We start from the raw sequence: 54641 nt of genomic DNA on the forward strand, positions 1-54641 counted from the left end.
TTCGCGCGCATCCTCCTGAAGCTCTCCGGCGAGGCCCTGATGGGCGACCAGAAGTACGGCATCGACCCGGCCGTGGTCTCGATGATCGCCGACCAGGTGAAGGAGATCCGTGCCCTGGGCGTGGAAGTGGGTCTCGTCATCGGTGGCGGCAACATCTTCCGCGGCGTGGCCGGCGCCACCCGGGGCATGGACCGCACCACCGCGGACCACATGGGCATGCTGGCCACCATGATCAACGCCCTGGCCCTCCAGGACGCGCTGGAGGCCAAGGGCGTCCACACCCGCACCTTGTCGGGCCTGGAGATGCCCAAGGTGGCCGAGAGCTACATCCGGCGCCGCGCCACGCGCCACCTGGAGAAGGGCCGGGTGGTCATCTTCGGCGCGGGCACCGGCAACCCCTACTTCAGCACGGACACCGCCGCCGCCCTCCGGGCCAACGAGATCAACGCGGAAGTGGTGATGAAGGCCACCAACGTGGATGGCATCTACACCGCGGACCCCAAGAAGGATCCCTCCGCCACCCGGTTCGAGCGCATCGCCTTCCAGGAGGTCCTGGAGAAGGGCCTCAAGGTCATGGACGCCTCCGCCATCGCCCTCTGCATGGAGAACCACCTGCCCATCCTGGTCTTCGACATGAACAAGCCGGGCAACCTGGTCGCCGCAGTGAAGGGCGAGGCCGTGGGCACCCTGGTGTCCTGAGCCGGAGGCTTGCGCGCCGCGTGGGAACCGGGTGGAATGAGTGTAAATCTCCCCGGGTGACCCATGACTCGCCTCTCCATCCTGGCCTCCCTGTGCCTATGCCTGGGCCTCGCCGCCCAGGATGCCCGCTCGTTCAAGGAGCTTTCCCAGGGCGAGCCCGGCTGCCCGAGGGTCGATGACAGTTCCGTGGGCGCCCACCGCCAGACCGGCGCCCGGCCGCTGATGGACGCCGCGAGCGATGAGGTGATCGCCAAGGGCGCCCGGCGTTCGGCCGCGGCCTTCGGGGTGCTGGATATCGACGGGAACCTCCAGACGGTCGGCCAGATGAAGGGAAACATCGTCGCCATCGGCTTCTGGAGCACGCGCTGCGAGCCCTCGATGAAGATGCTGCAGGAGTTCCGGAATTTCCAGCAGCAGGCCTCCGCCAAGGGCATGAAGATCGTCCTGTGGCCCGTCCACTTCGAACACTGGCCCGAAGTGATGGGGTTCCTGCGGGCCAAGAAGCAGTACTTCGACGGGGTCCAGGTGAAGCGGCTGGCCCTCGGGGAGCACGGCCTGAACATCCTCACGGACGAGCTGAACGCCCTGCCGACCGTCTACCTGGTCGACAAGGACGGCAACATCGCGGCGACCTGGTCGGGCTTCCACCAGAACCTCCTCCTGCAGCGGATCAACCGGCTCCTGGTCGAGCGCTGAGCGATCTCACCCCAGGGCCTCCCGCACCTTGGCCAGCAGCTCCCGTGCATTGAAGGGCTTGCGGAGGAAGGGGAGCGCCGTGGCTCCGGGATCCGCCCGCTCCCCGTAGCCGCTCCACAGGACCGCGGGGATGTCCTCACGCAGGGCCCGCATCTCGCGCAGGGCCTCCTCCCCGCCCATCCGCGGCATGGTGAGGTCCAGCAGGACCAGCCGCAGGTTGTCCCGGTGCTCGCGGAAGGCATCCAGCCCCGCGAGGCCGTCCCCGGCCTGCAGGACCGTGAAGCCCGCGCGCGCCAGGGTGTGCTGCACGAAGTCGCGGATGCCCTCCTCGTCGTCCACCACCAGCACCAGGCCCTCCCCGCGCCAGGAGGCTCCCTCGGCGAGGGCGGCGATCGGGCCGGCCGGCTCCGCCCCGCCCTCGCGCACGGGGAAGTAGACCCGGAAGGTGGTCCCCTTTCCGGCGGTGCTGTGGACGCGGACGGCGCCGCCATGCCCGCGCACGATGCCCTGCATGGCCGCCAGGCCGAGGCCCCGGCCGGTGAACTTGGTGGTGAAGAAGGGATCGAAGATCCGGGCCAGCGTTTCCGCATCCATGCCCGATCCCGTGTCCTGCACCTCCACGTACACGAACCGCCCCGGCTTCAGCGTCTCCGAGGCCTGCAGCTCCGCGGCGGCGCGGTCGTCGAGCGTCTCCGCGCCGGAGCGCAGGGTGATGATCCCCAGGGCCTCGCCGATGGCCTCGGACGCGTTCGTCACGAGGTTCATGACCACCTGCTGCATCTGGGCGGTGTCGGCCTCGATGGGGGGGAGATCCGGGGCCAGTTCGAAGCGCAGCTCCACCGATTTGGGAATGGAGACCGCCAGCAGCTGGGTGATCTCCTGCACCACCTGGTTGAGGCTCGTGGCCTGGACGTGGAGTCGCCCGCGGCCGGCGTAGGCGAGCATCTGCCGCACGAGGTCGGAGGCCCGGCGGCAGGTCTCCTCGATGTTGCGCAGGCAGGCCGTGGCCCGCTCCGGGTCGTCCGGGAGCTCCCGCAGGATGCCTGCGTTGCCCTGGATGACCGTCAGCAGGTTGTTGAAGTCGTGGGCCACCCCGCCTGCGAGGAGGCCCAGGCTCTCCAGCTTCTGGGCCTCCAGCAGCTGCCGCTCCATGCCGACCCTGGCCTCGGTGGCCACGACCCGGTCGGTCACGTCGAAGGCCGTGCCCAGGCCCAGGGTGCGCTCCCCCACCTGGACGGTGCCGGCAGTGAAATCGATCCAGCGCGTGGCTCCGTCCCTGGTCAGCAGGCGGAACTCGTAGCGCGGCGGGATGGGCTCGCCCCGGAGCCTCGCGGCCGCGCGCCCCCGGATCCAGTCGCGGTCGAGGGGATGGACCAGCTTCCAGAGGGGCTGCCCGACGATCTCGGCCACCGGGTACCCCGTCATCCTCGCGCCGGTGGCGTTCATGTACTCGATGACATCGGAGAAGGTGAAGATGGCGCAGGAGGCGGTGTCGGCCAGGGAGCGGAAGCGGGCCTCGCTCTCCTGGAGCCGGTGGGCCAGGGCCAGGGAGCGGCGCCTGGACCGCGAGAGCAGCAGGGTCACGACGAAGGCGAGGAGGCTGGCCGCCACCCCGCCGAGGGCCGTCAGGCGGGGCCGGTCCGCGCGGGAGGCCTTCGCCTCCGGCACGAACCCCGCCACCAGTTCCCACCGCCGCCCCCCCACCTTCAGCGGAATGCGCCGCGCCCCCGGGCGCTGGGCCATGGGGAGGCCGCCCTGGGCCACGCAGAGGTCCCGGTCGTAGAGGAGCGATTCCCGGCCGCAGGCGGGATCCGCATAGATCTCCACGTCCAGGCCGGCGATGGGGCTGGCCCCGAACAGGGGGCGGAGCATCTGCGGCGTCTCGGCCACGCAGACCACGGCCCCCTGGAAGGAGGCCCGGCGGGCCCTGGCGTCGTCCGGGGCCGAGAAGTCCCGGAACACGGGCAGGACGAGGGCGATGACGGAGGCGTCGCCGAAGGCCCGGAGCCGTCCGGACACGGCCAGCTCCCCACGGTCCCGCGCGCGGTCCACGGCCGCCCGGAAATCCGGATCGGCCATCAGGCGGCCACCGTCCGGTCCCAGGTCCCGTGCCGCGGCCTCGGGCTCCAGGAGGGGGAGGATCCTCCGGGACTCCTCGAGGCAGGCCCGGGGGCAGTAGCCCATCAGCCGCGTGGCGGGGGAGGTGCGGCCCAGGTCCAGGCTGGCCACGAAGGCCCGCCAGTCCTCCGCCGCCAGCCGGGGGCGGCCGATGGCGAGCCCCTGGGCCCCCCGCAGCAGCCGCGCCTGCTCCTCCACGGCATGCTCCACCCCCTCCCGCGTCTGGGCCAGGGCCCCCTCCAGGCGGGCCCGCTGGTAGGTGGCCTCCTGCTGGGAGATCGTCGACCAGGCCCAGGCCGTGGCCGCCAGTCCCACCCCCAGCACGAGCCAGGGCACCGCCATCCCCAGCGCGCGGCCCAGCGGGGCTCTGCGCCGCGGGGCGGGCGATCCGTGACCGGGGAACATGGGCCCCAGGGTAACCGCAGGGAGGAAATGCCGTCACACTGGAGACGGGAGCCTCACGCCATGGACGCCCTCCGACGCCTGCCCGACGCCACCGTCCTCACCGATCCCGAGGCCATGGAGCCCTTCCGCCACGACGAGTCCCACGTCGTGGGCTGCGCCCCCCTGGCCGTGGTGCGGCCCCGCGGCCCCGCGGCCCTGCGGGAGCTGGTGCGCCTCGCCCGTTCCGAGGGCTTCGGGCTGGTGCCCCGCGGCGCCGGCACCGGCAAGGCCGGCGGCTGCGTCCCCACGGCGCGCACGGTGGTGGTGGATCTGGCCGCGTGGCCCGGAAGCATCCGGGTCTCGCCGCAGGACCTGAGCCTCACGGCCCCCGCCAGCGCCCTCCTGCGCGACGTGAAGGCCACCGCGGCCGAGTCCGGCTTCTTCTATCCCCCGGATCCGAACTCCTGGGAGAGCTGCGCCCTGGGCGGCACCCTGGCCACCAACGCCGGCGGACCCAACGCCTGCAAGTACGGCATGACGCGCCACTGGGTGCTGGGCCTCGAGGCGCTCCTGGCCGACGGCGAGATCCACCGGTTCGGGATCAGCAGCGTGAAGGCCAACACCGGGCCGAGCCTCGCCCAGCTCCTGGTGGGCAGCGAGGGGATCTTCGGCCTCATCCTGGGCGCCACCCTGCGCCTCACGCCCCAGCCCCGGGAATACGCCACCCTGCTCCTGCCCGTGAAGCGGTGGATGGACCTGCTGGACCTGCCGGGCCGGCTCTCCGCCGCGGGGTTCCTGCCGAGCGCCTTCGAGTTCTTCGATCCCGCCGTGCTGGCCGACCTGCGCGCCCACGGCCCCGAGGCCGCGCGCCGCCTGCCCGGCGAGGCCCTGGCCATCCTGGAGTTCGACGAGCGGGGGTGCACCTCCGACGATTTCCTGGGGGCCCTGGCGGACCTGCTGGGCCCGGTGGCGGACGGGCTCGAGATCGCCGCCGACGCCCGCCAGCGCGAGGGCATCTGGGCCGTCCGCCGCGTCACCAGCGCCTTCCTGAAGGAGCGCTACCCGAAGAAGGTGAGCGAGGACATCGTCGTGCCCCGCAGCCGCCTCCGCGAATTCTTCGAGCGCCTGGAGCGCACGGGCATCCCCTCCGTCAGCTATGGCCACCTGGGCGACGGCAACCTGCATGTGAACCTGCTGGCCGCCGGCGAGACCCCGCACGAGGCGCTGGAGGCCCAGCTGGGGACCCTCTTCCGCCTGGCCGTGGAACTGGGCGGCACCCTCAGCGGGGAGCACGGCATCGGCCTGGCGAAGCGCGAAGCCTTCCTCGCCCTCGCCGCGCCCGGCCACATCGAGACCCTGCGCGCCCTCAAGCGGGCCCTGGACCCGGACGGGATCTTCAACCCGGGCAAAGTGATCTGACCCGACCCTCGGAAAGCAGGATCAGCCCTTGGTGTACAGGGGCTCCGCCAGGCCGATGAGCCGCGCGAAGTTCTGGAGCTTCTCCACATGGGAGGGCAGCAGACGGGTCCCCTCCGCCGCCACGAGCATGCCACCACGGGTCCTCACGTCTGCCGCCAGCACGGTGCCGGGCTCCAGATCCTTCACGGCCACGGCTCGCGGGACCGCCGGATCCGGGGCCTGGCCGGAATCAACGAGGAGGACCTCCAGCGCCTGGAGCACCCGCGGGTCGTACCATCCCCTGCGCAGCTTCATCTGCTCCATGGCCACCAGACGGGAGCCCCGCCGTTCCTCGATCTCCTGGAAGTCGTCCAGGGCCCTCAGGATCCGGGCGCCAAGCGGAATGGCTTCGCCCTTCACGTCATCCAGCGGATAACCGGCTCCAGCGTAGCTCTTGTGCTGGTACCTCACGATCTGGGCCACCGATTCCAGACGCGGGATCCGACCCAGGAGCTGGGCTCCGAACTCGGGCACACGCCGCAGGGTGTCGCGTTCTTCCACGGACAAGGGCTCCCCGCTGCGTCCTTTGGCCGCAAGCGCGGAGGGGACCGTGACGAATCCGAGCGGCGCCATCATGGCGGCCACGCCCATCTCCCAGCTTGGCTCCATCCCCAGGGCGGCTGCGATCTGCACCGCCCGTTGGCGGATGATCTCGGCCCGGCCGAAGGCATGCGGGTCCACGACGGAAAGGATCTCCGTGAGCACCTTCAGGCTTCCCGTGAGGGTCTGGTCCAGCAGTTCGCGCTCCGCATGCTCCAGCTGGTGCTGGCGCAGGGCCGCCGTGAGCATGGCCGCAAGGTCCTCCGGGGAACAGGGCTTGGTGAGGAACCGGAACACCCGGCCTTGATTGATGGCCTCGATGGCGGTCCGCTGATCCTGGTTGCCCGTGAGCATGAGCCGGATCGCCCCGGGCCAGCCCTCGCGGACTTTCTGGAGCAGTTCCACGCCATTCATGCCGGGCATCTGCATGTCGGCCACCACCACGGCGTAGGGGCCGTGATGTTCCATGGCCTGGAGGGCCTGTGGCGCTCCCAGGGCCACATCCAGGTCGAAGGCCTTGCGGAGGACCCGGTGGTAGCCGGCCAGGACGTTCTCATCGTCGTCGACGAGCAGGATTCTCGAACTCACGGATTCACCTCATGGGAGTGGCCAGCGCAGCACCTGGGGGCCTCGGTCCTGGAAGCACCCTCACGGATCACCCCGGGCCCCGGGAGCGAGGGGGAGGCGCACGGTGAAGAGGGTTCCCTGCCCCGGCTGTGTGTCGAACCCGAGGGTCCCCCCGTGCTTGTCCACCACCACCGATCGGGCGATGGCCAGGCCTTGGCCCGAGCCCTTCCCCACGCCCTTGGTGGTGAAGAAGGGATCGAAAATCCGGGTCTGGATGGCCTCGGGAATCCCCGGGCCCGTGTCCTCCACCTGGATCACAGCCCAGGCACCTTCGGCTCGCGTCCGCACGGTGATCCGGCCCTTTTCCCCCGAGTGGCCGACCACCTCACCGATGGCATGGGCCGCATTCACCACCAGGTTCAGCACCACTTGGTTGATCCCCCCGGGATGGCAAGGGACGGCCTGGAGCCCCGGATCCAGGTCCAGCTCCAGGTCCGCGACATACTTCCACTCGTTCCTGGATATGGCTACGGTGCTTTCGATGGCGCGGTTCAGATCGGCCAGGACCTTCTCCTCGCTTTCGGGGTGGGAGAACTCCTTCATTGCATTCACGATCTTGCTCACCCTCGCCACGCCTTCCAGGGATTGCTCCGCAGCTTTGGGCAGCTCCGATCGGAGGTAGCCCAGATCGGCGGCGGCCACCCGCTCGCGCAGGGTCTGCAGGAAGGGTGCATCTCCCGCCGCTCCTGGATCCAGGGACATCAACAGGTCGAAAACCCCCTCCAGCTCCCGGAGGCCGTCGGCGATGAAGTGGAGGTTGTCGCCGATGTACTGGGTGGGGGTGTTGATCTCGTGCGCGATGCCGGCTGCCAGCTGGCCGATGGACTCGAGCTTCTGGGCCTGGCCCAGTTCGGCTTCCATCCGGCGCCGATCCTGTTCCGCCGCCAGCCGTTCGCTGATGTCTCGGGCGACCACCAGGATGCTGGTGGCCCCGTCCCTGGCCTCCCGGATCGCGGTGAGGCGGGACTCCACAGGGATCTGCGTCCCGTCCTTCCGGACCAGGTGGTATTCGGTAATGGCCGCGTCCATCCTGCCCTCGGCGATCCTTCGGAGGATGCCCACCATCCGTTCACGATCCGGTTCGGCGACGATCTCCAGGGGACGCTTGGTGATGAGGTCCGCCATCGTGAAGCCCAAGAGCGACAGGTGCGAGGCCCCGGCATAGAGGCAACACCCTTCCTCGTCCAGCAGCGCGACCAGATCCTGGGCATTCTCCGTGATCATCCGGAAGAGCAGTTCACTGTGCCGCAGCCGGTCCTCCACCAGCTTGCGGTCCGTCACCTCCCGGTGCGCCACGACGGTGCGGTTCAACCCTTCAAAGGAGAACCGCTGCACGGTGGCGGCGTACCAGCGGGAGGCCCCAGTTCCGGTGCAGGGGTACTCCCCCGTGAACCGCTCCTGCACCCCCTCGATCACCTCGAGAACCCCGAGGACGAAATCCGAGAGGGGCCCCTCCTGGGCCAGGAAGGGGGAACAGACGGTCCGGTAGTCATCTCCCGGCGATCGCCCATGTACCAGCGGATTCTCAACATTCTGGAAATCCAGCCAGGCCGCGTTGACAGCCAGGATCCGCCCCTCCTCGTCGAGGATGGCCATGGCGGCGGAAAGGGTGTCAAGGGTCGCCGAGAAGAGGCGCTCCGAGACCCGGAGGCGACTCTCCACCTCGGACCAGCGGCGCCCCTGTTCCAGCCGCTCGATGGCCAGGGAGATGTCCTCGGTCACGCGGTCGAGCAGGTCCACCACTTCCGAGTCGAAGGCCCCTGTCTCGATCGCGTAGATGGCCAGCGCACCCCGGACCTGCCCCCGCACGACCAGCGGGAAGGCGGCAGAGCCTCGGATCCCCCAGGACTCCGCCAGCGGCATCCAGGGCCGCATCCGCGGATCGGAGTGGATGTCGTTGCTGAAGGCGAAGCGTGCCTCCCGGCAGGCCTGCCCCACCAACCCCCGCCCCCCGGGAACGTCGGGATCCGTGGTCGGGCGGGTCTCTTCCAGCCGGGTGCGGATCTCCCCTCCCGCCAACCCCGGGACGCTTCCATGAACCGCCACTGGCGAGACCTGGCCCGACGCGGGATCCAGCAGGCCGATCCAGGCAAGGGAGAAGCCCCCGGTTTCCACCACGACTCGGCACGACGCCTCGAAAAGGACCTCCGTACCGGGGCTGAATTTCGCGATGCGGGTGATGCGGCAGAGGGCCTCATAGAGCTGGCCCAACCGCAGCGCCCGGGCCTCGACCATCCGGGCGACGGACAGGTCGTAGCAGGATCCCAGGTACCCGATGCAGCTTCCGTCCTCATCGTGCAGGGGACTGACGTGGTTCTGCACCCAATGGAAGCTGCCGTCGGCATGCTTGAGCCGGAACTCCTGGTGGAAGGGCACCTGCGCCCGGAAGCCCTGCTGGAAGGCAAGCTGGACCCGGTCCAGGTCCTCCGGATGCAGCCCCTGCTGCCAGCCCCCGTCCGATTCCTGGGCTTCGCTCCGCCCCGTGAAGGTGAACCAGCCCCGATTGAAGGCCACCCAACGCCCCTCCGGATCGGCCGTCCAGATGGGATGGGGGAAGAGATCCAGCCATTCCGGAACGGGAGAGGTCCGACCCGGGGTCCCTGCCTCGACCCTCCCGCGCGATCCCACGCGGGGCGGCAACGAACGCGGAGATCGCCTCGTCTCATGCATGGCGCCCCGCCCGTCCCAGGACCTCCCGCACCTTCATCCGCAGCCGGGAGGGGGTGAAGGGCTTCTGGAGGAAGGGGAGGTTGGCCTCGATCACGCCGTGGCGGAGGATGGCCTCGTCCGTATAGCCCGACATGAACAGGACCGCGAGGTCGGACCGGATGGAAGTCGCGACATCGGAGACGCGCCGACCGCTCATTCCCGGCATGATCACGTCCGTGAGCAGCAGGTCGATCCGGCTCCGGTGCCGGGTGCAGACCCCAAGGGCCTCGTCCCCGTTCTTCGCCTCGAGGACGGTGTAGCCCGCCCCCCGCAGGGTCTCGGCCGCCATGGCCCGAACCTGGTCCTCGTCCTCCACCAGGAGCACCGTCTCGTCCCCACCCTCGTCCACCACGACGGCAGGTTCCGGATCGGCCGGGTCCGCCTGTTCGCCGGCGCGGATTTCCGGGAAATAGACCTTGAAGGTCGTGCCGATCCCGACTTCACTGTAGAGCCAGATGTGGCCCCCGCTCTGCTTCACGATGCCGAAGACCGTGGCGAGTCCAAGGCCCGTCCCCTTGCCGCGGGCCTTGGTCGTGAAGAAGGGATCGAAGATCCGGGCCTGCGTCCCCGGATCCATTCCAAATCCCGTGTCGCTTGCCGCGAGCATGACGTGCGGGCCAGGACTCACGCCCGGGTGGTCGCGGGCGTACCGGTCGTCGAAGTCCACATTCGCGGTCTCGAGGGTGAGTTTCCCGCCCTCCGGCATGGCATCCCGGGCGTTCACCACCAGGTTCATGATCACCTGCTCGATCTGGCCCTGGTCGGCGAAGACCTTTCGCAGGCTCGAGGTGGGAAGAACCTCGAGTTCGATGTCCTCCCCGAGGATCCGGAGCAGGATCGGCTGGAGCCCTTCGAGGACCGCGTCGAGATCCAGGGCCCGGGGGGCCAGGATCTGCTGGCGGCTGAAGGCCAGGAGCTGACCCGTCAGGCGCGCGGCCCGGTCGGCGGCGTGCTGGATCGCTTTCAGATTGCGGTCGGGGCCGAGCTTCTGTTCCAGCCGCTCGGCCCCACTGAGCACCACCGTCAGAAGGTTGTTGAAGTCGTGCGCGATGCCCCCGGCCAGGCGGCCCACTGCCTCCATCTTCTGGGCCTGGCGCAGCTGCTCCTCGCTGGCTCGGAGCGCGTCGAGGGCCTGCTGGAGCTCGTTCGTCCTCGCCTGGACGCGGAATTCCAGCTCCGCCTGGAGCTCCCGAAGCTGCCGGTTCGTCTCCTGGAGGGCCTGGGCCCGCCGGAACACTTCCGCCTCCATCCGGCCGGCCTGGTCCTTCAGATCCTTCGCCAGCTCCCCCTGGGCCCGGTGGGCCTCGCGCAGGCGCAGGAAGTCGGTGACGTCTTCCACCCGGTGGATGATGAAGTGCACCTTCCCGTCGGCGCCCAGGACTGGCGAGTTCACGGGGCTCCAGTAGCGCGCCTCGAAGCCGCCTCCCTGGGAATGCGGGCGCTGGATGTCGTATTTCTGGACCGCCATGGCATCCGAGCGTCCGGAGGCGAGGACCCGCTGAAGGGAGGCCCTGAGGTTGGCCACCCCGGTCGCGTCCGGATCCTCGGGGTTGTCCGGGAACACCTCGAAGAGGTTCCGGCCGAGGATCTCCTCCCGCCGGGTGAAGGTGGCTTCAAGGTAGGCCTCGCTGACGGCCCTGATGGCCAGGTCCGGGTCGACCACCAGGTAGAGCCCCGGCACGGATTCGAACAGGAGCTTGAAATCCGGATCCAACCAGCCTTCTGTGGACCTTGAATTCGCCATCGGATGTCCCCGTCGGGCAGCCCTGGAATGCCGAGTATATGGCGTCTCAATCTTTGTTTATGCTGATTTCCCCTGATGGTCTCAGATTTGTTTTAATTTGTTTAAAATAAACATTTAACATGTTTTCCCGACCTCGATCTTTCGAACTAGGAAGGGATCCTGCCGAAGGGCGGTTCTCCCGTGGCTCCTCCGGGTGCGCCGCGGACCCGCCCTCGTCACCACCAGCCGAACGCGCATGGTCGTGAGTCCTCCTGGGGACACCCGGAGACCGGCTCCCCTCGGCTGCGGTGGCCTCGGGACTGAATCCCACGCCTGGGCCGGCCGATTTCCAGGCAGAATCGAGCGTCTGCCCGGAGCCGCCATGTCCACCCACCCCCTCCTTCTCGGCCACCGTGGCTACTCCTCGAAGCACCTGGAGAACTCCATGGAGGCTTTCCGCGCGGCGCTGGCCGCGGGCATGGACGGCTTCGAGCTGGACGTGCAGCCCACCCGCGACGGCGTGTGCGCGGTGCTGCACGACGAGGACCTGGCCCGCACGGCGAACGGCACGGGGATCCTCCGCCAGATGAAGGCCGCGGAGCTGCCGGCCCTGAAGAACGGCGAGCCCCTGCCCCGCCTGGCCGACGTGCTGGATCTGCCCGCGAAGCTGGTCAACGTCGAACTGAAGGGCGAACCCGGCTGGCAGCAGGCCCTGGCCACGGTGGAGGCCGCGGAGGCCCTGGGCCGGGTGCTCTTCAGCAGCTTCGAGCACAGCGAGGTGCTGCAGCTCTGGGCGGCCTGCGAGACGGCCCGGTGCGGCTTCCTGTGGGAGACGGACGAGGCCATGGACCTCACGGCGGAGGAACTGGCCGACCTGCCCGCCGCCCTCTGGCTCCACCCGCCCCTCAAGGCCGTGAAGGCCCGGCCGGAACTGTGGTCCCCCTATGCGGAACGGCTGGCCCTCTGGGGCATGAAGACCCCCGCCGAGGCGGAGGGCCTGCCCTTCACGCCCGCGGTCCTCATCGCCGACGGGGTCTGAGGCGCGACCGGATCCTTCCGCGTAGGTCTCCGGAGGCTCGCCTCACGCGCCGGGAGCGTCCCGGGACACCCGCCGGTTCCAGCGCCCCAGGGCCGCCGCGGCACCGAACCAGGCCGCCGAGAAGGCCATGGCCGCAGGGGCCGCCGGAATGGCCACCAGCGCCAGGGCCGTGGGCGCCCACACACCCAGCAGATCACCCACGCGGTAGACGAAGGTGTCGAGGAAGGGCTTGCTCTTGTACTTCTCCTCGGGGCCGAGCGGGACGTAGAGGATCTCCCGCGCGGGGCGGTCCAGGGCGTAGTGGAGGCCCCGGCGGGACACCTGCACCAGCGCCAGCATCCCGAAGGTGGGCAGGGCCCAGAGCCCGCCGAAGCCCAGCAGGGTGAGGACCGGCAGCACGAGGAGGATGCCGGCCATGCGGAACCGCCGCAGCACCCGGCCGGTGAGGAGGACCTGGCCCGCCAGCGTCAGGAGGTTCGTCCACAGGTCCAGCCGCGCGAAGGCGGCGGTGCGCACCGCCCGGCTGGCGAAGGTGTGCTCGACGATGGCGCCCTGGGCCAGGTAGAGGAAGGTCGAGGTGATGGTGTAGAGCAGCATGTAGCCGCCCATGAGCTGCAGGTAGCGCGAACCCGCCACCAGGCGCAGGCCCTCCCAGGCGCCGGGGCCGGGCTCCGCGGGGGCCCCTGCGGCCATGCCCAGGTGGAAGCGCCGGGCCAGGGCCAGGGCGCACTGGGCCGCCAGCTCCAGGAGGAGTGCCGAGACGAGCATGAGCCCGCCGGGCCCGAGGGCCACCGGCAGGCGCCAGCCGAAGGCCTGGCCGCGGCTCAGGGCCTCCGTGAGGCCGGCCCCCGCGATGGCGCCGACCGTGCCGCCCATGGCGATGAACCCGAAGAGGCGCTTGGCCTGCGCCTCGTGCAGGAGGTCCGTGAGGAAGCCCCAGAACACGCTCACCACGAAGAGGTTGAAGACGGACAGCCAGATGTAGAACACGTAGCCCAGCGCCGCACCATGTCCGGCCCGCCAGCGGAACAGCGCGGCGAAGACGAGCAGGTTCAGGGCGAAGAAGCGGTAGGTCCAGGGGATGAAGCGCCGCCGCGGGAAGCGCGACACCAGGGCCGCGAAGGCCGGGTTGACCAGCAGCATGGCCAGGAGGGTGCCCGTCATCAGCCAGGGCAGCTTGTCGGCGCCGCGGGCGATGCCGAAGGCCTCCCGGACGGGGCGGAGCAGGTAGTAGCCGGCCATCAGGCAGGCGAAATAGGCCGTGGCCGCGGAGAGCATCGGCCCCTCGCCCGGTTCGAGGAGCACCAGGCGGCGCAGCAGCCGGGCGGGGCCGGAGGAGGCAGGGGTCATGGCGGATCCGGGGAAAGATGTTGCGGAGGCCAAAGGAGTATACATAATTTCACGAGGCTTCACCCTTCCATCCGGTTCCGGAGGTTCCCATGACCGTCTCCCGCCGCGAATTCCTCCAGTGGTCCGCCACCGCGACCGCCCTGGCCGCCACGGGCCTCGACCTGCAGGCCGCGCCTGCCAAGGCCGCCCCCAAGCGCATCCTCATCCTGGGCGGCACCGGCTTCCTGGGGCCCGCCACCATCGAGGCTGCCCAGGCCCGCGGCCACCACGTGACCATGTTCAACCGCGGGAAGACCCGCCCCGACCTCTTCCCGGGCGTGGAGAAACTGCACGGTGACCGCGACCCGAAGAAGGGGGAAGGGCTGAAGGCCCTGGAGACCGGCACCTGGGATGCGGTCATCGACAACAGCGGCTACTTCCCGCGCATGGTCGGGGCCTCCGCGGCCCTGCTGGCCCCCCGCGCAAAGCAGTACCTCTACATCTCGAGCATCAGCGCCTACAAGGAACCGAATCCCGAGAACGGCACGGAGGACGCGCCCCTCGCGACGATGCCCGACCCCACCCTCGAGAGCATGGGCAAGAACTACGAGTACTACGGCGCCCTGAAGGCCCTCTGCGAGCAGGCCGCGGAGAAGGCCATGCCCGGCCGGGCCACGATCATCCGCCCCGGCTACATCGTGGGGCCCGATGACGCCTCCGGCCGCTTCGCCTACTGGCCCGTGCGCTTCGACCGCGGCGGCGAGGTGGCCGTGCCCGGCGCCCCCGACGATCCCATCGAGGTCATCGACGTGCGCGACCTGGGCGAGTGGCTGGTCCGCCTCGTGGAGCAGGGCACCGTGGGCACCTTCAATGCCTGCGGACCGGAGAAGCGGATGGGCTGGGGCCGCGTGGTGGAGGCCTGTGCCGCCGCCAGCGGGCACAAGGGCAAGGCCCTGTGGATCCCCGAGCCCTTCATCTCCCGCCAGAAGGACCTGGAGTTCCCCATCTGGGCCCCCTACGCGGGCGACACCAAGGGCTTCCACACCTGGAGCAATGCCCGGGCCCTGAAGGCCGGCCTGCGCTTCCGGCCCGTGGAGGAGACCGTGAAGGACACCCTCGCCTGGTATAAGGGCCAGGAGAAGGTGGAGAAGGGCCGCACCCGCCTCGCCGGACCCAGCGCCGAGCAGGAGGCCAGGCTCATCGCCGCCTGGCGCGCCTCCCTCGCCCCCGCGAAGGGCTGACCCGCCGTTTCGCCTCCGCTACCTGGGCTTCAGCTTGAAGTCCGGGTGGCACTCCAGGCACTTCACCACCGCCGGCTTGTGCTGGTGGTGGCACTCGGGGCAGGCGAAGGGGCCGGCGTGCGGCGGCTTCGGCGGCGCGTGGGGGTTCACCGGCAGGTGCTTGGTGAGCTCGGCCATGGCCGGATAGTCCCCGTGGCAGACCATGCAGGACTCGTCGGCCACCGCCGCGGTGGTGGGTTTCTCCTTCTGGTGGCAGTCATGGCAGATCACCCCCGCCTTGGCGTGCCAGGGCGGAAGGGGGCGCTGGGGATCCCCGGCCCGGCCCCAGGCGGCGCCCAGGCTCCCGGCCAGGCAGAGGGCGACGAGGTGCTTCAGCGTCATGGAATCCTCGACGGATCGGCGAACTTGAAGGTGGGGTGGCATTCCAGGCACTTCACCACGGCGGCCTTGTGCTGCCGGTGGCACTCCGGGCAGGTGAAGGGCCCGGGGTGGGGAGCGGGGGGCGGCGCATGGGGATTCGCGGGAAGCTGCTTCGTCAGCTCGGCCATGGCCTTGAGGTCCCCGTGGCAGGCCATGCAGGACTCGTCCGGCACCGGGGCCGTGGTGGGCTTCTCCTTCTGGTGGCAGTCGTGGCAGATGACCCCCGCCTTGGCGTGCCTGGGCGGCATCGGATGCTTGGCGTCCTCCCCGCGGGCCCCGGCCGGGACCCCTCCCGATCCCAGGACGAGGCAGAAGGCCAGGAGGTACTCGCGGGTCATGGGTCCTCCCAGGGGGATCGGGGGCTTCCGCCCCTCGCATCGTATTCCGTCCTTGAATCAAAGGCGATAATTGGGTCCAATTTGGTGTCAAAGATCACAACAAGCTCTTTTATGTGATCCCTGGCGATCAAACTCTACACCGGGCAGTCAGGAGGAACCTCATGTCGAGCAAGTTCAACCCGAGAGTCTTGGTGCTCTGCCTGGCCGCAGGGCTCCCCTTCGCCCCCCGCCTCGCCGCGCAGGCCTACCAGGTCCGGGCCCAGGTGTCCGACCGGCTGCCCCACTACCAGCCGACGGCCAGCATCAAGGGCGCCCTGGAGATCCCCTGCACCGACACCCTCCAGGACGTGGGCGACGAGTGGCGCCGGGGCTTCCGGAAGTACCACGCGGAGGCGAACCCGATCTTCCGCCTCCAGCTCAGCGGCGAGGCCGCCAAGCAGCTGATCGACGGGAAGGCCCCCCTGGTGATCATGGCCCGGGAGCTCTCCTCCGCCGAGATGAAGGCGTTCCGCGAGAAGTACGGCTACATGCCCATGCGCATGCCGGTGGGGATGGACGCCAACATCGTGTTCGTCAACAAGACCAATCCCCTCGCCTCCATCACCATGGAGCAGCTGGATGCCATCTATTCCAGGACGCGCAAGGGCGGCGCCAAGGAGCCGGCGGCCACCTGGGGCGACCTGGGGGTCCGGGGCGAACTGGCCAAGCGGCGCATCGACCCCTTCTCCCGCGGGGAGGGGTCCGCCGTGCGGTCCACCTTCAAGGAGATGGCCCTCCAGAACGGCGAGTTCCGGGACGGCATCCAGGAGCGTGAGGACTACGAGTCCCTGACGGAGGCCATCGCCACCAACGCCGCCGGCATCGGGTACGGCCCGCTGATCTGCTGGAACAACTCGGTCAAGATCCTGCCGGTGATGCCCTACGACGGCACGGATGCGCGGTATCCGACCCAGGAGATGGTGACCACCAGCCGGTATCCCATGACGCGGCTGTTCTATGCCTACCTGAACCGGGCCCCCGGCGCTGCGGTCCCGGCGCCCGTCAACGAGCTGGTGCACCTGATCATGTCGCAGGAGGGCCAGAACGAGGTGGCGGACGCGGGCCTCCTGCCCGCCCCGGTGGAGTACCTGACCATCGCCCTGAAGCGCCTGAGCCGCTGAGGCGGTTCAGTTCTGGATGTAGGTGACCAGCTGCTCGATGGTGAACTGCTGGTCGGAGATGGTCTCCTTCACCAGGTCGCCGATGGAGAGGATGCCGATCACCCGGTCGCCCTCGCCGATGATGGGCAGGTGGCGGATGCGCTGCTCGGTCATGAGGGCCATGCACTCCTCCACGGTCTCGTCGAGGGTCACGCAGCACACCTTCTCGCTCATGATCTCCCGCACCAGGGTGTCCCTGGAGGCCTTGCCCTTGAGGACGATCTTCCGCGCGTAGTCGCGCTCGGAGAAGATGCCCACCAGCTTTCCCCGGTCCAGCACCACCAGGGCACCGATGTCGTACTCGGCGAGCAGGGTGAGCGCCGTGAAGACCGTGTCGTCCGGCCCCACGGAAACCGGGGGACGCTTTCCCTCGTTCAGCTGCTTCAGTGGCCGCATGCATGCCTCCTGCCCGATGGGCCTGTGGGGGGGATGGGGGTGGTGGCCCTGACTATACGTCCGGATCCCCCGGGCCGGAAGGGGCCAGGCTTTCCGACACTTCGTCAACTCGCGACCGGCACGGGCCCCTTGTCCCTGGTCGGATTCCTTCCCCATGGGTACCCTTTGTCAGGAACTTTCGGGAGGCTTCCATGGCCGTCAACCTCAAGGGACGCAGCTTTCTCACCCTGATGGATTTCACCCCCCTGGAGGTGCGCTACCTCCTGGACCTGTCGCGGGACCTCAAGGCCAAGAAGCGCATGGGCGTCTACAACGACCTGCTCAAGGGCAAGAACATCGTCCTGCTCTTCGAGAAGACCAGCACCCGCACCCGCTGCGCCTTCGAGGTCGGGGCGCTGGAGGAGGGGGCCCACGTCACCTTCCTGGATTCCGCCAGCTCCCAGGTGGGCAAGAAGGAATCCATCGAGGACAGCGCCAAGGTGCTGGGCCGCTTCTACGACGGCATCGAGTACCGCGGCTACAAGCAGGAGGTGGTCGAGTCCCTGGCGAAGCACAGCGGCGTGCCCGTGTGGAACGGCCTCACGGACACGGACCACCCCACGCAGATCCTGGCCGACTTCCTCACCATCGAGGAGCACGTGGCCAAGCCCCTGAACAAGGTGAAGCTCGTCTTCTGCGGCGACATCCGCAACAACATGAGCTACGCCCTGATGTACGGCGCCGCCAAGACCGGCATGCACATGGTGGCCCTGGGCCCGAAGGCCCTGGCGCCGGATCCCAAGGTGCTGGCCGCCGCCCGCGAGGCCGCGAAGGAGACCGGCGCCACCATCGAGGTGACGGACGACGTGGACGCCGCCGTGAAGGGTGCCGACGTGCTCTACACGGATGTCTGGGCCAGCATGGGCGAGGAGGACCAGATCCCCGAGCGCGTGAAGCTGCTCACGCCCTTCAAGGTCACCATGGAGATGATCCGGAAGACCGGCAATCCCGACGTGAAGTTCCTCCACTGCCTGCCCGCCTTCCACGACTTCGAGACCAAGCTGGCCAAGGAGATGAAGGAGAAGGGCCACGACATCCGCGAGGTCACCGACGAGGTCTTCCGCAGCCGCCACAGCGTGGTCTTCGACGAGGCCGAGAACCGCATGCACACCATCAAGGCGGTCATGGTGGCGACCATCGGCTGACCACCCCCTTCCTGCGCAGAAATGGCCCCGGCTGGGGCCATTTCCGCGTGAGGCGATGCTATGGTGGTTCCACCTCATCCAAGCGGAGCCTCCATGCGACTGGCGAAGTCCCTCGTCCTCCCCGCCCTCGTGGCCCTCTCCCTCTCCGCCCAGGAGCCCGGCATGGACGGGTTGTGGCACCGGACGCGGGTGGATGACATCCAGGCGGCCATCCAGGCCTGCACCGCCAGCATGAACTTCATCACGCGGCCCATCGCCCGGCACAAGCTGGCCAACGTGAACCCCGCCTACCAGAAGGTCACCCTCGCCATCACGCCCCAGCAGGTGTCGGTGAAGCTGGACGACCGGAATCCGATCCTCATGCCCGCCAGCGGCCAGGAGGCGCCCTGGACGCGCGAGGACGGTGACAAGTTCCAGGTGGCCGCCCACCTGGGCCAGGGCCAGATCACCCAGACCTTCCGGAACGACGAGGGCGCCCGCACGAACGTCTGGCGCCTGAGCCCCGACGGGAAGACCCTCACCCTCTCGGTGACCGTGACCAGCCCCCGGATCCCCAAGCCCCTGACCTACACGATGACCTTCGGGCGCTGACGTCCCGTGTCCACGCCCTTCCGGTGGGCTGTCGTTCCCATCCTTATCCTCTGCCCGCTTCCGGCCCACGCCCAGACGAACAGCCTCGGAGCCGTGGCGGGACGATCGGCCGTGTTCTCTGCCGATGGGCACTCCTACCTCCTGACCGCGCCCCCCGGCTGGATCTTCGATGGAAAGAGAGTGCTCCCAGCCGCTCCCAACGGGAGCTTTCATCCCGTCGCGGCAGCACCGGACCCCCAACCTGTGGCCTACACCAGCTACTTCCCGGACGCGACGAACGCCGTTGAATTCGTGGACGCCGAGCTCACCCGCTTCAGGGCAGCCAACCCCCAGGCATTCCTGCAGGCCCACCCGGATCTCAAGACCCTTTGGGGCATGAAGGTCTCCATCCACTCCTTCCGGGGCGACTGCCACGGGCACTCCGGGTGGATCGGGGACATCCGGGCTCCCCGGGGCGTCATCCAGATCGTCATGCTGATCCCCGCCCCGGATGCCCAGGCCTTCGAAGAGGCTTTTGCGACCCTGGTCAGATCCTGTGTCTGGCAGAAATTCGACCTGGTTCCTTCTCGGTGAAGAACCTGTTCGGGTGGTTCACCTCGTCAGGGTGATCGCATCCAGCTCGCGTCCCTCCGCGTCGAGCTGGCGCAGGCGCAGGGTGCGGCCATCCACATCCACCTCCGTGAAGGAGTGCCGGTCGGAGACGAAGGCGCGGGTCCAGGGCTGCCAGGAGGCCCGGTCCGCGCCCTGCGCCTTGTCGTAGAGGTGGGCGCCGCCGGCCCCGGTGACGAGGTGGAGGATGCCGTGGGCCCGGGTCACCGTCTTCCCGTCGAAGGCCGCGTCCACCTCGAAGCGGCCCGCCACGGGTTCGCCCCGCCGGCCGATCTTCGTGGGCGCGAAGCGCAGGGGCGCCGTGCGCTGGTAGTTGTGCACGTGGCCGGCGAAGACCAGGTCCACGCCGTACCGCTCGAGGATCGGGCTGAGGGGGCGCATCCACTGGTCCTCGGCGTGGCTGCGGGAGCTCTGGAAGAGGGGATGGTGCAGGGCCACCACGCGCCAGGTGGCCCTCTGCGCGGCCTTCAGGTCGGCCTCCAGCCAGGCCGCCAGGACGGGGCTCGCCCAGTCCGCATAGGCGTTGGAATCCAGCACCGTCCAGTGCACGCCGCCGTACTCGAAGCTGTAGCTGGCCATCCGCGGGTAGGCCGGGCCCGCCGCCGCGAGCACCGCGTCGTGCAGCCCCGCCACGGCGGGCGCCGCGCCGGGGTCGCCGGGCCGGAGGGCCGGCCCGTCCAGGGGGAGGGACCACTCCGAGAAGTAGGCCAGGGTGTCGGGCCAGCGCTGGAGATCCCAAGGCACGTCATGGTTGCCCGGCACCCCCAGGAAGGGCACCCGGCGCATGAGCGGCAGGTCCTCGGCGTTGTAGACGGGGAAGAACCGGGCCCGGTACTCGGCGGCCCGGCCCCGGCCGTACACCAGGTCCCCCGCGATGAACACGAAGTCCGGATGCTGCGCCGCCATGGCCCGGGCGATGGCGGCCTGCTCCAGCGTGCCCTCGGCGGCATCGCCGGTCACCAGGAAGCGGTGCGCGCCCGATTTCCGGACCTGGGCTTCCGCCTCGAAGACCACCGCGCCGTCGCGCTTCACCCGGTAGGGCACCCGCGCCCCGGGCGACAGGTCCCGAAGGGTGGCGCGGTACATCCGATGGGGTGGCAGGGGTGGGGCGGCCATGCGGTGGAAGGTGGGCTCGGCCTGGGGAATCCAGCCCTTCAGGCCCTGGACCTCCACGGACCAGGCGGCGTCCCTGTCCTCCGCCTGCCAGAGCAGGTCCATGCGCTCCCGGGCCGCGGGCAGGGGCGCGTCGCCCAGCTGCAGGTAGGGCGGCGCCAGGAAGGGGGCCTGGGCCCGGAGGATCGCGGCGAGGAGGAGGGCGGCCAGGATGCGCATTCCCCAGGGTAGGCCCCTTCCCCCGCCGCCCAGAAGGGGCTCCGTGCCGCGCCCCGCGTCGAACTCAACGCCTGCGGAGATCCGCCATGCCGCGGCCCCTTGCCGGTGGCCCGGAAGGCCCTATTTTCCAACTGGCAGCCGTTCCTGCAGGCCTGCCCAGAAGCCGGAGGCGGCATGGCCAAGCCCCTCGCATCCCTGGTGCCGAGCATCGAGCAGCGCGAATGCGCCTGGACCGAGCTGCAGGATCGCCTCGCCCACCCGCCCCGGCCCCTGCTCCTCCCGTCCATCACCCTCTCCCGGGAGTTCGGATGCGAGGGGTACCCCCTGGCCCTGCACCTCAAGGAGCTCCTGGAATCGGCCTCGGGTCTGCCCTGGACTGTCTTCGACAAGGCCCTCGTGGATCGCGTGGCCTCGAACGAGAAGGTCTCCCGGGACCTCCTGAGCCACCTGGGGAACGAGAGCCACGCCCAGGACGTCCTCCGGGCCCACTTCGGCTTCCTCACCCATGACGACGCCTACGCGAAGGTGGTGAAGCATCTCGTCCAGATCGCCATGGCCGGTTGCGCGATCCTCGTGGGCCGGGGCGGGGCCGTCGCCTGCCAGGACCTGACGAACTGCTTCCACTTCCGGCTGGTGGGCGGCTTCGACTTCCGCGTGCGGACCATCGCCCGGCGGCTCGAGATGCCCCTGGCCGAGGCGGAGGAACTGGTCCGGCGCCAGTCCAAGCTCCGGGAGAAATTCATCAGCGAATGCCTGCACGCGGACATCACCTCCCCCCGCTGGTATGACGCCGTCTTCAACAACGAACGCCAGCCGGTGGAGAGCATCGCCCAGGCCTGCCTGCGCATCGTCGAGTGCGGCTGGACCGAGAAGAGCGGCCTGAAGCGGGCCCTGCCCCGCCCGGACCTGGTCACGCCCTGAGACCTCCGGCCCGACAGGACAGCGGGCGCCCCAGGGCGCCCGCTGCATGTGGAGGCACCGCCGGAGGACCTAGTGGGCGCCGACCTGCGCCAGCAGCCGGGAGCCCTTGGCGTAGCAGGTCTTGTGGGTGATGTGATGCTCGAATTCGTGCCGGAACTTCTGCAGGGCCGAGTCCATGGGGCCGCAGGCGGCGTCCCCCAGGGGACAGAGGGTGCGCAGGCCGATGCGGGGCGTGAGGCCGGCCAGCAGGTCCAGATCCTCCATGCGGCCCTCGCCGTGCTCGATGCGGTAGAGGATCATCTCCATCCAGTTGCAGCCTTCCCGGCAGGGGGTGCACTGGCCGCAGCTCTCGTGGGCGTAGAACCGGATGAGGCGGAGGGTGGCCTGCACCATGCAGGTGTCCTCGTCCATGACGATGAGGCCACCCGATCCGGCCATGGAGCCGCGGGCCTTCACCGTGTCGAAGTCGAGCGGACAGTCGAAGTCCTTCTCGTCGAACATGGGCGCGCTGGCGCCGCCCGGGATGATGGCCTTGATCTTCCGGCCGGTGCTGGAACCGCCCGCCAGCTCGTTCACCACGAAGTCCATCGGCGTGCCGAGGGGCAGCTCGAAGAGGCCGGGACGCTTCACGTGGCCGCTGACCCCGAAGATGCGGGTGCCCGTGTTCTTGGGCGTGCCCAGTTTGCCGTACTCGGCGCCGCCCATGCGGAGGATGGGAGGGACGGCCGCGAGGGTCTCCACGTTGTTGATGGTGGTGGGCTGCCCGAAGGCGCCCTTGGCCGCCGGGAAGGGCGGCTTGACGCGGGGTTCGCCGCGGCGGCCTTCGAGGGAGTTCAGCAGGGCCGTCTCCTCGCCGCAGATGTAGGCCCCGGCGCCGCGGTGGACGATGATGTCGTAGTCCCAGCCCGTGCCCAGGATGTTCTTGCCGAGATAGCCGGCGTCGCGGGCCTGCTGGAGGGCGGCCTCCAGCTTCTCGATGAGCCAGAGGAACTCGCCGCGGATGTAGACGAAGCCCAGCTGGCACTGCATCGCCCAGCCGCCGATGATCATGCCCTCGATGAGCTGGTGGGGGTTGTACTCGAGGATCGCGCGGTCCTTGAACGTACCGGGTTCCCCCTCGTCGCCGTTGCAGACCAGGTAGCGGGTGAACTTCCGCTCGGGGGTGTCCTTGGGCATGAAGGACCACTTCAGGCCCGCCGGGAAGCCCGCGCCGCCGCGCCCGCGGATGCCGGAGGCCTTCACCTCCTCGGTCACGGCCACAGGCTCCATCTTCAGGGCCTTCTTGGCGGCCACGTAGCCCTCGTGCTTCTGCTCGTAGACCTTGAGGTGCCAGTTGTCCAGGTCCCCCGCCCCGCGGAGCATCAGGTTCGGGTACTTGTCCGAGCCGAAGCCGGGGAAGGTGTAGAGCTGGGGGTCGTGCTTGGTGCGGATGGCGGCCATGTCTGTTCTCCGCTCAGTGGGCCCAGGGCCGGTAGTCGCCGCGCTTGCAGGCTTCCATCACCTCGATGAGCTTCTTCTCGTCCACCAGCTCGTCGTAAACGTCATGGTTCACCTGGACGCAGGGGCCCACACCGCAACCGGCGAGGCACTCCACCTCCTCCACGCTCCACATCCCGTCGGGACTGGGTCCGTGGCCAGGCTGCACGCCGGTCTTCTCGCAGACCTTCTCCAGCAGCTGCGCGGCGCCGCGCAGGGCGCAGCTGATGTTGGTGCAGACCTGCAGGTGGAACTTACCCACGGGGGCCTTCTGGTACATCGTGTAGAAGGTCGCCACGCCGAAGACGTGCCCTTCCGGAATGCCGATGGCCCGGGCCACGGCCTTCATGGCCGAGAGGCTCACGAAGCCGAATTCCCGCTGGGCGATGTGCAGGGCGGGCAAGGTGGCCGCCAGCTTGTCCGGATACTTCGCCATGATGGCCTGGATCTCGGCCAGGGCCTCCGGACTGAATTCCTTCCGCTCGCTCTCCGGCAGGCGCTGTCCCGGGGCCAGGGGTTCCGGGGAGGTCTCGGGGGACTGGGGATGGTTCATGGGCGCGCTCGCATGAGGGGCCAGTTTAGCCCGAAACGCAGACAGGGGGCCCGGGTAAACCCCGTGCCCCCCATCACGTCCAGGATCTCCGGACAGCGCCCTGACGGCTTGAGAATGCCCGCCTCAGAGGTTGCAGTGGCTCCCGTCGCAGAAGGGAGGCGTTTTGGTGTGCTTGCACTGGCAGAGGGCCTTCTTGCCGGGTTCAGCGATCTCCACCTTCATGGGCCGGAGGTCGCAGACCTTGTGGGCGCCATCGCAGAAGGGCTGCTTCGAGCTCAGCCCGCAGGCGCACCACCAGTAGGTGCCCGGCTCCAGGTCCAGCACCGCCGGGGCCTTGGCCGCGATCCTGGGATATTCCTCGCTCATGGCCGCCCCCTCTACTTGGAGACCTTGTCGGCCTCGACGTCCAGGGAGATCGCCACATCGTCGCCCAGCACGCCGGGGAAAGTCTTGATGCCGTAGTCGTTGCGGTTGATGGTGAGCGCGCCGTCCGTGAACCCGGCCACCACGCTGCCGGGCTGCATGCCCTTGGCGGTGCCTGCGTTGGTGATGGGGAAGGTGATCTGCTTGGTGACGCCGTGCAGGGTGAAGTCACCCGTGATCTCCAGCTTGCCCTTGGCCACTTCCTTCACGGCCGTGCTCTTGAAGGTGATGGTGGGGAACTTCGCCACGTCGAAGAAGTCGGGGCTCTTCAGGTGCTTGTCCCGGGTTTCGTTGTCGGTGTTGATGCTGGCCGCCTCGATGGTGACCTCTACCGTGGACTTGGTGATGTCCTTGGTGTCCACCCGGATCTCCCCCGAGAACTTCGAGAACCGGCCGCTGACCTTGGAGACGAAGTGGCGGATCTGGAAGCCCACCTGGCTGTGGACGGGGTCGATCTTGTAGACATCCTGGGCGGAGGCCGGAAGGGCCGCCAGCGCGAGGGCGGCCAGGAGAACGCGGAAGGGGTGACGCATGGTTCCTCCAGGGATTAGGTGTTTCACCATGCAATGAAGTCTAGGCCGGTTTTAACAAGTTGCAACACCTTTTTTGGGAAATCCGTGCGACCCTGGTCGGGTCGGAGCGGGACCATGCACCTTCGAGAGGAACTCCAGATCACCAAGCCCTTCGAGCCGGGCCAGGAGGTGGCCCTGGCCCTCCTGCTGGGGCGGGAATACTTGACCCGCCTCCTGGACAAGGGGGTCTTCGAGCCGGAGGGCATCTCCGACCAGCAGTTCAACGTGCTGCGGATCCTCAAGGGCGGCCCCAGGGACGGCTACCTGGTGAAGGACCTCCGCTGCCGCATGATCTTCCGCTTCGCCGATGTGCCGCGCCTGGTGAACCGCCTGGAGGCCCGGGGCCTGGTCAAGCGCTGCGAGAACCCCACCGACCGCCGGGGCAGCCGGGTGCAGATCACCCCGAAGGGCCTCGCCCTCGAGGCCCGCCTCCGGACCCGCCACCAGGATGTGGGCGGTCGGGTGGACCGCGCCCTCTCCCCCGCCGAGCGGGAACAGCTGCTCACCCTCCTGGAACGGCTGCGGGACGACCACCGCGCCCAACTGGCGGAGCTCGAGGGCTGAGGGGCCTCAGCGGTCGAGCTCGCCCGCGATGACGCTCACTCGGCGCTTCGCGCCTCGCCCTCCGGGCGGTGCCTGCGGCACCGTGGGACTCGCTCCGCTCGTCCTCATCGCGCCGAGGACGGCGACGGCGTCGGCGATGTCCTGGCTCCGTTGAGCCGGAGGGCGAAACGGGAAGGAGGCCCCAGGTGGGGCCTCCTGATAGCCGGGAGCCGAATCGCCGGCTGGTCCGGAACCTCAGCGGTCGAGCTCGCCCGCGATGACGCTCACTCGGCCCATCCTGGGCCTCGCCCCTCCGGGGTCATGCGCTTCGCGCACGGTCGGCCTCCGCTCCTGCTTCGGCCTCATGCCCCCGGGTCCGGCCGCGGGCTTCGCCCGCATGCCGTCCTCGGCGCGTCAGCGGTCGAGCTCGCCCGCAATCACGTTCATCGCGCCGAGGACGGCGACGGCGTCGGCGATGAGGCAGCCCTTCACCTGGGTGTCGAAGCTGCTGTAGATGGGCAGGCAGGGGGGACGGACCCGGATGCGGTAGGGGTTCTTGCCGCCGTCGCTGACGAGGTAGAAGCCCAGCTCGCCGTTGGCCGCCTCGGTGGCGCTGTAGACCTCGCCCACGGGCATCTCCATGCCGTGCATGATGAGCTTGAAGTGGTGGATGAGGCTCTCCATCCGCGTGTAGACCTTCTCCTTGGGCGGCAGGGCCACCTTGTAGTCGTCCACGATGATGGGGCCGGGCTCGAGGCGGTCCAGCACCTGCCGGATGATGCGCAGGCTCTGGCGCATCTCCTCCACGCGGACCAGGTAGCGGTCGAACACGTCGCCCGTGGTGCCCACGGGCACGTCGAAGTCATAGGTCTCGTATCCCAGGTAGGGCTGGGCCTTGCGCAGGTCCTGGGGCACGCCGGCGGCGCGGAGGCAGGGGCCCGTGTAGCCCCAGTTGATGGCCTCCTCGGCGGTGATGGCCCCCACGCCCTTCGTCCGGTTGTACCAGATGGGGTTGTGGGTGAGCAGGCGCTCGCACTCGTCCACCGCGGCCTCGCACTCCACGAGGAAGCGCTCGGCGAGGGGCACGAAGGCCTCGGGGATGTCCCGGAAGAGGCCGCCGATGCGGGTGAAGCTCGTGTGCAGGCGCTGGCCGGCGGCCATCTCGAAGAGGTCGTAGGCCGTCTCGCGCTGCTTGAAGAGGTAGAGGAAGGCCGTGAAGGCCCCGATGTCCACCGCGTTCACGCCCACGCACACGATGTGGTCGGCGATGCGGGCAATCTCCGACACCAGCACGCGGATCTGCTGGGCCCGCCTCGGGATCTCGATGCCCAGCAGCTTCTCGACCGCGCAGGCGTAGCCCACGTTGTTCATGATGGAGCTGCAGTAGTTGAGGCGGTCCGTGAGTGGGATGAACTGCTGGTAGCTGAGGTTCTCGCCCAGCTTCTCCACGCCGCGGTGGAGGTAGCCCATCCGGGGGCTGGCCTTGACGATGGTCTCGCCCTCGAGCTCCAGGACGATGTGGAGCGTGCCGTGGGTGGTGGGGTGCGAGGGCCCCATGTTGACGATCATGCGATCGCCGTCGAGCTGCTGCCTGGAAAGGGCGATGGATTCCATGAGGGCCGCCTAGTTCCGTTCGCCGTTGTTGTAGGGGGCGGTGCAGCCTTCCATGCAGAAGGGGTCCCCGCCATCCAGGGGGAAGTCCTTGCGCAGCGCGTGGCCCGGGAAGTCCTCCCAGGTGAGCAGGCGCTCCAGGTTGGGATGGCCTTCGAAGCGGATGCCGAAGAGATCGAAGACCTCCCGCTCGAACCAGTCCGCGGTCTTGAACCGGCTCACCAGGCTGGGCACGGCCTCGCCGTCGGCCACGGGCACCTTCACGCGCAGCCGCTCCTGGCTGGCCAGGTTGAGCCAGTGGTAGACCACGTCGAAGCGCACGGGTTTCCCGTCGAGCTCCCGCTCGGGCCAATCCACCGCCGTGAGGTCCACCAGCAGCTGAAAGCCCTCGCGATGGAGGAGGTCCACCACCTCCAGGAACCGCTCCTTCGCCACCACGATGGTCTGGTCTCCGCGGAAGGCGTGGCGGTCCACGACCACGCCCGGCAGCTGCGCGTCAATGTGCTCGATCACCATGTCCATGCCCCCGCCTAGAAGATCGTGCCCGCGCCACGTTCAGCGGCATCCATCAGCATCTCGCGGATGGCCTGCTGGCCCGTGAGCCCCTTCTCCGCCTGGCGGGCCTCCTGGCGGGCCAGGCTTTCGTAGAAGCGGGCGATGTGGTCCTTGCGCATGGAGAGGGATTCCTTCTCGATCTTCTCCTGCAGCTTCATCACGCCGTAGATCATGCTCTCGGGCCGCGGCGGGCAGCCGGGAACGTAGACGTCCACGGGGATGATGCGGTCCACGCCCTGGAGGGTGGCGTAGGTGCGGTACATGCCGCCCGAGCTGGCGCAGACACCCACGGAGATCACCCACTTGGGCTCGGCCATCTGGGCGTAGATGGTGCGCAGCACCGGAGCCATCTTGTTGGTGACGGTGCCCAGGATGAGCAGCATGTCGCTCTGGCGGGGGCTGAAACGCATGGCCTCGGCGCCGAAGCGGCTCAGGTCGTACTTGGAGGCCATCATGCTCATGAACTCGATGGCGCAGCAGGCGGTGCCGAAGGGCATGGGCCAGAGGCTGTTCTTGCGGCCCCAGTTGACCACCGCATCCAGGCGGGTGGTCAGCACGGCATCATTGAGGGTCGGTTCGGCCATCTCAGCGCTCCCACTCGAAGGCGCCCTTGCCCCAGGCGTAGATGAAGCCCACGAGCAGGGTGGCCATGAAGCTCAGCATGGCCCAGAAGGTCCAGAGGGCGTGCTTGTAGTTCACGGCCCAGGGCAGCAGGAAGGCCGCTTCCACGTCGAACAGGATGAAGAGCATGGCCGTGAGGTAGAACTTCACGGAGTACTTGTGCCGCGCCCCCGTCTGCAGGGGGGGCACGCCGCACTCGTAGGGCGTGAGCTTGGCGGCCTGGGGGTTCCTGGGCTTCAGGAAGTTCAGCAGCTTGCCGGAAAGGATCAGGATGGCGGCCGCGGTGACGGCAGCGACCAGGAACAAGATCAGGACCGGCAGGAAGGGCGATGCGGGGTTGGCCATGGCGCACTCGGGCGGAGGGATCCGCGAACGATCAGCTTAGCGCCCTTTGGCTTGTGGCGGTCCGTGCCTAAATCACAAGCTTCCGGATAGAATCGGGGGTTCCACCAACCTGCCGGGAATTCCATGAGCGACCTGAAGCTGCGCGTCAAAGAGATGATCATCGACCGGCTGAAGCTGGAGGGGATGACGCCCGACCAGATCGAGGACGGGGCCCCCCTCTTCGGGGAGGGGCTGGGGCTGGATTCCATCGACGCCCTGGAGCTGGTCCTGGGCATCGAGCAGGTTTTCGGCGTGAAGATCGAGGACGAGGCCTCGGGCACGAAGGCCTTCCGCTCGGTCGAGGCCCTCACGGCCTTCATCGCCGAGCACCGCAAGGCCTGAGTCGCCATGACCGACATCCCCGGCCACCTGCCCCACCGCCATCCCTTCCTGCTGGTGGACCGGATCCTCGCGCGCGAACCCGGGGTCCGCGTGGTGGCCGAGAAGCTGGTGACGGCCGGGGCGACCCCCCTCCCGGGCCGCCCCGTGGTGCCGGACACGCTGCTGCTGGAGATGCTGGCCCAGACCGCCGGGTTCCTGGAGGCCGACACCCTGCACGGCCGCGCCATGTTCCTGGCCGGGATCCAGGACGCCCGCTTCGAGGCGCCGGTCCTTCCCGGCGACCGCCTGCGCCTGGAGGTGGCGCCCGAGGGGGCCTTCGGGGGGCTGATGAAGGTGCGGGGCACCGTCACCTGCGAGGGCCGCGAGATCTGCGGCGCCAGCCTCATGGTCAAGCGGCCGTGAGCCCCGTCCCGGCCGGCCGGATCCGCGTGGCCATCACCGGCCTGGGCCTCGTGTCCTCCCTGGCCCTGGACCGGGAGGGCACCTGGTCCGCCATGCTCGCAGGCCGGGACGGCCTGGGCCCCCTCACGGGCCTCGACCTGCCCCTGGAACCCGCCCAGATCGCCGGGGAGGTGCCCCTGACCGCCCGGCGGCACGGGACCCGCTGCGAGGCCATGGACCTCCGCGCCCTGGAGGAGGCCCTGGACGGCCTCGCCCCTTCCGGCGATCCCCGCCGCATCGGCGTCTTCCAGGGGGCCGGCACCGCGGGCCTGCCGGCGGCGGAGGCCTACCTCGGCGCCCGCCTGGCCGGCCGGCCCCACCCCGCCACGGAGGCCGCCTCCCAGAGCTCCTGCAGCGTCACGGACGCCCTGGCCCGCCGCCTCGGCGCCCGGGGCCCCCGGGCCACGGTGATGAACGCCTGCTCCTCCAGCCTGCTGGCCCTGGGCCAGGCCTGGGAGCGCATCGCCGCCGGCGAGCTGGACCTGGCGGTGGCGGGCGGCGCGGAGACCCTCTGCATCGCCACCTACGCCGGCTTCTCGAGCCTGAAGGCGGTGGACGCCGCCAGGTGCCGCCCCTTCAGCCGCGACCGCGCGGGCCTGAACCTCGGCGAGGGCGCCGTGCAGCTCCTGCTCGAGCCCCTCGACCGCGCCCGGGCCCGGGGCGCCGTGATCCTCGCCGAGGTGCTGGGGTACGGCGCGAGCATGGATGCCCACCACCCCACGGCCCCGCATCCGGAGGGCGAGGGCGCCGCCCGGGCCCTGGCCATGGCCCTGCGCGTCGCCGGCCTGGCGTCCGCCGAAGTGGATCTGGTCAGCGCCCATGGCACGGCCACGCCCGCCAATGACGGCGCGGAGTGCAGGGCCATCCGCCGGGCCCTGGGAAGCGCCGCCGACCGCGTGTCCGTCACCAGCTCCAAGAGCCAGTTCGGCCACACCCTGGGTGCCGCCGGGGCCTTCGGCGCCGCCACCGCGGTCCTGGCCCTGCGGGACCAGGTCGTGAGCCCCACCCTGCGCCTGACCGAGCCCGATCCCGACTGCGACCTGGACTGCACCCCGCTGGTGGCGAGGGAACGAACGATCCGGGCCGCCCTGGTCAACGCCTTCGCCTTCGGCGGGAACAACGTGAGCCTGGCGCTCCGGCGATGGGAGGGACGATGAGCGGCGACCTCGTCCTCACGGGCCTCGGGCTGGTGCTGCCCTGCGGCGACGGGATCGACACCGCCCGGGCGGGCCTGCGGGCCGGGACGCCCTGCTTCGCCGACCTGCCCGAGGCCCTGGGCCGCGGCCGGGGCGCGGCCTGCACGGGCTTCAGTCCCGCCGGGATCATCCCCCCCATGCAGCTCCGCCGCCTGGACCGCTGCTCCCGGTTCGCCTGGGGGGCGGCCCACCAGGCCTTCGCGGACGCGGCGCTGGACCCCCGCCCCCTGGGCGAGCGCATCGCCGTGGCCGCGGGCACGCTCACCGGCGGCAGCGAAGCCACCGAGGGCTTCCTCCGCCCCTACCTCCAGCGGGGCCCCGAGGCCGCCTCGCCCATGCTCTTCCCCAACAGCGTGGCCAACGCCGCCAGCGGCCACCTGGCCCTGGCCTTCGGCCTCAAAGGCCCCAGCGCCACCTTCCTGGAATGGGAGTCCGCCACCTTCGCGGCCCTGGAACAAGGCGCCCGGTGGCTGCGCGCCGGGATGGCGGAGGCTGTCCTGGTGCTGGGGACGGACGGGCTCTTCCCCCTGCTGCTGGAGATCGCCCGGGCGTCGCGGCTGCTGGCCCGGCACGGCGACCCTGTGGCCGGATCGGGACGCGGCTTCCTGCCGGGCGAGGGGTCGCAGGCCTTCGTGCTGGAGACCCGGGAACACGCCGAGGCCCGGGGCGCCCGCATCCGCGCCACCCTGGCCGCCCTGGCGAGCGCCCCGGCCCTGGCGAACACGCCCGCGGCCCGGGCCGAGGCCCTGGCCGAGGCGGCCGCGGCGGTCCTGCCGGGAGTCCCCCCGGACCGCTGGATCGGCGGGAGCAGCGGCTCCCCGCGCCTCGACCCTTCCGAGGCCTCGCTCCGGCGGAGGCATTCCGACTGGCCCGGGCCCGTCCATCCCAAGCTCCTGTGGGGCGAGTTCGCCGGCGCCGGGGGAGCCCTCCTGGCCGCGGCCCTGCTGGAGCCCGCGGGGCGAGTGGTGGTGACCTCCCCCACCAGCTTCGGACCGCAGTACGCTGCCCGCTTCGAAGACGTTAGGCTGTAGCCCCATGAACTCCCGCGACCAGATCAGCATCACCAGCCAGTCCATCCTCTGGGTGGCGGGTGTGGGCGTGGGCCTCCTGACCCTCGCCTTCGTGATGGGGGTGCAGGTGGGCAAGCAGAGCGCGGCCCTTCGCCGGCCCGCCGTCCGCACCGGCGAAGAGGACCTGCGCGACCTGCCCGAGCCGCTCGTGGACCAGCTGAAGGTCTTCGAGGGCGACGGCCCCGACAAGCTGGTGCCCGCCCCGCGGGTGGACGCCACCGCGCCCGCACCCGTGGCCAAGGATGCCTCCGCCGCGCCCGCGCCGGCCGCCGGCCACTGGACCCTCCAGCTCGTGGCCACCCCCGACGCCGCCGAGGCCAGGCGGGTGGCCGACCGGGCCAAGGCCGCGGGGTTCGCCACCCTCACCGTGAAGGAGAAGGGGCAGGTGAAGGTGCGCCTGTCCAAGGCCACGGACCGCGCCGCCATGGACAGGACCGCCGAGAAGCTCAAGAAGGCCGGCTTCAAGCCCTTCGCCGTGAAGGCGGACTAGGCCCCGGCTGCGCCCGGCCCAGGGCTTGGGATAGACGCGGAGGCCAACCCACTTCCTCTCGGCATCGCCTGCGGCGATACGCGAGACACCGCTCGCCCTTCTCCGCCCCGTCTCCGATTGAGGCTACGGTTTGGGATAGACGCGGAGGCCGACCCACTTTTTGAGGATGACCTTGCCGGGGGCGAAGCCGCGGGGCTTGCTGATGTCGGCGATGCGGGCGAGGTGGACCTCCACCTTGCCGCCGTCCCGGGCCTTGCTGTGGTAGGCCGCCAGCTCGGCGGCGCGCTCCAGGACGTGGCGCGGCAATTCGCTCAGCTTGTCCGGGTTGCGGATGACGACGTGGCTGCCGGGCAGGTTCGCCACGTGGAGCCAGAAATCCAGGTTGTCCGCCACCTTGAAGGTGAGCTGGTCGTTCTCGGCATCGCCCTTCCCGATCAGCACCTCGAAGCCATCCACCATGACGCTGCGGAAGGCCATGCCCTTCCCGTCCTTCCGCTTCGCGGCCTGCTCGTCCATGCGCCGGGTCTCCTTCCTGGTCCGTTCCGCCTTCGGTTGTCGCGCAGGGGCCGCCTCCGGCGCAAGGGGCCCCGCCTCCCGCCGGCGGTCCCAGGCCGCCCGCTCCCGGGCCAGCTCGGCCTCCAGCTCCGCCACCCGGGCCAGGCCACGCTCCGCCTTCTTGGCGGCGGCGAACCAGGCCTGGACCGCCGCCTCGGCGGTCTTCCCCTCGGGCAGGACGATCCGCGTGCCGTCCAGCAGCACCGCCTCGCGGGTGGCCCCCTTCAGGCGGTAGAGTTCCGCCGAGAGCCGCGCGGCCTGGGCCTTGAGGGGCAGGGTGGCCCCGTGGCGGACGCGATCCCGGACCAGGGCCGCCGCCAGCCGGTCCATGCGGGCGGCCTCGGCCTGGAGCTTCCGTTCGGCCGCGGCCCGGGCGGGCCCCAGCACCAGCGCCTCCGCCCGGGCGCGGGACCAGGCCCGGTGCCGGTCCAGGAGGCCGCCCTCGCCCTCCAGCACCTCCGGGATCTCCCCGGCCAGGGCCGCCGCCAGGGACTCGCCCCAGCGCTCCTGCCACCGGCGGAAGGGCGGTGGATCCTCGGCGGGCTCCGGCGGCGTGGCCGGGAAGGGCGCGCCCAGGCCGAGACGGGGTGCCTGGAGGTCCAGGCCGTCCACCCGGAGGCCCGCCCGGCCGGGGATGGCCTGGAAGGCCAGGCGCAGGGTCTCGAGGCGGCCGGTGATGGCCCTGCGCTGGAACACGAGGCCCAGCCAGCGTTCCCGGGGATCGCCCTCCACGGCCTTCAGGCGCGCGCCGCTGAACCACGGGCCCCAGAGCCGGGGGCTGTCCTTGGCGGCCTCGGCCTGGAGCCGCTGCCAGGCCTCGTCCGAAGCTTCCAGGAGCCACAACTCGGGTTTCGGCTGGAGCAGGAGCACCCAGCCCTCGGCGGCCCGTCGGCCGGCCCAGCGCAGGCCCAGGGCCCGCCCCGAGGCCCACACGGCTTCCACCGGCAGATCCGGGCGCTGGGCCATCCAGGCCCGGGCGAGGGAAAGAAGGAGGGGCGCGTCCATTCGTGATCGATATAATCCGGATATTCAGCCAAGATGGAGGGTTCGTCCCTGCTCCAGCATCCCATGGGGCAGCCCCGGATTTCAGGTTCCGGTCCTGTTTCTTCGATAAGTGGATCCTATGAACGCCTCGCCCGCCGCCAGCCCCCGCCCGCTCCAGGTCCTGCTGGTGGATGACAACCCCATCCAGCTGAGCCTGCTCCGGCACCTGTTCCAGCGCCATGGCCACCACACCCTCGAAGCCCGGAACGGGGCCGAGGCCCTGCTGGTGCTGGCCACGGAATTCCCCGACGTGGTCGTCAGCGACTGCGTCATGCCCCTCCTGGATGGGTACCAGCTCTGCCGGCTCCTCAAGGACGACCGGGCCACCCGCCACCTGCCTGTGCTGCTGCTGACCGCCCAGGGCGGCGGCCTGGCGCGCTTCTGGGCGAAGACCTGCGGGGCGGACCGCTTCCTGGTGAAGGGCCGCGACCTGGATCACGTGGTGGAGGTGGCCTCCGCCCTGTCCCAGCAGACCGGGCGCCCGCGACGCGGCCACCAGGTGCCGCGCCTGGCGCAGGAGAACTTCGGGGTCGACGCCATCCAGCGCCAGCTGGCCCAGGCCCTGGAGCAGCGGCTGGTGGAGACCGCCATGCGGGATTCCATCGGCCGGCTCTACACCGTGGAGCACGACACCACCAAGCTCATCCAGGGCTTCATCGAGATCCTCCAGGAGCTGGTGCTGCCGGGCGCCCTGGCGGTGGCCTACCTGGGCGAGGACGGTGCCTGGTCCGCCGGGGTCCACGGCGCCTCCACCAGCGAGCAGGACCGCGCCTCCCTGGAATCGGAACTGGCCCAGCGCCTCGGCCTCCCCGCCCCCCTGGAATGCCACTGGCATCCCGCCAGCGATCCCGAAGAGCGCCGCCGGAGCCTGCGCGACCCGGTGCGGGTGGTGCTCTCCACCGCCATGCCCGGCTACCCCGTGACGGGCGCCGTGGGCGTGCTGGCCGAGCGGCGGGCCGCCGAGGAGTACGAGCGCCTCTTCGAGATCGCCGCCGAGGAGCTGGGCCGGCTCCTGAGCCTGGAGGACTCCCGGCTCCGCCTCTACCACCAGGCCATCCGGGATCCCCTGACGGGCCTCTACAACCGCCGCCACATCCTCGACATGCTGGGCGTGGAGCTGGACCAGTGCGGGCGCTTTGGCCAGCCCCTGTCCGTCATGGTCGTCGACCTCGACCACTTCAAGACCGTGAACGACCGCTACGGCCACGCCACCGGCGACCAGGTGCTGAGCGTCGTGGCCCAGCGCATGGCCTTCGGCCTCCGCAAGGTCGACCAGCTGGGCCGCATCGGCGGCGAGGAGTTCCTGGCCTACTGCCCCCAGACCGACCTGGAGGGCGCCCGGGCGCTGGCGGAACGGCTCCGCGAGCAGGTCGCCGCCGAGCCCATCCCCGGCCTGCCCGAGTCGGGACGCGTGACCCTCAGCATCGGCCTGGCCACCTGGAACGGCGGCGAGGACAGCGCCGAGGCCCTGCTGGCCCGGGCCGACCGCAACCTCTACAAGGCCAAGGCCGAGGGACGGAACCGCGTCGTGGGCTGATCTTCCGCGACCAGTCTGGCCTTGACAGGACGGGAGGCAGGGCTGGATGATGCCATACGCTTCCGTATGGAGAACCCATGGAACCCGGATCCCCGGTCCCCGATGACCTGGCCCAGCGCGTGGCGCGCCTGGAGGCCCAGGTGGCCTGGCTGCTCCAGCAGGGGCAGGCGCCCCGGCCCGCGGCCCCTCTGCCGGCTCCGCACCCCCGGCCTGCGGCCGCGCCGCCGGCTCCGGTCCGGCCCGGCCGGGAGGTCTCGCCCGTGGTCTGGATCGCGGGCATCGGGGCCGTGCTCTTCCTGGCCGGGGCCGTGTTCTTCTTCCGCTGGGCCGTGCAGCAGGGCTGGATGGGCCCGGAGCTGCGCTTCGCGCTCGGCCTCCTCGTCGGCGGCGGGCTGACGGCCTTCGCCGCGCGGCTCGCGCTCGGCGCGAACCGGCGCCTGGGCGTGGCCCTGCTGCTGGCGGGGCTGGGCAGCCTCCAGTTCACCTTCCGGGCCGGTGCCTTCAGCTACCACTTCTTCGACCCGGTCCTGGGCCTGGCGGCCGCGGCCGTGCTCACCCTGCTGGCCGGAGGCCTGGCCGCCCGGATCCGCAGCGGCGGCGCCCTGACCGTGGCCCTGGCCTCGGGCCTGGCGGCCCCCCTCGCCTTCAGCCAGGGCGGCCACCACGAGGTGGCCCTGGCGGTCTACCTCGCCGTCCTCATGGCCGCCACCCTGGCCGTGCCCTACCTGGCCCGCACGGGCGGGGCCTGGATCGGGGCGCGGTGGACGGCCCTCCTCGGCACCTGGCTCCTCCTCCTCCCCGCCTGCGCGGAGGCGACGCGGGCCGACCTGCCCCTCGTCGGGCTCCTGCTGCTGCTCCACCTGGCCCTGGCGGGCCTGTGGGCCTGGCTGCCCGGCGCGGAGGAGCGCCCGGGCACGCCGGCCACCCTCTGGCTGACGGCCTCCATCCTCGCCACCGCCTTCGGCTGGCTGGTGTGGAAGCGCCTGGACTGGGCCCCGGAGCTGTACGCCGGCCCCGTGCTGGCCGCCGCCGCCTGGAACCTGGCCCTGGTGAAGCCGGCGCGGCGCCGCCTCGGCGGGCGCTCCGCCGACTTCCCCCTGCTGGCCCTCGCCGCGGGGCACCTGGCCCTGGCCGTGCCCGTGGCGCTGGCCTGGCGCTGGGTCGGACCGCTCTGGGGCGCCTTCGCCCTGGCCCTGGCCTGGGCCGCCCACCGGAGTGGCGAGGCCGGCTCGGAGGAGGCCGCCGCCCTGCGCCGCCTGGCCCTGGGCATGGCCCTCCTGGCCACGGGGCGCTGGGCCTTCCACGGCCTCGACGGGGCCTTCGAGCCCTGGCGCACGGGCCTGCCCTTCCTCCGGGCCGCCTTCGCCGAGGGGGCCCTCGCCGCGGTGGCCTGGACGCTCCTGGTGCGGGACCGGGACGGCCTGACGCGCCTGCTGGCCTTCCTGGCCCTGGAGGTCACGGCGAACGTCACCGTGGCCGTGGAGGCGGCCCGCCTCGTCCACTGGCTGCAGGCGCCGGATCCGCACCAGGGGGCCTGGATCGCCACCCGCGCGGCCTCCATCACCGTCACCCTGGTCTGGGCCCTCTCCGGCGCCTGGCAGTGGATGCGCGGCCTCGGCCTCGAGGGGGGCCCGCGGAAGGCCCTGCTGGCCGCGGGCTATGCCTGGATGGGGATCGCCGCCCTCAAGCTGCTCCTGGCCGACCTGGCCACCGCCGACACGCCCCTGCGGGCCCTGGCCTTCCTGGGCGTGGGCGCCATCGGCATGACCGCGGCCACCCTGGCGCGTCGCCACCGTCCGGAGGCCCACCCATGAAGCCGGCCCGCCTCGCCCCCCTCCTGGTCCTCCTGACCCTGGCCTGCGCGAAGGAGGACGCCACCGGCCTCCGCCGCCGCGCCATCGCGGCCCCCACCGCCAGCGGCTGGGCCCGCCTGCCGCTGGATGCCGCCGCCCAGGCGGAGACGAAGGGCCTGTGGATCTCCGACCCCGCCGGCCGCAGCGTGCCCTTCCTCGTGGCCCGCGAGGGCCTCTGGGCACCCCAGCCCCTGGACCTGGACCACCCGGTCCTGGGCACCGATGGCCGGGGACGCCCCAGCGCGGAATTCGGCGTGAAGCTGCCCGAGGGCTGGCGGGTGGGCGAGCGGGCGAAGCTGCGCCTCGACCTCGACCTGGAAGGCGACGCCCCCTGGGTGGCCACCGTGGAGGCCGCGCGGCAGCGCCCGGGCGGCGCCTTCCTCGCCTTCGACGCCCCGCCCTCCGCGCACCTCTACGACCTCGCGCCCTCGAGCCGCCGGGCCCATCTGGACCTTCCCTGGGACGGGGAGCGCTACCGGATCGCCCTCCGCGCGGACCAGGGCCGGGCGCCCCGGATCAGGGGCCTGCGCGTCTCCGCGGAGACGGGGCCGGCGGCCCTGGCGCCGGAACAGGCCCTGATGACCGCCCTGGAGCCGGTGCCCGACCGGGCCCGGGAGTGGCGGCTCACCCTGCCCCAGGCGGACCGCGTCGTGGGCCTGGACCTCACGCTGACCCCGCCCGCCGCGCCCCTTCGCCTCGAGGCGGCCCTGGACGACGGCGCCTTCGAATCCCTGCCCGAACCGGTCTGGAACCTGCCGGCCCTGGGCTCCTCGGCCACCCGCCTCTCCCTGCCGCCCACCCTCGCCCGCCGGGTGACCCTCCGCCTGCCGGCGGGCGCCCGGCCCGAATCGGCGGTGGTCCGGATCCGCCGCCAGGTGCTGCTCTTCCCGGCGGAAGCGGGCCAGGCCTACGCCCTCCACCTCGGCGGCGAGGCCCGGCCCGCGCCGGGCGACCTGGGCGCCCTGCCCTCCAGCCGCCTCCTCCTGGCCGCCGAGCCCCTGGCGCTCGGCCCCGAAGGGCCCGATCCGGACGGCCTGCCCCGTCGCGTGGCCTCCGGCGACCGGGCCCGCCCCTGGATGCCCTGGCTGGCCGGCGCCGCCGTGCTGGTCCTGGCGCTCGCCGCGTGGCGGCTGATGCGCGGGGGCGATTCCGTCTAGGGTCTGTTTTCAAAGTGGGGTGCGGCCGCGCAAGGGGCGCCGCCCAAGCGAGACAAGGAGAGCGACGATGGCAATAGCGGCACTATTGACGAGGAGCTCAACGCAGTATCGCGCCGGGCGCCGCCCCTTGCCCTCCGGGACGGGGCCAGCCGCACCCCTGGCTGTGTTGGCGGCCTCGAACGATGTCCCGCATCGCCCATCGGCCGCCGCCTCGCCATGGGCGCGGCTGGCCGACGTCGCGGCTCACATCCACTTTGAAAACAGACCCTAGAGCCCGGCCAGCACCTCGTCCGTGGTCTGCACCGCGGCGAACTGGCCCCGCAGCTCGGCCAGGGCCACGCGGTGGGCGGTCTCGGCGGGGATGCGGCCGCCCTCGCCGTCGTCCAGCGACAGCGCCGAGCTGGCGTCGGAGACCACGGTGACGGCGAAGCCCAGGTTGGCGCCCAGGCGCGCGGTGCTCGACACGCAGAGGTGCGTGGTGATGCCCGCGATGACGAGGCCCGTGATCCCGTGGGCGCGGAGGTGGTCCTCCAGGCCCGTGCCCAGGAAGGCGGCGTGCACCGACTTGGTGAAGACCGGCTCGCCGGGCCGGGGTGCGGCCTCGGGCTTGAAGCCGTGGCCGGGCTGATCGGGATGCAGCGGGGAGGCGGGGTTCGCCGAGGCGTGGCGCACGTGCAGCACGGGACGGCCCGCGGCGCGGAAGCCCGCCAGCAGCCGCGCCACGTTGGCCTCGGCCCCGGGGGTGCTGCGGACACCCCAGCTGGGATCGTCCCAGGCCTTCTGGACATCGATGAGCAGCAGGGCGGTGGTCATGACACCTCCGGTTGGGAGTCGGGGAGGGCGGCGGCCGGCCGGAGCTGCACGAGGGCCACCGCCGACAGGATGATGAGCATGCCGACCAGGCCGCGGACGCCGAAGGGCTCCTTCAGGACCAGGGTGCCCAGCAGCACCGCCACCAGCGGGTTCAGGTAGGCGTAGGTGCCCATCTTCGCCGGGGGCCAGGCCTTGGCCAGGTAGATGTAGGCGCTGTAGGCGAGCACCGACCCGAACAGGGCCAGGTAGCCCGCCGCCAGCACGGCCTGGGGCCGCAGCGGGGCCCGCAGGTAGCCGCCCGTCAGGGGCGCCACGGCCCAGCCCATGACGGCCGCCGTGGCCATCTGGAGGCCCCCGTTGGTGAGCAGGCCGCCGCCGTGGACGAAGCGCTTGCCGTGCAGCGTGCCCCAGGACCAGATGACCGACCCCAGGATCATGACGACCAGGCCCCTGGGGTCGATGCGCAGGGTGCCTGCGGGCCACACCAGCACCACGACCCCCGCCAGGCCCAGGCCCAGGCCGGCCCAGCCTTTGGGTCCCAAGGGTTCCTTCCCCATGGAGAAGAAGGCCAGCCACAGGGGCACGAGGGCCGCCAGCACGGCCGTGACGCCGGAGGGCACCGTCAGCTCCGCCCAGGACACCATGGCATTGGACACCCCCAGCAGCAGGGCACCGACGAAGACGATGTGGCCCACTTCCCGGGCCGGCGGCCAGGGCTCGCGGCGCAGGCGCCCCAGGCCCAGGGCCAGCACCGAGGCGAGCGTGAAGCGGACGGCCACCAGGCCATAGGGCGTGAACGATTCCACCCCCACGGCGATGGCGAAGTAGGTGGAGCCCCACACCAGGGCCACGGTGAAGTAGGCCAGCCAGCCCATCATCCGCGGGCCTCCGGGAGGGCGGCGCGCTCCACGCGGCAGACCCGCAGGCCGAAGGCCCCGTACCACCGCTCGCGGCCGAGGCGCTGCGCCACGGCGTGTTCCGCGTGGGCCTTCCAGGCGGCGATGCTGGCCTCGTCCCGCCAGTACGACACGGTGATGCCGAAGCCCTCCGCATCGCGAACGCTCTCCACACCGAGGAACCCGGGCTGCTGGCGGGCCAGCGCCACCATGCGCTCCGCCATGGCGGCGTAGCCCCGGTCGCCCGCGGTCCGCTGGCTGGTGAAGATGACGGCGTAGTACGGGGGTTCCGGCGTCGCCGCGATCACTTGCGGACCTTCTTGCCCGGGCCCTCCACGGGGAAGGGGCTCGGACCGGCCTTCTCCCAGTGGGTCTCCAGCACCATGGTGGTGCGGGTGGTCACCATGGGGCCCAGGGCCCGGATGCGCCGCAGCCGCTCGGCGATGCCCGCGGGGGTGTCGGCCACCACCTTCAGCAGCAGGGCGTCCTCCCCGGCGATGGTGTGGGCCTCCAGGATGTCCGGCTCGTCCTCGAGGGCCTTGATGAAGCGCTGCTCGATGGCCTCGTTGTTGTCCTTGTACCGCACGGCCACGAACGCCACGGTGGGCTTGTTCACCGCCGCCGGGGAGACCCTTGCGGTGTAGCCGCTGAGGACCCCGTCGGCCTCCAGCCGCTTCACCCGGTCGATGATGGTGGGCCGGCTCACCCCGAGGCGTTCCGCCAGCTCCGCGTGGCTCATGCGCCCCTCCAGCTGGAGCAGCGCCACGAGGCGGCGGTTGAGATCGTCGTCCATCAGCGGCTTCACCATGGGGCCTCCGGATGCCTTCCATTCAACACTGTGAAAGGCATCTGATCAACAATCACGACAACCCGTCAAGGCGGATCGGGGCCGCGCCGGGGGCGGATCGGAGTACCATGGGGTCCCGAGGTGTCCATGGACTTCGCCCGCCCCTACACCGACCAGAGCTTCTTCCTGATCGCGGGGCCCTGCGTCATCGAGAGCCGGGAGCATGCCCACTTCATGGCGGGCCAGCTCCGGGACCTCGCGGAGGCCCGCGGCATCCCCTTCGTCTACAAGTCCAGCTTCGACAAGGCCAACCGCACCAGCCGCGACAGCGCCCGCGGACCGGGCATGGACGAGGGCCTCGACATCCTGGCCGAGGTGCGCCGCCGCTACGGCGTCCCGGTGCTCACGGACGTGCATGAGAGCCAGCAGTGCGCCCCGGCCGCGCAGGCCGTGGACGTCCTCCAGATCCCCGCCTTCCTGTGCCGGCAGACGGATCTCCTCCTCGCCGCGGCCGCCACGGGCCGGACCGTGAACCTGAAGAAGGGCCAGTTCCTCGCCCCCTGGGACCTCAAGCACGGCGTCGAAAAGCTGAAATCCGTGGAGGGCCACGGGCCGGTGTGGGTGACCGAGCGGGGCTCCAGCTTCGGCTACGGCAACCTGGCGGTGGACTTCCAGTCCTTCCCCCACCTGCGCAAGACGGGCTGCCCGGTGGTCTTCGACGCCACCCACAGCGTGCAGAAGCCCGGCGCCCTGGGCCACGCCACCGGCGGCGCCCGGGAGATGATCCCCACGCTGGCCCGCGCCGCGGCCACGGCGGTGGACGGCTTCTTCTTCGAGGTGCACGACTGTCCGGAGAAGGCCCTCAGCGACGGCCCCAATGCCATGCACCTCGACCGCTTCGGCGAGCTGCTGGACCAGCTCCTGATCCTCTGGCGGGCGGGGCGGGCCGCGGCCCTGCAGGACCCCGCGGGGCACTGATGGCGTACGAGGTGCTGAAGGCCGGGCGCGGCCTGGAGCTGCGCCCCCTCCGCCTCGCGGATGCGCGGGCCCTGTTCGCGCAGGTGGACGCCGACCGTGCCCGTCTCCGCCGCTGGCTGCCCTGGCCCGACGCCAACCGCGGTCCGGAGGATTCCCGCGCCTACATCCTGCGGATGCGGGCCCAGGCCCGGGCCGGCATCGGCCAGTCCTTTGGCCTCTGGTGGAGGGACCGTCTGGTGGGCGTGGCCGGCTTCATCTGGATCGACCAGCCCAACCGCAGCGGGGCCCTCGGGTACTGGCTGGCCCGGGAGGCGGAGGGCCGCGGCCTCATGACCGCCGCCGTCTCGGCCCTCCTGCGCCACGGCTTCCGCACCCTGGGGCTGAACCGCATCGAGATCCGCGCCGGCATCCGCAACCGCCGCAGCCGCGCCATCCCCGAGCGCCTGGGCTTCCGCCGCGAAGGCACCCTCCGCCAGGCCGAGTGGGTGAACGACCGCTTCGTGGACCACGCCGTGTACGGTCTGCTGGCGGGAGAGTGGAAGGGCCGCCGGTAATGGCCGGGCCCCGGCTTATTCCACCCCGGCCGCGTAGGTGAGGTTCAGGAGGGCCATGGCCCGGGTGACCTTGCCCACGCTGTTCTTGGTGGTGTCGGTGTAGAGGATCCCGCGCCGGTCCAGGGCCTCGTAGTCGAAGTTGCCGTCGCCGCTCAGGTCGAAGCAGAGGGCGCCGTCCTTGATCCAGTCCGTCCGGATCTGGTACCCCGGGGCCGGCACGGCGCTCACGATGACATCGGCCATCTTGATGAAGCCCTCCAGGTGGTCCTTGTTCGTGTTCGCGTGGCAGAGGATCGGCGTGGCCTTGAGGTTGGCCACCATGGCCGTGAGGGGCCGGCCGATGCGGAGGCTGTCGTTGATGACGAGCACGGTCTTCCCGGCCAGCCAGGCATCGCCGAAGCCCCGCTTGAGGGTCTTCACGATGGCCCGGGCCGTGCAGGGCGTCATGCAGCGGTGCTGGGAGCCGTCGTCCAGGCGCTTCCGGTACTTGTTCAGGAACCCGATGTTGATGGCGTGGAGGCCCTCGATGTCCTTGCCGGGATCCACCAGGTCCATCACCTCGTCATCCTTGATCTCGGGGTAGCGCAGGGGGTAGAAGATGAAGACCCCGTGCGTCTTCTCGTCCTGGTTGAGGCGCGCCAGGAGCTTCACCAGCTGCATGCCGTTCTGCACGCGGAGGTCCGCCGCGGCGATGCCCAGGTCCTCGCAGTCCTTCATGAGCCAGCGCTGGTAGGTGACACTGCCCGAATCGTCGGTGCCCAGGATCACGCCCAGGCCCGGGGCGAAGCCCAGCTTCTCGACGTTCGACTTCACCAGCCGCAGGTAGTGCTGGGCGGTTTCCTGGCAATCGAGCTTCCCGGTGAGGGTGGACGGCATGGAGCACCTCGGTCCCCATTCTACCGGCTCCGGCGGGCCGCCCGGGCGCCCGGCAGCCTATGCTGAGTCCATGCGTCGTCCGAAATCCGCCGCCGTGTCCCCCGCCGCCGACCTCCAGGCCCGGCTCCGCGCCGCGTACCCGGACGCGAGATGCGCCCTGGACCACACCGACCCCTTCCAGCTCGTCGTCGCCACCATCCTCAGCGCCCAGTGCACCGATGCCCGCGTGAACCTCACGACGCCGGCCCTCTTCGCCCGCTTTCCGGACGCGGCGGCGCTGGCGTCCGCGCGGCAGGCGGAGGTCGAGGCCCTCGTCAGGTCCACGGGCTTCTACCGGAACAAGGCGAAGGCCCTCATCGGCCTCGGCCAGGCCCTCCTGGCCCGCCACGGGGGGCGCGTGCCCTCGGACCCCGCGGAGCTGGCGGCCCTGCCCGGCGTGGGCCAGAAGACCGCGAACGTGGTCCTCGCCAACGCCTTCGGCGTGCCGGCCCTGGCCGTGGACACCCACATCTTCCGGGTGGCCCGGCGGCTGGGCCTCTCGAAGGCACCCACGCCGGAGAAGGTGGAGGCCGACCTCTGCCGGACCTTCCCCCGCGAGGACTGGATCGAGCTGCACCACCAGCTCATCTTCCATGGCCGCCGCACCTGCGACGCCCGGCGCCCCGACTGCGCCGTCTGCCCCCTGTGGGACCTCTGCCCCGCCGGCCAGGGGAAGATCAAGGATCCCCACCTGGGCGTGAAGCTCGCCGTGGACCGGTCCCAGCCCCCCGGCTTCAGTCCCCGGGCCTCGGACCTCGGCCCCCAGGCGGCCGGGGGGCCGAGGCGCATCGTCAGCCTGGTGCCCTCGGTGACGGAGCTGCTCGTGCAGTGGGGGCTGGCGGCGCGGCTGGTGGGACGCACCCGGTACTGCATCGAGCCGAAGTGGATCCGGAACACCGTGCCCATGGTGGGCGGCACCAAGGATCCGGACCTGGACCGCATCCGCGACCTGGCGCCGGAGCTCGTGATCCTGGAGAAGGACGAGAACCCGAAATCCGCCGCGGAGGCCCTGACGGCCCTGGGCATCCCCTGGCTGGCCCTGGAGGTCCGGACCCTGAAGGGCGCCGCCGCCGAGCTGAGGCGCCTGGGCCTCGCCGTGGGCGCGGCGGAGGCCGGCGAGGCCCGTGCCGCCGCCCTGGAGGCCCGGCTGAAGGGCCGCCGGCGGAAGGGTCCGCGGACCCTCGCCCTCATCTGGAAGGATCCCTGGATGAGTGCCGGGCCCGACACCTACCTGGGCGACCTGGTCCGCACCGCGGGCCTCGCGCCGATCGGCCCGGACGGGTACCCCGTGCTGGAGGAGGCCACCCTCGAGGCCCTGGCCCCCCAGGTGGTCCTCCTGCCCACGGAGCCGTACCGCTTCAACCGCCGCCATGCCGCCGAGCTGCAGCGCCGCTTTCCGGAAGCCACCGTGCACCTCGTCGACGGACAGGCCCTCACCTGGTACCTGAGCCGTACCGAGGAGGGGCTGGACCTGCTGTCCGGATTGACGTAGGGTGAGTCTCAATTCTCCGAGGTCCCATGGGACGATCCGCGCTTCTTCCCCTTCTGGCCCTGGCCACCGGCCTGCTCTCCGCCCAGGGTGTCTTCACCAACGCGAACAAGCCGGATGCGCCCACCTGCCCACGGCTGATGAAGGACAAGACCTACCTGGAGTACCACAGCCAGTACGGCGTCAACGGCGCCGATCCCTCCTCGAAGCTCTACCACCAGGAGGGTGAGCAGTATTTCCCCCAGGGCGCGCGCAAGGACGTCTCGGCCTTCGCCGCGTACGACGAGAAGGCCAAGGGCGTCTCCCTGGGGAGCCTCCGGGGCAAGGTGGTCCTGATCGGGCTCTGGAGTGTGCACTGCGACCCCTCGGCGAAGATGCTCATGGAATTCGCCAGCCTCTACCCCAAGCGGGCCCAGTACGGGTTCGAGATCCTGGCCGTCAATTTCGACGAGAACCAGCAGGACGGCGGCGGCATCGAGGGCGGCTGGCGCGCCATCCACAAGTTCATGATCAAGAACCGGCAGTTCTTCGAGACCAGCCACATGCCCGTCTATACACCGGGCCTGGGCAAGGAGGGCCCCTCCAACTTCATGGACATGGTCTGGTCCCTCCCCGTGCTCTTCGTGGTGGATCGGGAGGGCAGGCTGGCGCAGATCCACATCGGCTACAAGGACGGCTTCGTGGGCGAGTCCCTGAAGCGGGCCATCCTGGAGCGCCCCCAGCCGGTTCCGGTTGCGCCCCAGGCCGGATCGGGCCATTGAGCCGCTGAACCGTCCCGCCCCGCCGCCTCATCTATCGAGGTATCCTTCCGGGAGTCTCCCCGGAGTGACCATGCCCCCCGCCCTCCCCCTCCTCCTCGCCCTGCCGGCCCTCCAGGCCCCCCCGCCCGCGGTCTCGCCCGCCACGGAGGCCCAGGCCATCCTCGATGCCGCCCGCGCCAAGGCCAAGTCCGTGATGGAGGCCCGCGCGGCCTTCATGAAGGCGGGCGGGAACAGCAAGGACTTCAAGGGCGATTGCGCCAGGGAACTGGCCGACCTGGACACCCGCCTGAAGACGGAGACCCGGCCGGAGGTGCGGCAGGCCCTGCTGGTGAGCCGCCTGCTCCACCTGCAGCTCATGCGCGTCACGCCGGACGCCGCCGTGCTGGACCAGCTCCGCAGGGAGGTGCCCCCCACCTCCGCCGCCTGGAGCCTGGACCCCGGCCTCATCGAGGCCCTGGCCGACGAGCAGGCCCCCGGCTGGGGCCCCTACCTCACCGAGGCCCGGACCAAGCACCCCGATCCCGCCGTGCGGCGCTATTTGCTCTTCGAGTACTTCTGGGACCGCCTGGACGCCAAGGACGAGGCCGCCTGGAAGCCCACCTACGACACGCTGCAGATGGAGTTCCCCGGCACCCGCGAGGCCAAGCAGGCCGCCGACATCCGCGAGGGCGAGCTGAAGACCGGCCTCGGCCGGCCCGCCCCCGCCTTCAGCCTCCCGGCCCTGGGCGACCCGAAGACCACCTACACCCTGGCCAGCTTCAAGGGCAAGTACCTGCTCATCGACTTCTGGGCCACCTGGTGCCCCCCCTGCCGGGCCGAGATGCCCAACCTTCACCAGGCCTGGGCCCGCTTCAAGGGCCGGAACTTCGAGATCCTCTCCCTCTCCTTCGACCGCAAGGTCGAGCACATCGCCCCCTTCCGGAAGCAGGCCGCCACCCCCATGCCCTGGGACCACGCCTTCGTGGAGGGCGGGTTCAACGCCCCCGTGGCCCAGGCCTATGGCGTGAAGGGCATCCCCAAGCCCCTGCTCATCAATCCCGAGGGCGTCATTGTGGCCTCCGGCGCCCAGCTCCGCGGCGAGGAGCTGGAGAAGACCCTGGCGAAGTTCCTGGGGAAGTGACGCACACGGCTGAATTCGCTGCGCGAATTCAGGTAGGGCCCGCGGACGCGGGCCCTACTCATTTGCCATCGAGCCAGGCCAGCATGGCCATCGGCTTCTGGAAACCCAGGCTGCGGCGGACTTCGCGGCCCTCCGCGTCCAGCAGCAGCACGGTGGGGTAGCTCTGGATGCGCAGCTTCGTGGCGAGGTCGGGGCGCACCTTGTCCGTGTCGATCCGCACCGCCACCGCATGGTCGCGGATCCAGGCCTGCACGGCGGGATCGGGCCAGGTCTTCTCGTCCAGCTCCTTGCACTGGGCGCACCACTGAGCGTAGGTGTCCACCAGCACCAGCTTCTGCTCCGCCTTGGCCTTCGCGAGGGCGCCCTCGAAGTCGTTCTCCAGCCAGGGGCCGGCGGCCGGCGCCGGCGCGGCCACCGTGCCGCCCTGCGGGAGCAGGTGCACGTCCAGCCCCGCCTCCACGGCCTTCACGCCCAGCAGCAGGCCGAGCACAAGGAACAGCAGTCCCGCCGCGCGGCGCAGCGAAGGCACCAGGCCTTCCACGGCTTCGAAGGCGCCGAACACCCCCGCACCCACCAGCAGCACCCCGGACCACATGGCCGCGTTGACCCAGTCGGGCACCAGCAGGCGCACATTCCAGGCCGCGAAGCCCAGCACCACGAGGCCCATCCCCTGCTTGAGGCGGGTCAGCCAGTCGCCGCTGCGGGGCAGGCCCGCGCTGAAGGTGCCCACGGCCAGGAAGAGCACGCCCATGCCCAGGGAGAACACGAAGAGCTGGGAGGCGCCCAGCCACACCTGCCCGTGCTGGGCGATGCCCACCAGCACCGAGCCCACGATGGGGCCCACGCAGGGCGCGGAGAGGGGCCCCAGCACCAGGCCCATGACGAAGGCGCCGCCCAGGCCCGACCGTGAGCCGTCGCCCTGGAGCTTCGCCGCCAGCCCCGCGGGCAGCCGGATCTCGAAGGCCCCGAAGAGGGACAGGGCGAACACCGCAAAGACCAGGGACACGGGGATGAGAAACGACGGCTTCTGCGCGAAGGCCCCGAAGGCCGCGCCGCTCTTGGCGGCCACCACGCCCAGGGTCGTGTAGGTCACGGCCATGCCCAGCACCAGCGCCAGGGACAGCACGAAGCCCTTGGCCTTCCCGCCGCCCTTGGCCCCGATGATGGCCATGGTGATGGGGATCATGGGATACACGCAGGGCGTCAGCGAGGCGCCGAGGCCTGCCAGGAACATGAGGAGGAAGGACCAGAGGAGGCTGGACTCCGGCGCCGGCGCGGGCACGGCCGGCGGGGGCGCAGATGAAGCCGCCGCCGGGGCCTCGACCTTCGCTTCCGGCTTCGATTCCGCCTTGGTTTCCGCGACCGGGGAAACCGCGGGTTTCTCCGCCCCCTTCTCCGCCGGAATCTCCGCCGCCTTCACCTGGAGGGTGCGCGTGGTGGGCGGGTAGCAGACGCCGCCCTCCCCTTCGGTGCAGGGCTGGTAGGTCACCGCCAGGGCCACGGTGCCGGCGAGACCGGTACCGCTCACGGGGATGCGCACGGTCCCGTGCCACACCGGATCGCCGATCTCATCCTTGGCGTCCCCCGGCGGGAGCTTGCCCACCTTCAGGGAGCCCGGTCCGCCCTGCTTCTCCACCGCCATGAAGGCCGACTTCAGGTGTGCGCCCGGGGGGGCGGACAGGACCACGGCGCCGCCCTGGAAGCCCAGGCTCACGCTCTTCACGGGGTCGAAGGACGGGTCCGCCTTCTGCGCCCAGGCGCCGACCGCCACCATCAGGCTGAGCAGGAATGTGGTCCAGATCCGCATGGGTCCCCCGTGGGAGGCCCAGGATACGGCAATGGCCCGGCGGGAATGCCATGCCTTTGCACCGTCCGCGGGTCTCCCCTAGCCTGGAAGGATGCCGACTCCCGACGCCCGTCCCTGGATGGCCCCGCTGCTGGCGCGCCTCCGCGCCCACCTGGCGGCCGAACCCTTCCCCCGGGACGCGGCCCACGACCTGGGCCACATCCTCCGCGTGGCCCGGCTGGCGGACCGTCTCGCCGCGGAGGAGGGCGCGGACCGCGACGTCTGCGTGGCCGCGGCCCTGCTGCACGACCTGGTCTACCGCCCCAAGAACCATCCGGAATCGCCCCTCACGGCCCGCCTGGCGGCGGACCTGGTGCCCGCGTGGTGCCGGGAGACGCCGGGGCTGGAGGCCAAGGCGGAAGCCGTGGCCGCGGCGGTGGCCAGCCATAGCTGGAGCGGCGGCGAGGCGCCCGCCAGCCTGGAGGCCGAGGTGGTCCAGGACGCCGACCGCCTGGAGGCCCTCGGCGCCATCGGCATCGCCCGGGTCTTCGCCACGGGGGCCAGCTTCGGCGCGGGCCTCTGGCATCCGGAGGATCCCTGGGGCGAAGGCCGCGACCTGGACGACAAGGCCTGGAGCCTGGACCACTTCGAGCGGAAGCTCCTGAAGCTGGCCGCCGCCATGCGCACCCCCGCCGGCCGCCGCCGGGCCCAGGCCCGTCACGCCACCCTCCTCCGGTACCTCGAGGATCTCCGGGCCGAGCTGGACGCCGACAGCCGGTAGCCCGCAGCTATACTCAGACATGGCCTTCACCCTCGCCCTCCGCCGCCGCTTCGTGGCCGACCACTTCCACGACCTGCCGGGCTTCGTCGAGGCGCGCCATGGCCACAACTGGGAGCTGGAGGCCACGGCCGCCCTGGCTTCGGAAGCGGAGGAGGGGGCCTTCGCCGCCGCCCTGGACGCCTGGGTGGCGGAGGTGGACTACCACCTGCTGAATGACCTGCCGGCCCTGGCCGGGCGCAACCCCACGGCGGAACTGCTGGCCCAGCGCGCCCTGGAGCACCTCCGGGGGGCGGGCCTCGATGCGCGGGCCGTGAAGGTCCGCGAGAAGGCCAACTACTGGGCCCTGTGCCGCGCCGGGAACGCGCAGTGAGGCGCCCCGCCGCCCGCTCGACCGGAGTCGCCGCGGTCCTGCTGGCCCTCCTGGCCTGCGGCCGGACGGAGGCGCCGGCGCCGGCCGGGAAGGGTCCGGGGACGCCCGCCGCCACGGCACTTGCGCCCTGGACCTGGCATCCCCTGGGCGGGCTGGCGGTCATCGAGGGTGAGGTCCCAGAGCCCACGGACCTGATCCTCGAGGGGCGCTCCATCCGGGAGACCCGCTACGCCGAGGCGGGCCCCGTGCGCTGGGAGCTCTACCGGCCGCCCGAGGGCGAGACGGCCGTGCTGCGCACCGCCTCGGGCCGCGTCCTGGCCCGCTTCGACTTCACCACCCGGAAGGCCGCCCCCCCGCCACCCCGTCCCGCGCCGGCCCCGCCTGCACCCAGGCCGCCCGCGCCAGCGCCCCCGGCGTCGAGGCCCACGACGTCCCCTTCCGCCACCCATGCCCGCCCGGCCGCCGTGCCTGCGCCCCGGCCCCTTCCCGCCCGGCCCTCCGCACCCCTGCTGGCGCCGCTGGAGGCGGCCCCCGCCGCCCCCCCGAAGCCGGCCTGGAGGGACCTGCAGCCCTCCGCCCCGGGCCCCTCGCACCCCCTGCCTCCCGGAGCCCTGCCCCGCTGGCCCGGGGAGGGCGAGGCCCTGAACCTCACGCGCGGGCCCGTGGGCCGGAAGCAGCTGCTGCTGAGCTTCGACGGCGGCTCCAGCGCCGAGGTGGCCACCGAGGTCCTGGACACCCTGAAGACCCGCGGGGTGCACACCACCTTCTTCCTCACGGGCGCCTTCATCCGGCGCTACCCCGACCTCGTGCGGCGCATGGCCGCCGAGGGCCACGAGATCGGCAACCACACCCTGGACCATCCCCACTTCGCCCCGGGCATGCGGCGTGATCCGGCCTGGACCAAGGCCCGCGTGCAGAAGGAGCTGCTGGATGCCGACGCGGAGCTGGTGAAGGTGCTCGGGCGCCCCATGGATCCCTGGTGGCGCGCCCCCTACGGGGAACAGACGCCGGAGATCCGCCGGTGGGCCGAGGAGCTTGGGTACCGCCACGTGGGCTGGAGCGAAGGGGCCGACACCCTCGACTGGGCCACGGCCAAGGAACGGCGCCTCTACCGCAGCGGCACGGCCATCCTCCAGCGGCTCCACCAGCGGCTCAGCCGCGACGGGGACGGCCTCATCGTCCTCATGCACCTGGGATCGGAGCGGGTGGAAGGGGACCGCCCCGCGGCCGGCCTCGGGGCCTTCATGGACCGGGCCCGGGCCGAGGGCTGGACCTTCGTCAACGCCAGCACCTTCCTCCGCGAACTGGGCAAGCCCGCCTGGGATCCCCACCCGCGCCTGGCGCTCCTCGCCGCCACGGCCCCGGGGCCCAGGGCCTCCGCGGCGCGCTGAGCTACACTGGTGCCAGATCATCGCGGAGGCGGATTGGAGGGCGTGGGCCGGTGGGTGCTTCGGGCGCTGGGGGCCTTCACGGCCCTGGTGCTGATCCTCTCCCTCGCCAGCTACTACCCCCTGGACCCGCACCCCTTCGCGCAGGGCGGCGCGGTGGCCGCCGTCCACAACCTCTGCGGCACCCTCGGCGCCATGCTGGCCGGTCTCCTCCAGACCCTGGCGGGCCTGGGCGCCTGGGTGGTGCCCCCGTACCTGCTCTGGGAGGCCTGGCCCCACGAGGGCCGGCGCTGGCCCCGGCGGATCGCCTGGCTGGCCCTCGCCCTGGGCCTCTGGACCGCCCTCGGCGGCTTCGGCTCCCGGGTGTGGCAGGACGGCGCCGGCGGTTCCCTGGAGCTGCGCTGGGGCGGGTGGCTGGGCAGCATGCTGTGGCCCGCCCAGCGCCGCGTGCTGGGCCCCGTGGGGCTGCCGCTGGTGCTCGCCCTCCTCTTCGTCGTATGCGCCCTCGTGCTCGCCCCGGCCCTCACTCGCGCGCTGGGCCGCCTGCTGGTCCGCTGGTTCGGCGAGCGGGCCTGGCCCTGGCTGCGGCCCATGCCCGCCCGGGGCATCCAGGGCTTCATCGCCATGGTGCGGCGCCCCTTCCTCCGGTGGCGGAATCCCGACCAGCCGGAGCTGGACGCCAGCGACGCCGTGGCCCTGCAGGCCCTGGCGGCCCGCCAGCAGGACCTGGAGGACCAGCGCGAGGCGCTCCTGCGGGCCGAGCTGGAGACGGCCGAGATCCGGAAGAAGCAGCCCCGCATCCGGGCGGAGGACCTCCTCCCGACCATCCACTCCATGAACCTGGACGCGGCGGTGCTCGAGGGGGTGCCCCTGGATCCGCCCCGTCCCGTTTCCCAGGAGGGCGGCTTCCGGACGAAGCTCCTGGCCCAGGCCCCGCCGCCCCTGCCGCCGAAGCCCACCGTGGCGAAGGCCCAGGTGGCCAAGGACCGCTTCGGCCGCGAGATCGTGCAGATGCCCCTGCCCCTCACGGAGCCCACCCCGTCGCGCCCTCTGCCGACGCTGCCCGAGCCACGGCCCGAGCCCAAGGCGCCCGCCCCCGTCGAGCGGGAGACGCTGCCCCCCCGCAGGCTCTTCGATCCGCCGGCCCCCCACGCCCGCCTCGATCCGGCCCTGCTCACGGGCATCAAGGAACGCATTGGACAGAAGCTGTCCGAATTCAAGATCAAGGGCTCCGTGACGGGCATGCAGCCCGGTCCGGTGGTCACGGTCTTCGAATTCCAGCCGGATGCCGGCATCCCCCTCTCCCGCATCCTGGGCATGGAGGAGGACCTGGCCCTCGCCCTCCAGGCCGAGGCCGTGCGCATGGACCGCATCCCCGGCAAGAACCTGGTGGGCATCGAGGTGCCCAACCCCGTGCGGGAGATCATCACCTTCCGCGAGGTCATCGACAGCCCCGCCTTCCGCGAGGCCCCGGGCCTGCTGGCCCTGGCGCTCGGCAAGGACATCGCGGGACATCCCGTGGTGGCCGACCTGAACAAGATGCCCCACCTCCTCATCGGCGGCAGCACCGGCAGCGGCAAGAGCGTGGGCGTGAACGCCATGATCTGCTCCATCCTCGTGCGGGCCCTGCCCGAGGAGGTGAAGCTCATCCTCGTGGACCCGAAGATGGTGGAGCTGGGCGTCTACGAGGACATCCCGCACCTCTGGGCCCCGGTGGTGACGGACATGAAGGAGGCGGGCCGCGTCCTGAAATGGGTCGTGGCCCAGATGGAGGACCGCTACCGGCGGCTGGCCCTGCTCTCCGTGCGCGACCTGAAGAGCTTCAACGCCAAGATCGCCGATGCCGGCGGCCACCTGGACATCTCCGAGCGCACGCCGAACCCGCGCTGGCCGGACCGGCCCGCGGTGCTGGAGCCCCTGCCCCATGTGCTGGTGGTCATCGACGAGCTGGCGGACCTGATGATGGTGGCCCGCAGCGAAGTGGAGGACAGCATCGCCCGCATCGCCCAGAAGGCCCGGGCCGTGGGCATCCACCTCATCCTGGCCACCCAGCGGCCCAGCGTGGACGTGGTCACGGGCGTCATCAAGGCGAACCTCCCCAGCCGCCTCAGCTATCGCGTCCGCACCAAGATCGACAGCCGCACCATCCTGGATGCCGGCGGCGGCGAGCAGCTCCTCGGGGCGGGCGACGCCCTGTTCCTTCCCAACGGGGCCAGCCATCCCAAGCGCATCCACGCGCCGTTCCTCACGGAGGAGGAGACCCTGCGGCTCGTCACCTGGCTCCGCGAGCGGGGCCGGCCCGACTACAACCAGGCCCTCATCAGCGCCATGGAGACGGAGGAGGAGACGGCCCTCCTCGACGAGGGCGACGCCGGTGGCGGGGACGACATCTACGACCGCGCCGTGGCCGTGGTCAAGCGGGAGCGCAAGGCCAGCACCAGCCTCCTGCAGCGCAAGCTGAACCTCGGCTACGGCCGCGCCGCCCGCCTCATCGACCGGATGGAGGAGGAGGGGATCGTCGGACCCGACCGCGGGGCCGGGAAGCCCCGAGAGGTCTTCGCGCCCGAGGCGTGAAGGCGCCTGCCGCGGAGACCCCACCTGAGCCGCAATCTCCTCAAAGGACCTAACTTCCAGGTCGCACGCCACATGGGGTCGACCGCAAAAAAGCGGCCACCAGACTGTCCGTAGACCGACATCACACATTTCTTGATCAGGCAGTAACCAATGCGGACACTCTCCTCACCCCACCACCTGAGGAGCCGCCATGAATCCCCGATTGCTCATCCCCCTGGCCGTGGTCACGGCCACGGTCCTGTCCGCCGACGCGCCGCGCCCGGTCTCCGCAAAGATCTGCACCACCTGCCACACCACGGCGCCGGGAAACCTCCGCGGCTACCTGGACAACGTGGTGGTGAAGACCGGCTCCTTCCAGCTGAAGCTCGACGAGGCCACCGAGGTCCTGCGCTACGACAAGGCCGGCCTCAAGGTCGTCTCGGAGGAGAAGGCCGACAGCCCCGAGGCCGCCCTCAAGGCCATCAAGAAGGGTCACGAAGTCCGCGTGGAATTCACGGAGAAGGACGGCGTGAAGACCGCCACCCTCATCTCCGTCAAGCCGCCCGTCAAGCTGGCCGCGGCGGACATGGTGTCCACCGAGGAGGTCCAGCGGCTGGTGGCCCTCGGGCCCGAGAAGGGGAACTACTTCCTCTTCGATTCTCGGCCGCCGGTGCGCTTCAACGAAGGCAGCATCCCCACCGCCGTGAACCTCCCCTTCCCGGCCTTCGACAAGAACGTGGGCAAGCTGCCGGCGGACAAGGCCGCGCTGGTGATCTTCTTCTGCAACGGGAAGACCTGCAACATGAGCCCCAGTTCGCTCGCCAAGGCCCGCAAGCTGGGCTACACGAATGCCAAGGTCTACGTGGACGGCATGCCCGCCTGGTACGCGAAGCACTACGGTGTGGTCTCGCCCGCGTCCTTCAAGGAGGCCTTCCTCGACAAGGACATCCCGGCCATCGTCCTCGATGTCCGTCCCCTCGCCGAGGCGCGCCAGGGCTTCATCAAGGGCTCCGTCAGCGTGGCTCCCGCCGGCCTGAAGGACCTGCTCGCCAACGGCTTCCCCGCCGCCAAGCTGAAGCCGCCGGTCCTGGTGGTGGACGCCGAGGGCGGCCAGGCCGCCCGCGCCGCGGCCCTGGAGATCGTCAAGGCCGGCTACCCGGGTGTGAACATCCTCACCGGGGGCATCAAGGGCTGGCAGGCCGCCGCGCTTCCCGTGGAGACCGGCGCCCCCGCCACGCAGGTGGCCTACGTGCCCAAGCTCCGGCCCGGCGCCGTCTCCGTGGCCGAGTTCACCCGCCTCGCCAGCCTCGCCCCCGAGGCCCGGAAGGAGATCCTCATCCTCGACGTCCGCAGCCCAGAGGAAGCCAAGGCCGGCATGATCAAGGGTGCCCTCAACGCCCCCCAGGACCAGCTCGAATCCCGCCTGGCCGAGCTCCCCAGGGACCGGCGGATCCTCGTGCACTGCGGCACCGGG

The 54641-nt window shown here is 71.0% G+C and carries 53 protein-coding genes (2 of these 53 cut by a window edge); 29 read left to right on the forward strand and 24 right to left on the reverse strand.

The window, feature by feature from the left end; all coding sequences use genetic code 11:
• Both pyrH and QSJ33_RS05785 read left to right on the forward strand, forming a co-directional pair.
• Positions 1–699 carry the 3' portion of a UMP kinase gene (gene pyrH, locus QSJ33_RS05780; protein WP_285723614.1) on the forward strand. 6 nt of this gene lie to the left of the window's left edge, so 699 of the gene's 705 nt are visible here — the last part of the coding sequence; its start codon lies off the left edge, out of view; it ends in the stop codon at positions 697–699.
• A 63-nt stretch (positions 700–762) separates the two neighbouring features.
• Positions 763–1395: a TlpA family protein disulfide reductase gene (locus QSJ33_RS05785; RefSeq protein ID WP_285723615.1), complete on the forward strand. Its 633-nt coding sequence runs from the start codon at positions 763–765 to the stop codon at positions 1393–1395.
• 6 nt (positions 1396–1401) lie between these two features.
• Here the strand turns inward: QSJ33_RS05785 and QSJ33_RS05790 are convergent, their stop codons facing one another.
• Positions 1402–3849, reverse strand: coding sequence for an ATP-binding protein (locus QSJ33_RS05790; RefSeq protein ID WP_285723616.1), 2448 nt, complete (start codon positions 3847–3849; stop codon positions 1402–1404).
• A gap of 129 nt (positions 3850–3978) precedes the next feature.
• Between QSJ33_RS05790 and QSJ33_RS05795 the strand changes: the two genes are divergently transcribed.
• A complete protein-coding gene (locus QSJ33_RS05795) occupies positions 3979–5316 on the forward strand; it encodes an FAD-binding oxidoreductase (RefSeq protein ID WP_285723617.1) in 1338 nt (445 codons plus the stop codon).
• A 21-nt stretch (positions 5317–5337) separates the two neighbouring features.
• Here the strand turns inward: QSJ33_RS05795 and QSJ33_RS05800 are convergent, their stop codons facing one another.
• Genes QSJ33_RS05800 through QSJ33_RS05810 form a run of 3 tightly spaced genes read right to left on the reverse strand, consistent with a single transcriptional unit; the run spans position 5338 to position 10945 of the window.
• The gene (locus tag QSJ33_RS05800) at positions 5338–6483 is read right to left on the reverse strand and encodes an HD domain-containing phosphohydrolase (protein ID WP_285723618.1); all 1146 of its coding nucleotides are present in this window, start codon (positions 6481–6483) and stop codon (positions 5338–5340) included.
• 60 nt (positions 6484–6543) lie between these two features.
• Positions 6544–9192 (reverse strand): PAS domain S-box protein, encoded by a 2649-nt coding sequence (locus QSJ33_RS05805; protein WP_285723619.1) that lies wholly within the window; start codon positions 9190–9192, stop codon positions 6544–6546.
• Positions 9185–10945: a PAS domain-containing sensor histidine kinase gene (locus QSJ33_RS05810; protein WP_285723620.1), complete on the reverse strand. Its 1761-nt coding sequence runs from the start codon at positions 10943–10945 to the stop codon at positions 9185–9187. Before QSJ33_RS05810 ends, QSJ33_RS05805 begins: the two co-directional genes overlap by 8 nt.
• Positions 10946–11336: 391 nt before the next feature.
• On the opposite strand from QSJ33_RS05810, the gene QSJ33_RS05815 reads away from it, so the two are divergent.
• The gene (locus QSJ33_RS05815; RefSeq protein ID WP_285723621.1) at positions 11337–11993 is read left to right on the forward strand and encodes a glycerophosphodiester phosphodiesterase; all 657 of its coding nucleotides are present in this window, start codon (positions 11337–11339) and stop codon (positions 11991–11993) included.
• Between the two features lie 42 nt (positions 11994–12035).
• Here QSJ33_RS05815 and QSJ33_RS05820 read toward each other — a convergent pair whose 3' ends face one another.
• The gene (locus QSJ33_RS05820) at positions 12036–13343 is read right to left on the reverse strand and encodes an NTP/NDP exchange transporter (RefSeq protein WP_285723622.1); all 1308 of its coding nucleotides are present in this window, start codon (positions 13341–13343) and stop codon (positions 12036–12038) included.
• A gap of 89 nt (positions 13344–13432) precedes the next feature.
• Between QSJ33_RS05820 and QSJ33_RS05825 the strand changes: the two genes are divergently transcribed.
• The gene (locus tag QSJ33_RS05825) at positions 13433–14563 is read left to right on the forward strand and encodes a twin-arginine translocation signal domain-containing protein (protein WP_285723623.1); all 1131 of its coding nucleotides are present in this window, start codon (positions 13433–13435) and stop codon (positions 14561–14563) included.
• Between the two features lie 18 nt (positions 14564–14581).
• Here the strand turns inward: QSJ33_RS05825 and QSJ33_RS05830 are convergent, their stop codons facing one another.
• Both QSJ33_RS05830 and QSJ33_RS05835 read right to left on the reverse strand, forming a co-directional pair.
• Positions 14582–14944: a cytochrome c3 family protein gene (locus QSJ33_RS05830; RefSeq protein ID WP_285723624.1), complete on the reverse strand. Its 363-nt coding sequence runs from the start codon at positions 14942–14944 to the stop codon at positions 14582–14584.
• On the reverse strand, positions 14941–15321 hold the full coding sequence (locus QSJ33_RS05835; protein ID WP_285723625.1) for a cytochrome c3 family protein: 381 nt from the start codon (positions 15319–15321) through the stop codon (positions 14941–14943). Before QSJ33_RS05835 ends, QSJ33_RS05830 begins: the two co-directional genes overlap by 4 nt.
• A 161-nt stretch (positions 15322–15482) precedes the next feature.
• Between QSJ33_RS05835 and QSJ33_RS05840 the strand changes: the two genes are divergently transcribed.
• Positions 15483–16481, forward strand: a complete 999-nt coding sequence (locus QSJ33_RS05840; RefSeq protein ID WP_285723626.1) for a PstS family phosphate ABC transporter substrate-binding protein — start codon at positions 15483–15485, stop codon at positions 16479–16481.
• A gap of 6 nt (positions 16482–16487) precedes the next feature.
• Here QSJ33_RS05840 and QSJ33_RS05845 read toward each other — a convergent pair whose 3' ends face one another.
• Positions 16488–16916 (reverse strand): CBS domain-containing protein, encoded by a 429-nt coding sequence (locus tag QSJ33_RS05845; RefSeq protein WP_285723627.1) that lies wholly within the window; start codon positions 16914–16916, stop codon positions 16488–16490.
• Between the two features lie 191 nt (positions 16917–17107).
• Between QSJ33_RS05845 and argF the strand changes: the two genes are divergently transcribed.
• The 3 genes from argF (at position 17108) to QSJ33_RS05860 (ending at position 19264) form a co-directional block, all read left to right on the forward strand.
• Positions 17108–18100: an ornithine carbamoyltransferase gene (argF, locus tag QSJ33_RS05850; protein WP_285723628.1), complete on the forward strand. Its 993-nt coding sequence runs from the start codon at positions 17108–17110 to the stop codon at positions 18098–18100.
• A 93-nt stretch (positions 18101–18193) separates the two neighbouring features.
• Positions 18194–18691 carry a hypothetical protein gene (locus tag QSJ33_RS05855; protein WP_285723629.1) on the forward strand — a complete coding sequence of 166 codons (498 nt, stop codon included), beginning with the start codon at positions 18194–18196 and terminating at the stop codon, positions 18689–18691.
• Between the two features lie 243 nt (positions 18692–18934).
• Entirely contained in the window at positions 18935–19264 is a 330-nt protein-coding gene (locus QSJ33_RS05860; RefSeq protein WP_285723630.1) for a hypothetical protein, read from the forward strand.
• An 18-nt stretch (positions 19265–19282) separates the two neighbouring features.
• Here the strand turns inward: QSJ33_RS05860 and QSJ33_RS05865 are convergent, their stop codons facing one another.
• Entirely contained in the window at positions 19283–20632 is a 1350-nt protein-coding gene (locus tag QSJ33_RS05865; protein WP_285723631.1) for a metallophosphoesterase, read from the reverse strand.
• A gap of 174 nt (positions 20633–20806) precedes the next feature.
• On the opposite strand from QSJ33_RS05865, the gene QSJ33_RS05870 reads away from it, so the two are divergent.
• Complete coding sequence (locus QSJ33_RS05870; protein WP_285723632.1) at positions 20807–21553, forward strand: cytidylate kinase-like family protein; 747 nt, start codon at positions 20807–20809, stop codon at positions 21551–21553.
• Positions 21554–21622: 69 nt separating this feature from the next.
• On the opposite strand, the gene nuoF is transcribed toward QSJ33_RS05870, so the two are convergent.
• The 4 genes from nuoF to QSJ33_RS05890 all read right to left on the reverse strand — a co-directional run bounded on the left by nuoF (position 21623) and on the right by QSJ33_RS05890 (position 24538).
• Complete coding sequence (nuoF, locus tag QSJ33_RS05875; RefSeq protein WP_285723633.1) at positions 21623–22993, reverse strand: NADH-quinone oxidoreductase subunit NuoF; 1371 nt, start codon at positions 22991–22993, stop codon at positions 21623–21625.
• Between the two features lie 13 nt (positions 22994–23006).
• Entirely contained in the window at positions 23007–23582 is a 576-nt protein-coding gene (locus QSJ33_RS05880; protein ID WP_285723634.1) for an NADH-quinone oxidoreductase subunit NuoE family protein, read from the reverse strand.
• 123 nt (positions 23583–23705) lie between these two features.
• On the reverse strand, positions 23706–23948 hold the full coding sequence (locus QSJ33_RS05885; protein WP_285723635.1) for a CDGSH iron-sulfur domain-containing protein: 243 nt from the start codon (positions 23946–23948) through the stop codon (positions 23706–23708).
• A gap of 11 nt (positions 23949–23959) precedes the next feature.
• A complete protein-coding gene (locus tag QSJ33_RS05890; protein WP_285723636.1) occupies positions 23960–24538 on the reverse strand; it encodes a YceI family protein in 579 nt (192 codons plus the stop codon).
• A 114-nt stretch (positions 24539–24652) separates the two neighbouring features.
• Here QSJ33_RS05890 and QSJ33_RS05895 point away from each other — a divergent pair, with 114 nt between their 5' ends.
• Positions 24653–25141: a MarR family winged helix-turn-helix transcriptional regulator gene (locus tag QSJ33_RS05895; RefSeq protein WP_285723637.1), complete on the forward strand. Its 489-nt coding sequence runs from the start codon at positions 24653–24655 to the stop codon at positions 25139–25141.
• A 393-nt stretch (positions 25142–25534) separates the two neighbouring features.
• Here QSJ33_RS05895 and nuoD read toward each other — a convergent pair whose 3' ends face one another.
• The 4 genes from nuoD to QSJ33_RS05915 are packed head-to-tail and all read right to left on the reverse strand — an operon-like array spanning position 25535 to position 28252.
• Positions 25535–26689: an NADH dehydrogenase (quinone) subunit D gene (nuoD, locus tag QSJ33_RS05900; RefSeq protein WP_420801382.1), complete on the reverse strand. Its 1155-nt coding sequence runs from the start codon at positions 26687–26689 to the stop codon at positions 25535–25537.
• Positions 26690–26743: 54 nt separating this feature from the next.
• Positions 26744–27253: an NADH-quinone oxidoreductase subunit C gene (locus QSJ33_RS05905; protein ID WP_285723639.1), complete on the reverse strand. Its 510-nt coding sequence runs from the start codon at positions 27251–27253 to the stop codon at positions 26744–26746.
• Positions 27254–27261: 8 nt separating this feature from the next.
• On the reverse strand, positions 27262–27870 hold the full coding sequence (locus tag QSJ33_RS05910) for an NADH-quinone oxidoreductase subunit B (protein WP_309564088.1): 609 nt from the start codon (positions 27868–27870) through the stop codon (positions 27262–27264).
• A gap of 1 nt (position 27871) precedes the next feature.
• Positions 27872–28252: an NADH-quinone oxidoreductase subunit A gene (locus tag QSJ33_RS05915; protein WP_285723640.1), complete on the reverse strand. Its 381-nt coding sequence runs from the start codon at positions 28250–28252 to the stop codon at positions 27872–27874.
• Positions 28253–28375: 123 nt separating this feature from the next.
• On the opposite strand from QSJ33_RS05915, the gene QSJ33_RS05920 reads away from it, so the two are divergent.
• From QSJ33_RS05920 to QSJ33_RS05940, 5 genes are read left to right on the forward strand one after another with little or no spacing between them, the layout of a single operon-like run.
• Positions 28376–28633, forward strand: a complete 258-nt coding sequence (locus QSJ33_RS05920; RefSeq protein ID WP_285723641.1) for a phosphopantetheine-binding protein — start codon at positions 28376–28378, stop codon at positions 28631–28633.
• A 6-nt stretch (positions 28634–28639) separates the two neighbouring features.
• On the forward strand, positions 28640–29035 hold the full coding sequence (locus QSJ33_RS05925; RefSeq protein WP_285723642.1) for a 3-hydroxyacyl-ACP dehydratase FabZ family protein: 396 nt from the start codon (positions 28640–28642) through the stop codon (positions 29033–29035).
• A complete protein-coding gene (locus tag QSJ33_RS05930; protein ID WP_285723643.1) occupies positions 29032–30231 on the forward strand; it encodes a beta-ketoacyl-[acyl-carrier-protein] synthase family protein in 1200 nt (399 codons plus the stop codon). The genes QSJ33_RS05925 and QSJ33_RS05930 overlap by 4 nt, the downstream gene beginning before the upstream one ends.
• Entirely contained in the window at positions 30228–31301 is a 1074-nt protein-coding gene (locus QSJ33_RS05935; RefSeq protein WP_285723644.1) for a beta-ketoacyl synthase N-terminal-like domain-containing protein, read from the forward strand. The genes QSJ33_RS05930 and QSJ33_RS05935 overlap by 4 nt, the downstream gene beginning before the upstream one ends.
• Positions 31302–31305: 4 nt before the next feature.
• Entirely contained in the window at positions 31306–31830 is a 525-nt protein-coding gene (locus QSJ33_RS05940; RefSeq protein WP_285723645.1) for an SPOR domain-containing protein, read from the forward strand.
• A 123-nt stretch (positions 31831–31953) separates the two neighbouring features.
• Here the strand turns inward: QSJ33_RS05940 and QSJ33_RS05945 are convergent, their stop codons facing one another.
• A complete protein-coding gene (locus QSJ33_RS05945) occupies positions 31954–33390 on the reverse strand; it encodes an NFACT RNA binding domain-containing protein (RefSeq protein ID WP_285723646.1) in 1437 nt (478 codons plus the stop codon).
• 118 nt (positions 33391–33508) lie between these two features.
• On the opposite strand from QSJ33_RS05945, the gene QSJ33_RS05950 reads away from it, so the two are divergent.
• The 3 genes from QSJ33_RS05950 (at position 33509) to QSJ33_RS05960 (ending at position 37976) form a co-directional block, all read left to right on the forward strand.
• Positions 33509–34966, forward strand: a complete 1458-nt coding sequence (locus QSJ33_RS05950; protein ID WP_285723647.1) for a GGDEF domain-containing response regulator — start codon at positions 33509–33511, stop codon at positions 34964–34966.
• Between the two features lie 77 nt (positions 34967–35043).
• Positions 35044–36780, forward strand: a complete 1737-nt coding sequence (locus QSJ33_RS05955; protein ID WP_285723648.1) for a DUF2339 domain-containing protein — start codon at positions 35044–35046, stop codon at positions 36778–36780.
• The gene (locus QSJ33_RS05960) at positions 36777–37976 is read left to right on the forward strand and encodes a hypothetical protein (RefSeq protein WP_285723649.1); all 1200 of its coding nucleotides are present in this window, start codon (positions 36777–36779) and stop codon (positions 37974–37976) included. Before QSJ33_RS05955 ends, QSJ33_RS05960 begins: the two co-directional genes overlap by 4 nt.
• Before the next feature lie 267 nt (positions 37977–38243).
• Here the strand turns inward: QSJ33_RS05960 and QSJ33_RS05965 are convergent, their stop codons facing one another.
• The 4 genes from QSJ33_RS05965 to QSJ33_RS05980 are packed head-to-tail and all read right to left on the reverse strand — an operon-like array spanning position 38244 to position 40493.
• The gene (locus tag QSJ33_RS05965) at positions 38244–38789 is read right to left on the reverse strand and encodes a cysteine hydrolase family protein (protein ID WP_285723650.1); all 546 of its coding nucleotides are present in this window, start codon (positions 38787–38789) and stop codon (positions 38244–38246) included.
• Positions 38786–39667 carry an EamA family transporter gene (locus tag QSJ33_RS05970; protein WP_285723651.1) on the reverse strand — a complete coding sequence of 294 codons (882 nt, stop codon included), beginning with the start codon at positions 39665–39667 and terminating at the stop codon, positions 38786–38788. The genes QSJ33_RS05965 and QSJ33_RS05970 overlap by 4 nt, the downstream gene beginning before the upstream one ends.
• Positions 39664–39993, reverse strand: a complete 330-nt coding sequence (locus QSJ33_RS05975) for an antibiotic biosynthesis monooxygenase family protein (RefSeq protein WP_285723652.1) — start codon at positions 39991–39993, stop codon at positions 39664–39666. Before QSJ33_RS05975 ends, QSJ33_RS05970 begins: the two co-directional genes overlap by 4 nt.
• Positions 39990–40493 carry an Lrp/AsnC family transcriptional regulator gene (locus QSJ33_RS05980; RefSeq protein WP_285723653.1) on the reverse strand — a complete coding sequence of 168 codons (504 nt, stop codon included), beginning with the start codon at positions 40491–40493 and terminating at the stop codon, positions 39990–39992. The genes QSJ33_RS05975 and QSJ33_RS05980 overlap by 4 nt, the downstream gene beginning before the upstream one ends.
• Before the next feature lie 126 nt (positions 40494–40619).
• Between QSJ33_RS05980 and kdsA the strand changes: the two genes are divergently transcribed.
• Both kdsA and QSJ33_RS05990 read left to right on the forward strand, forming a co-directional pair.
• Positions 40620–41450 carry a 3-deoxy-8-phosphooctulonate synthase gene (gene kdsA, locus QSJ33_RS05985; protein WP_285723654.1) on the forward strand — a complete coding sequence of 277 codons (831 nt, stop codon included), beginning with the start codon at positions 40620–40622 and terminating at the stop codon, positions 41448–41450.
• The gene (locus tag QSJ33_RS05990; protein ID WP_285723655.1) at positions 41450–42004 is read left to right on the forward strand and encodes a GNAT family N-acetyltransferase; all 555 of its coding nucleotides are present in this window, start codon (positions 41450–41452) and stop codon (positions 42002–42004) included. The genes kdsA and QSJ33_RS05990 overlap by 1 nt, the downstream gene beginning before the upstream one ends.
• 15 nt (positions 42005–42019) lie before the next feature.
• On the opposite strand, the gene QSJ33_RS05995 is transcribed toward QSJ33_RS05990, so the two are convergent.
• The gene (locus QSJ33_RS05995; protein WP_285723656.1) at positions 42020–42880 is read right to left on the reverse strand and encodes a bifunctional 5,10-methylenetetrahydrofolate dehydrogenase/5,10-methenyltetrahydrofolate cyclohydrolase; all 861 of its coding nucleotides are present in this window, start codon (positions 42878–42880) and stop codon (positions 42020–42022) included.
• A gap of 70 nt (positions 42881–42950) precedes the next feature.
• Here QSJ33_RS05995 and nth point away from each other — a divergent pair, with 70 nt between their 5' ends.
• The 3 genes from nth to QSJ33_RS06010 all read left to right on the forward strand — a co-directional run bounded on the left by nth (position 42951) and on the right by QSJ33_RS06010 (position 46289).
• Entirely contained in the window at positions 42951–44411 is a 1461-nt protein-coding gene (gene nth / locus QSJ33_RS06000; RefSeq protein WP_285723657.1) for an endonuclease III, read from the forward strand.
• Between the two features lie 26 nt (positions 44412–44437).
• Positions 44438–45169, forward strand: a complete 732-nt coding sequence (locus QSJ33_RS06005; RefSeq protein WP_285723658.1) for a TlpA disulfide reductase family protein — start codon at positions 44438–44440, stop codon at positions 45167–45169.
• A gap of 70 nt (positions 45170–45239) precedes the next feature.
• Positions 45240–46289 (forward strand): TlpA family protein disulfide reductase, encoded by a 1050-nt coding sequence (locus tag QSJ33_RS06010; protein ID WP_285723659.1) that lies wholly within the window; start codon positions 45240–45242, stop codon positions 46287–46289.
• Positions 46290–46347: 58 nt separating this feature from the next.
• On the opposite strand, the gene QSJ33_RS06015 is transcribed toward QSJ33_RS06010, so the two are convergent.
• Positions 46348–48096 (reverse strand): protein-disulfide reductase DsbD family protein, encoded by a 1749-nt coding sequence (locus QSJ33_RS06015; protein WP_285723660.1) that lies wholly within the window; start codon positions 48094–48096, stop codon positions 46348–46350.
• 91 nt (positions 48097–48187) lie between these two features.
• Here QSJ33_RS06015 and QSJ33_RS06020 point away from each other — a divergent pair, with 91 nt between their 5' ends.
• The 5 genes from QSJ33_RS06020 to QSJ33_RS06040 form a co-directional block, all read left to right on the forward strand.
• A complete protein-coding gene (locus tag QSJ33_RS06020) occupies positions 48188–48856 on the forward strand; it encodes an HD domain-containing protein (RefSeq protein ID WP_285723661.1) in 669 nt (222 codons plus the stop codon).
• Between the two features lie 19 nt (positions 48857–48875).
• Positions 48876–49226 carry a 6-pyruvoyl trahydropterin synthase family protein gene (locus tag QSJ33_RS06025; protein ID WP_285723662.1) on the forward strand — a complete coding sequence of 117 codons (351 nt, stop codon included), beginning with the start codon at positions 48876–48878 and terminating at the stop codon, positions 49224–49226.
• Positions 49223–50617, forward strand: coding sequence for a polysaccharide deacetylase family protein (locus tag QSJ33_RS06030; protein ID WP_285723663.1), 1395 nt, complete (start codon positions 49223–49225; stop codon positions 50615–50617). Before QSJ33_RS06025 ends, QSJ33_RS06030 begins: the two co-directional genes overlap by 4 nt.
• 42 nt (positions 50618–50659) lie before the next feature.
• Positions 50660–53188, forward strand: a complete 2529-nt coding sequence (locus QSJ33_RS06035; RefSeq protein ID WP_285723664.1) for a DNA translocase FtsK — start codon at positions 50660–50662, stop codon at positions 53186–53188.
• Between the two features lie 190 nt (positions 53189–53378).
• On the forward strand, positions 53379–54641 hold the 5' portion of the coding sequence (locus QSJ33_RS06040) for a rhodanese-like domain-containing protein (protein ID WP_285723665.1). 108 nt of this gene lie beyond the right edge of the window; the window shows 1263 of its 1371 coding nt (coding positions 1–1263); the start codon lies at positions 53379–53381; its stop codon lies off the right edge, out of view.

The organism is Geothrix rubra, assembly GCF_030268065.1.
GTDB classification, from domain to species: Bacteria; Acidobacteriota; Holophagae; order Holophagales; family Holophagaceae; genus Geothrix; species Geothrix rubra.

Coding starts and splice junctions, on each gene's coding strand:
- QSJ33_RS05795 (WP_285723617.1), top strand. CDS start 3,979: ATGGACGCCCTCCGACGCCTGCCCGACGCCACCGTCCTCACCGATCCC.
- QSJ33_RS06025 (WP_285723662.1), top strand. CDS start 48,876: ATGGCCTTCACCCTCGCCCTCCGCCGCCGCTTCGTGGCCGACCACTTC.
- QSJ33_RS06015 (WP_285723660.1), bottom strand. CDS start 48,096: ATGCGGATCTGGACCACATTCCTGCTCAGCCTGATGGTGGCGGTCGGC.
- QSJ33_RS05990 (WP_285723655.1), top strand. CDS start 41,450: ATGGCGTACGAGGTGCTGAAGGCCGGGCGCGGCCTGGAGCTGCGCCCC.
- QSJ33_RS05905 (WP_285723639.1), bottom strand. CDS start 27,253: ATGGACATGGTGATCGAGCACATTGACGCGCAGCTGCCGGGCGTGGTC.
- QSJ33_RS05925 (WP_285723642.1), top strand. CDS start 28,640: ATGACCGACATCCCCGGCCACCTGCCCCACCGCCATCCCTTCCTGCTG.
- QSJ33_RS05885 (WP_285723635.1), bottom strand. CDS start 23,948: ATGAGCGAGGAATATCCCAGGATCGCGGCCAAGGCCCCGGCGGTGCTG.
- kdsA (WP_285723654.1), top strand. CDS start 40,620: ATGGACTTCGCCCGCCCCTACACCGACCAGAGCTTCTTCCTGATCGCG.
- nuoD (WP_420801382.1), bottom strand. CDS start 26,689: ATGATCGTCAACATGGGGCCCTCGCACCCCACCACCCACGGCACGCTC.
- QSJ33_RS05835 (WP_285723625.1), bottom strand. CDS start 15,321: ATGACCCGCGAGTACCTCCTGGCCTTCTGCCTCGTCCTGGGATCGGGA.
- QSJ33_RS05945 (WP_285723646.1), bottom strand. CDS start 33,390: ATGGACGCGCCCCTCCTTCTTTCCCTCGCCCGGGCCTGGATGGCCCAG.
- QSJ33_RS05890 (WP_285723636.1), bottom strand. CDS start 24,538: ATGCGTCACCCCTTCCGCGTTCTCCTGGCCGCCCTCGCGCTGGCGGCC.
- QSJ33_RS06020 (WP_285723661.1), top strand. CDS start 48,188: ATGCCGACTCCCGACGCCCGTCCCTGGATGGCCCCGCTGCTGGCGCGC.
- QSJ33_RS05915 (WP_285723640.1), bottom strand. CDS start 28,252: ATGGCCAACCCCGCATCGCCCTTCCTGCCGGTCCTGATCTTGTTCCTG.
- QSJ33_RS05935 (WP_285723644.1), top strand. CDS start 30,228: ATGAGCGGCGACCTCGTCCTCACGGGCCTCGGGCTGGTGCTGCCCTGC.
- QSJ33_RS05995 (WP_285723656.1), bottom strand. CDS start 42,880: ATGCCGTCCACCCTCACCGGGAAGCTCGATTGCCAGGAAACCGCCCAG.
- QSJ33_RS05845 (WP_285723627.1), bottom strand. CDS start 16,916: ATGCGGCCACTGAAGCAGCTGAACGAGGGAAAGCGTCCCCCGGTTTCC.
- QSJ33_RS05840 (WP_285723626.1), top strand. CDS start 15,483: ATGTCGAGCAAGTTCAACCCGAGAGTCTTGGTGCTCTGCCTGGCCGCA.
- QSJ33_RS05970 (WP_285723651.1), bottom strand. CDS start 39,667: ATGATGGGCTGGCTGGCCTACTTCACCGTGGCCCTGGTGTGGGGCTCC.
- argF (WP_285723628.1), top strand. CDS start 17,108: ATGGCCGTCAACCTCAAGGGACGCAGCTTTCTCACCCTGATGGATTTC.
- QSJ33_RS05960 (WP_285723649.1), top strand. CDS start 36,777: ATGAAGCCGGCCCGCCTCGCCCCCCTCCTGGTCCTCCTGACCCTGGCC.
- QSJ33_RS05825 (WP_285723623.1), top strand. CDS start 13,433: ATGACCGTCTCCCGCCGCGAATTCCTCCAGTGGTCCGCCACCGCGACC.
- nuoF (WP_285723633.1), bottom strand. CDS start 22,993: ATGGCCGCCATCCGCACCAAGCACGACCCCCAGCTCTACACCTTCCCC.
- QSJ33_RS05940 (WP_285723645.1), top strand. CDS start 31,306: ATGAACTCCCGCGACCAGATCAGCATCACCAGCCAGTCCATCCTCTGG.
- QSJ33_RS05865 (WP_285723631.1), bottom strand. CDS start 20,632: ATGCGCATCCTGGCCGCCCTCCTCCTCGCCGCGATCCTCCGGGCCCAG.
- QSJ33_RS05980 (WP_285723653.1), bottom strand. CDS start 40,493: ATGGTGAAGCCGCTGATGGACGACGATCTCAACCGCCGCCTCGTGGCG.
- QSJ33_RS05950 (WP_285723647.1), top strand. CDS start 33,509: ATGAACGCCTCGCCCGCCGCCAGCCCCCGCCCGCTCCAGGTCCTGCTG.
- QSJ33_RS06010 (WP_285723659.1), top strand. CDS start 45,240: ATGCCCCCCGCCCTCCCCCTCCTCCTCGCCCTGCCGGCCCTCCAGGCC.
- QSJ33_RS05785 (WP_285723615.1), top strand. CDS start 763: ATGACTCGCCTCTCCATCCTGGCCTCCCTGTGCCTATGCCTGGGCCTC.
- QSJ33_RS05815 (WP_285723621.1), top strand. CDS start 11,337: ATGTCCACCCACCCCCTCCTTCTCGGCCACCGTGGCTACTCCTCGAAG.
- QSJ33_RS05820 (WP_285723622.1), bottom strand. CDS start 13,343: ATGACCCCTGCCTCCTCCGGCCCCGCCCGGCTGCTGCGCCGCCTGGTG.
- QSJ33_RS05855 (WP_285723629.1), top strand. CDS start 18,194: ATGCGACTGGCGAAGTCCCTCGTCCTCCCCGCCCTCGTGGCCCTCTCC.
- QSJ33_RS05965 (WP_285723650.1), bottom strand. CDS start 38,789: ATGACCACCGCCCTGCTGCTCATCGATGTCCAGAAGGCCTGGGACGAT.
- QSJ33_RS05880 (WP_285723634.1), bottom strand. CDS start 23,582: ATGAACCATCCCCAGTCCCCCGAGACCTCCCCGGAACCCCTGGCCCCG.
- QSJ33_RS06005 (WP_285723658.1), top strand. CDS start 44,438: ATGGGACGATCCGCGCTTCTTCCCCTTCTGGCCCTGGCCACCGGCCTG.
- QSJ33_RS05955 (WP_285723648.1), top strand. CDS start 35,044: ATGGAACCCGGATCCCCGGTCCCCGATGACCTGGCCCAGCGCGTGGCG.
- QSJ33_RS05805 (WP_285723619.1), bottom strand. CDS start 9,192: ATGCATGAGACGAGGCGATCTCCGCGTTCGTTGCCGCCCCGCGTGGGA.
- nth (WP_285723657.1), top strand. CDS start 42,951: ATGCGTCGTCCGAAATCCGCCGCCGTGTCCCCCGCCGCCGACCTCCAG.
- QSJ33_RS05895 (WP_285723637.1), top strand. CDS start 24,653: ATGCACCTTCGAGAGGAACTCCAGATCACCAAGCCCTTCGAGCCGGGC.
- QSJ33_RS05910 (WP_309564088.1), bottom strand. CDS start 27,870: ATGGCCGAACCGACCCTCAATGATGCCGTGCTGACCACCCGCCTGGAT.
- QSJ33_RS05870 (WP_285723632.1), top strand. CDS start 20,807: ATGGCCAAGCCCCTCGCATCCCTGGTGCCGAGCATCGAGCAGCGCGAA.
- QSJ33_RS05920 (WP_285723641.1), top strand. CDS start 28,376: ATGAGCGACCTGAAGCTGCGCGTCAAAGAGATGATCATCGACCGGCTG.
- QSJ33_RS05830 (WP_285723624.1), bottom strand. CDS start 14,944: ATGACGCTGAAGCACCTCGTCGCCCTCTGCCTGGCCGGGAGCCTGGGC.